This is a genomic window from Alcaligenes nematophilus (assembly GCF_026344155.1).
Taxonomy (GTDB): Bacteria; Pseudomonadota; Gammaproteobacteria; order Burkholderiales; family Burkholderiaceae_B; genus Alcaligenes; species Alcaligenes phenolicus.
The window spans coordinates 114469-170689 of record NZ_JAPKMZ010000003.1 but is presented as its reverse complement, the minus strand read 5'-3'; the positions used below and the strand labels follow the sequence as shown (position 1 = coordinate 170689).

The window sequence follows — 56221 nt, the reverse complement described above, 5'->3', positions numbered from 1 at the left end:
GATGGAAGCGGAAATTGGATTTTTTGGGCGCTGGCAGTGAGTTCCAATAATGGCGCGCACACTCCAGCAAGGTGCAGGTGCCTACAATATTGGTCTGAATGAACGCTGCCGGGCCATCTAGAGATCGATCCACATGCGACTCGGCCGCCAGGTGCATGATGGCATCAGGTTGGAATTTTTCCAGCAGAGCCTGTATAGCTGGCCCATCCTGGATATCGTTTTGCGCAAATTGATATCGAGGGTGTTCCTGGACCGAAGCCAGCGACTCCAGATTGCCTGCATACGTCAATTTGTCCACATTCAGGACGAAGTGCTCTGTCTCCTGGATAAGATGACGGATCAAGGCTGAACCGATGAAGCCGGCGCCACCGGTAACGAGAATATGCATGACGATTAAGTAGCGTTCCGAATGGCTTAGCGATAGCGTTTAGCCAGTATTAATAGGGCAAGGCAGTCTACGATAACCCGGCTGGTCCAGGCAATTGCGGCGCCTAGCAGCCCGAACTGAGAAATCAGTACGTATAGCAAAGCGATATAGGGCAGGATCTCAGCCAAGTGTACATAGGCGGTAATGTGGGCGTATCCCTGGGCTTGGATCACGGTGTAAGGAATCTGGGCAATGGCGTTGAAAAAGAAACCCAGCAACAGAACTTGTAGAATCGGTACGGACTGCTCTACATAGGTTTCACCAAGCCAGAGCAAGATAATCCACTTGGCTCCCACAATGCCTATCAAGCTGATCAGTCCGCATACTGCCAGTAGCAACAGGTAAGTCAGACGGGTTTCCTGGCGTGCATCTTTTTGAGCGCTGAGTAAGGGGAAAATCACTCGGACAACTGCCCCTGGAATGTTTAGTAAGCGAGTAATAGCTTCTGATGGTGCTGTGTAAAAACTGACTGTGCTTGCCCCATTCAGGTTAGATAGCAAGAAGCGATCAAAATACACCATTAAAGGGCTGATCAAATTGCTGACTGTCAGCCAGCCCCCAAAGCGCAATAAGGCCTGCGCTTGTTGTTTGTCCCAGCGCCACATTCCTTGACGGACATGGGCAGGCAGAGCCCAGAAGTAGGCGAGCAGGCAACTGAGTAAACGTCCGGCAAACAGACCGAGAACGGCATAGCTGAGACTGGCCTGATAAAGAATGGTCAGCAAGGGCAAGACAGCGAGCAGCAAGCCGCTGATGGTTCGTTGTATGTTGACCCGTTTGAAGTCCGATAGTCCCTCCAGGTAGGACAACCACACTGCTTGCATCAGCAGTAAAGGCAGAGTTAGTGCCAGGAGACGAAAGGCGAACAGGCTGTCTGGGCGTAACTCCATGCTGATATTGAGCCACTGCACCAAAAAGGGGCTGAGCAGATAAACCAGCGCAGCGGCAACACTGCTGCTGAGCAAGATCAGTAAACTTGCTGTACCTAGAATTGACTGGATTTGCCGAGGGGACTGGCTGGCCATGGCAATGGCTCTGATCAAGGCACGGCTGATCCCCAGGTCAAACAGGCTGGCATAGCCGACCAAGGCAAAGAGTAGTGTGTAAATGCCAAAAGGCTCCAGGCCCAGCAGTCGTGCCATCAAGCCCATGGAGGGCAGGAATGCGAACATGAGCACCATATAGGAGCTCAGATTCCAGAACGAATTACCGAGTAATTTCTTGGCAGACATGAGCTAGGTCGCAGAATGACGCTTGGCTTGGTTGGGGTAAATCTGGCTCCAGAATATCGCTACACTAATCAGGAAAAACAGGAGCGTGTTATTGCGTTCCATCATGTTCTGGGTCAGGTTGGCCAGTATGTATACGGCAACAACAATACTTCCGCAGGTAGCGTACGCGCGAGTGAGCGTGTCTGAGGAATGAACCCGGCGAATAAAGCCATAAAAGCAGTAAAGCAAAAGTGAACATTGCAAGAGCAGACCTGCCAAGCCCCAGTCTACCCAGGTCTCAATGTAATTGTTATGTGAGTTGGCCAACTTCAAAACTACGGGATCTGCCTGTCCGTCTTTAACCAGGTCCTCGAGGGCCTGTTGGTGTTGAGCGTAGGACCAACCAGAAAACGGCTGCTCCTTTATCAGGGTCCAGTTCGCTTGCCAGATGGCAAAGCGGGCGCCAATGGAGGTGTTGGCGTTGCCTGCTTCAAATTGTTCAATATCGTGCTGCGCCAGAGCAACCCGTGACTGGATGGTATCAGTTTGCCACAGGATACTGGCGCTCAGGAGCGCGGCCAAGGAGAGGATCATTACACCTCGCCGAAAGTGTTGCTTGGGTAAATAGGCGTAGGCAAGTATCAGAAACACGACAGGAAGGGCAATCCAGCCGCCACGGCTGCCTGATAGAAGCGATAGGAGAAAACCCGCCAGACAGCCCAGCACAGATAGAAGAAGAACCGTTGTAGAGCGATGCTGCTGGCTGAGCTGGCTCAGTATGGCTGTCAGGCAGAAGCAAGCAAGGCTTAACGCAATATTGCCAAACTGGATGGCGCCGGTATAACCGTAGATGCGACCGTCGTGTAAAGAGCCACCGTATTGGGCTGGGATGATCCACAAAGCGGATAGCGTGCCTAAAGCAAAACAAACCCAGATCACGTTGCTATGCATGCGAATTGAGCTGAGCATGTACAGAATGGGGACAAGCAGCAGGTAGCGGCTTAGCAGATCCAGCTGATTACCAGGGTTCTGGTGCAAGAACCAGATCAGCAGACCGTAGGCAAAGGTTAGTGTCAGTATCGTATACAAGCCCCGGCTGATGCTCTGGCTTTGCATGGACCGACGAGTTTGAGAACACACCAGATACCCTGAAACGGTTGCCAACAGCAAAATGGCGACACCCACCGAATAGATATTACGAGTGGAAAGCAGACTAATAAAGAACAGACTTACGCCTAAATGAGCGGCCGCATTGAATGAGAAAGTAGACTTGGATACGGGCTCGGACATGAGAAAAAAGATGCAAAAAGTTTGCTTGGGCAAAAGCGCGTGAGCAGATCACACGAAGGTTGCGGTATTTACCCGTCAGACCCATCAAGTAAATCTGCTTGGGCTATCTAGCGTTACTCGGGAGCGACGTATAATTGGCGCGTAAATGGGCTATTTTAGGTTATTAGTGCTTCGATGAATCAAATTAAAATCAGGCGGTTTAAGCGTTTGCACGAGATACTCCTACTATCCGGGCCAAGCTCGTGGTTGATTGGGTTTGTTGTCGTGGTGCTAGCCCCGGTTTTGCTGTTGTGGGGATGGGACCGGTTATGGAGCCTGGATGATGGTCAACGTACAGCACTGATTCTGGCCATAGTCGCATTTGTCAGTTGCAAGCTGCTGATTGACAAGAGCCAGCAAGGCTATCCTGGAGCCCGCAGCGCGTGGCTGATTATCCCTACGGTGGGGGTGACTTACGCTGTCATCTACATTACCAGTTTTGTGTTTCGTTATGACGCCTCACGGGCGCTGCTGTTGAGCAGCAGTTTTCTGGCTTTGATCTGGTTTTTGCTGGAAAGCCTATTAACCACTCGCTACCGAGTACTGAAGCTGGCCATTGTGCCCGGAGGGGAGGCCGAGACCCTGCTGGATCTACCAGGCTTGGATGGTCGCATGCTGAGCAGCCTTGATCTTGCCGGGTATCGTTACGATGGAGTTGTAGCGGATTTTTCTTGTATACAGCCTGATGCTGAGCGCTTTCTGACACGCTGTGCGCTGGATCGGGTCGCGGTGTACAACTCTCGACAAGTGTTTGAGTCTTTGACCGGGCGCGTCAAAATTGATCGTATGTCGGAGAACACGATCGGTTCCTTGCTGCCCTCTAGGGGCTACGAGATTTTGAAGTTGATTTTTGACTATTCAATGGTCATTGCCAGTGCCGTGGTTGTGATCCCTGTGTGCCTGGTAGCGATGGTGGCCATCCGTTTGGAAAGCCCAGGTAAAGTCATTTATTGCCAGCAGCGGATAGGCTTGGGAAACCGCGAGTTCACTATTTATAAGCTGCGCAGCATGCGCTTTGACCAGGAATGTGAGGTTGAACAGTTTGCAGGGGAGGATGACCCCCGCATTACTCGGGTTGGCAGAATTATTCGTAAATTACGGATTGATGAGTTACCCCAGTTTTACAACGTGCTGCGAGGGGAAATGAGTTTGATTGGCCCTAGGCCCGAGCAGCCCTCTTTCGTGCGGGAGTTTGATGAAAAAATCCCGTTTTATAGCTACCGCCATGTCGTGAAACCCGGTATCACGGGTTGGGCCCAGGTGCGCCAAGGGTATGTGGCTAACGCTGACGACACTCGCGTCAAGATCGAGCACGACTTCTATTACATCAAGCATTGTTCGGTAATGCTTGATGTTTATATTGTATTTTTGACAGTAAAAACGATGCTTACTGGCTTTGGGGCGCGTTAGATTTATGCTCGCGCAGCAGGCATTTGACCACGTGCCGTGCGGGGCGGGTCAGCCTGTCTAGTACATCGTAAACTGTAAAAATCAACTTGCCTGCTGCACCGTAGCGCTTCTTCAAATAGACTTTCATGCCCGCGCTGTAGCATTGGCCACGGAAAGACTTGTCTGTGAAGGTACCCCCAGCTTCGTGGAAGTACTGAGCGGCAGGGATATGGAAAGATGGGATTCCCATTTCACGGGCGCGGAACTGTAGATCTGTCTCTTCAAAGTACAGAAAGAACTGTTCGTCAAAGCCCTCCAGGGCCATATATTGTTCGCGGCTGATAAACAGCAGGCTACCGGACACATGGTCAACCTGTGTGGGAGTCGTTAGCGGCTGTCTACTGCGAAGCAGACGCCCTAGCCCTACAGACTTTAACAACAACGTAAAACAGTTCGGGAAGCGTTCGAAGGCAAAATCAGGTTGCCCTTTGATCCCCAATGCTGAACCACCTAGAATCGGCCTGGGAGAGTCCGGATATATGTTCAGAAATTGTTCGAAAATACTTAGAACATCGGTTTGCAGTTTGGCGTCGGGATTAATCAGGAGGATGTTTGGGGCTTGGGTATGGGCAACCCCTATGTTGCAAGCCCGACCAAAGCCCAGATTGGCATGTGTCTGAATGATTTGGGTGTCAGGATACTGCTGGGCAATCAGACTACAACTTTGGTCTGTAGAGCCATTGTCGACAATGGTAATGGTGTAGGCATGTCTGGTGCTGAATTGCTTGATGCTGTTGATGGTATCAACAATTTTCTTGCCACCATTGTAGTTAACCAGGATGAAGTCGACCCAAGGTGCAGACTGAACGACAGTTTCCATGGTTAGCTAAGCCCGCTTCAGAATTGCTTTCACGATGTAGTGAAACATTAGATAGCTGGATTGTACAACGGGCAGTTTCAGATGACGTCTATAGATTTGCCATGTCCACTGTAAGGACTTGAGCTTGTTGGCGGACAAGCTAGCTGCGCTCACACGATAAGCGGCCAGGACTTCTTGTAAGCCATAGGCCATCCCTGCTCTACGTACGATTTCCAGCCACATTAAATAGTCTTCATGACGAACTGCTTTTTGATAGACCTTGCCTAATTCCTGGCAGTCATACATCCCGGTCAGGTTGCCAATAGCATTTCCTTTAAGCAAGTTTTTGTAATCCACCCTGAGTGGGGGAGTGCTCGTGCTTTGCCACTGCGGGAGCTGCTGGAAACGATAATAGGCTGTCATCGAGACCGTGGCCTGGTGTTCCTGCATAGTTTTTAACTGCTTACTCAGCTTGTGAGGAAACCAGAGGTCATCGGAGTCGAGAAAGGCCAGGTATCTTCCTTGAGCAGCTTTGATGCCTGCATTACGTGCGGCCGCAACTCCTTGATTAAATGGTTGCTGAATGAACTTGATGCGAGGGTCTTTAGCTGCATACTCCAGAATCAGGGCGGGAGTATTGTCATTTGAGCCATCATCAATAATAAATAGCTCCCAGGACGGGTGGTCCTGCTGCTGCACCGATGCTACTGCGGTTGGTAATGTGTCAGCAGCATTAAACGCTGGCATAACAATGCTGACTAAAGTCGCGTGAGTATTGCTCATGGGGAAATTAGATGGGGTAAGGGCATCTAAGGTTAAGGTCTGTTAGTGGGCGAGTTGCTCGTACTGATATTTTATCTAGCTTTAAAAACGTTAAGAGTTGATTGCGTCTGTCAACATGCTCCTTTTTAGATGACATAAAGGCGGTGACATACTTATAAGTTCATTAATTTTATAAATATGCAGAGCTCTGAGTTTTATTGTCGGAGTGTTAGATAAGACGGTTGACTAAATCATTATTTGCATGAAGGTATGGAGCTGGAACTTAGCCCATATGTTTGGGTTATATGCAGGTTCTGTTTCTTAACTGCTTCATATGACAAGTAATAGATACGTCTTGTCTCGGCCAGTCGTACGATTGGCTTATTAAGCGTGTAAGCTGTCTGACTGCACACGTGATGCGCTGATTGGCGATCCGGCACTGCTCACATTGGTTTGTTCAAGAAAAGGTGTTTAATGAGGGTTTTAACAGTTTTTGGTACTCGACCAGAGGCTATAAAAATGGCTCCTCTGGTGCGAGAGCTAGCCACACGAACGGAGTTTGATACTAAAGTTTGTGTCACTGCCCAGCACCGCCAGATGTTGGACCAAGTGCTGTCTCTCTTTGATCTTCAGCCAGATTTTGATCTGAATGTCATGAGGCCTGGCCAGAATTTGAACGATGTGACAGGGGCGATTCTACAGGGTTTAAAAGGGGTGTTTGAGCAGTTCAGACCTGATTTGGTACTAGTTCATGGTGATACAGCTACAACCTTCGCCAGTACTTTAGCTGCCTACTATCATCAGATCCCAGTCGGTCATGTTGAGGCAGGATTGCGTACGAGCAACATTTATTCACCGTGGCCAGAGGAAGGAAACAGGCGCTTGACCGGCGTGTTGGCCTGTATTCATTTTGCCCCTACAGCTCAGGCTCGCCAGAACTTGTTGCGAGAGGGAGTGGGAGCAGAAGAGATCGTAGTGACAGGCAACACTGTTATTGACGCCTTGTTGTCAGTAGTACAGAAAATCGAGACTGAGCCCTCTTTAGCTAAAGAGATGTCAGAACGCTTTAATTTTCTGAATGAAAAACGCCGGATGGTTTTGATAACTGGCCATAGGCGTGAGAGTTTTGGGGACGGGTTTGAGCGCATTTGTCAAAGTATATGTCGCAGCGCAAAGGAGTTTCCCCAAGTGGACTTCGTGTATCCAGTCCATATGAACCCGAACGTGCAAGAGCCAGTCGCGCGCGTGTTGAGCAAAATTTCTAATGTGTACCTGTTGGAGCCGCAGGACTACCTACCGTTTGTCTATCTAATGAGTCGTTCAAGTGTCATCTTGACAGATTCTGGGGGGATTCAGGAGGAGGCCCCTGCGTTAGGCAAGCCTGTACTTGTTATGCGGGATACCACCGAAAGACCTGAAGCGGTGAGCGCCGGTACTGTGAAGTTGGTAGGTACGTGCTCTGAGGTGATCTGCCATGAGCTGGCAGTTTTGCTGAATGATTCTGCTGCTTATAAGGCTATGAGCTATGCCCATAATCCTTATGGGGACGGTGCGGCCTGTAAGCGCATTGTCGATTATCTGTGTAAGCGCGTTTAAATGACGTCTAACTCTGTAAGAGACAGTGGATCGGGGAAATATGCTGAGTAAATTGAAACCTTTTTTAGGGGCTGTATATCGCAGGTTGCCTTGGCGAGTACAACAGAAGCTATTGCCTTTAAAGCGCAGAGTTCTTGGGCAGCAGGTCCGTCGTAGTAATGAGGGGCGCCGCGATGGTAAAAACGATTTGAGCTGGTCGCAGTTTGAAGCAAATATCTTGGCGTTTCGAGATCAGTACAAAGGTGTTTTTGTTCAGTCCGCGGTTATCGATTGGAATGTCCCCTTGTATCAGCGTCCGCAGCATATGGCTAAAGCGTTTGGCCGTCTTGGTTATCTGGTCCTGTATGAAACCCACTGTTGGGCCTGTGATGACGTGACAGGCGCGCGGTGTTTGGGCGACAACGTCTGGTTGGTGCATGCCAGAGAATCCCGTCATCTGAAAGGGGTTCTGCGCTCCTTTTACAGCACCGCTTATGGAGTGTTGAGGGAGTACGGCCCGCACATGCTGGAGGGTAATGTTGTTATCTATGAATACATTGACCATATTGACCCTGCAATTTCCGGTGACAATGTCGAGGTTCTTAATCAGCTAAAAAATCTGGCGTTTGGAGGCGATGCTGATTATATCGTTGCCTCGTCAAAGGCTCTGGTCCAGGAGTCGGTTGCAGAAGTCGGGGAGCCAAAGGTTAGGTTTGTCGCTAATGGGGTGGACACCCGCCACTATCGTCAAGATTGGGGCGATGTGGTTTTACCAGAAAAGTACTCCAGTTTTTTGGGGCAATATGACAGGGTTATTGGCTACTTCGGTGCGTTAGCCCCTTGGTTATGGTACGAGGTCATTGCTGAGCTGGCTGAGAAGCTTCCTGATTATGGGTTCGTTTATATAGGGCCAGATTACTTTGGAGGGAGCTTAAGGCTGCCGGATTTAGATAATGTATTGTGGCTTGGGCCAATAGAATATGCTGTGTTGCCAGCTTATGCACAGCATTTCGATATAGCAACAATACCGTTTGCTCCAGGTGAAATAGCTAAAACAACATCTCCTTTGAAGTTGTTTGAGTATTTTGCGTTAGAAATTCCTGTGGTGGTTAGTTCTGCGATGGATGAGTGCACGTGCTACGAAGAAGTATTTTCGGCCGGCTCGTTATCCGAGTTTGTTGTGCAAATTGAACGCGCATTTGCCGTGAAAGATGATGAGCACTATAAGATGCGTATGCGTCAGTTGGCCGATGAAAATGATTGGATAGCTAGAGCGAAAAGCATGGAGTCTCTGTTTCCTGAAAATGATTTTACGGTTAATGTGAGTCGTTAAAAGTCCTTTTTCGGCAAGACGGTTTTTAAGAAACTAATCAGTAATATTTGATTTTTAAATATATGATAATTTCCGATTTGATTGAAAATCGATATCTAATAAGAATATTGATATATAGAGATATTCAAACAAAATATAAAGGATCTGTACTTGGGCTTCTTTGGTCCTTGTTGGTTCCTATGGTGTTGTTGGTCGTTTATACATTTGTTTTTAGCGTTATTTTTCAAGCGCGCTGGGGGCATTCTGACGGTGGGAAATTAGAGTTTGCGCTAATACTTTTTTCCGGATTAATCGTTTTTAATTTTTTCTCGGAATGTATCAATCGTGCGCCTACTGTAGTTCTCAGCAATGTAAATTATGTCAAAAAAGTCGTTTTTCCTGTTGAGGTTTTAGGTGTTGTTACTGTTGGTGCCGCCCTTTTTAATTTTTTTATTAGCTTTCTAGTCTGGGTTTTGGTTTATTCTGTTTTTTATGGATTGCCAAAATGGACGATTGTTCTTATGCCAGTTTACTTGATCCCTTTGTGCTTTTTTGTTCTTGGATGCGTTTGGTTTCTTTCGGCGCTTGGTGTGTATCTGAGGGATATTAATCAGTTTGTTGGGATATTAACAACCGTTATGATGTTTTTATCCCCTATATTTTATCCTGTTGAGGCTCTTCCTGCTGATTTTAGGAATTTTATTTATATAAATCCTTTGGCTTATTTTATAGAGGCTTTTAGGGATATCGTTTATTGGGGTAGGGTTCCTGGAGTTTTATTTATTCTCCTCTCTTTTATTTTTTCTTCCTTATTTGCATTTTTTTCATTTATTTTCTTTAAAAAAATGAAAAAGGGTTTTGCGGATGTGCTCTGATCTTATTGTAGTGGAAGGCGTTTCCAAGATATATAAAATATATGAAAAACCTTCCGACAGGTTAAGGCAGTATTTTAGTAAGAATAAAAAATACTACAGAGAATTTATTGCTCTGCATAAGATGAATTTGACAGTTCGCCGCGGGGAAACCTTTGGTATTGTGGGCAGGAATGGGAGCGGAAAGTCTACGTTGCTGCAAATGATCTGCGGAACTGTAATGCCGACAACAGGGCATATTCAAGTCCGTGGGCGTATCGCGGCACTTCTGGAATTAGGGGCTGGTTTTAACCCTGAATTTACAGGGCGAGAGAATATATTTCTTAATGCCGCTATATTGGGCTATCCAAAAAATAAGATAGAGAAAAAAATAGATGAGATTATCCAGTTTTCTGAGCTAGAAGGGTTTATAGATCAGCCAGTTAAAACTTATTCTAGTGGGATGTATGCGCGGTTGGCATTTTCAGTTGCTATTCACGTTGAACCAGAAATACTCATTGTGGATGAAGCTCTTGCTGTGGGGGACGCGCGGTTTGTAGCCAAGTGTATGCGCCGTATCAATGATATTAAAGAGTCAGGTGCTACTATCATTTTCGTAAGTCATGATATCTCTAGTATTCGGACTCTATGCGACCGTGTATTGTGGTTGGACCGTGGAAAAGAAATCGATGTAGGTGACGTGTTTCCAATCACAAGCCGATATATGGAGTATATGTTCAAAGATAGTGACGGATTACAGGTCAGTTCAGATCAATCGTCGACTGAGCCAGTGCAAGTAGACCTTATAGAGTCGTTGGACACCAGGCCTTCCTCGCATTGGGGTTCTCATACCGGGACTATCAAATACGCTGCTGTGCAGGATATACAGGGAAATAAAGCAGATCTTATTACTTGGGGCATGTATATAAAAATATCAATAAGATACAAGTTGAACGAGGAAATATCGAACGATAACTTAACGATCGCTTTTTCTATAAAAGATTTGAAGGGTAATGATATTGTAGTAGCAGTTTCTAAGCAGGTTGTTGAGGATAGCCGGAAATATTCTGAACGTCGTGTTGATTTTTCTTTAAAGAACTACCTTTCGCCAGGTAAATATTTATTGGTCGCCACTGTAGAGAAGAGGAATGGTAGCGATGTTCATTACTACGAATATTATGAAGGTGCGCATTATTTTGTAAGTGTCAGTGATGAAACGATGTTCGGTATTTTTTGTCCTGATGTAGAAGTTAATTCTGTGAGCTTGTAATGAACAGCGATATTAATACGAAAAAATACTGGGAAAATAGATTTGCCACAGATTGGGAGGATAACTTGGGGCCCGAGCAGTCGAGGTTTTTTGCAACAGTAGCTATGGATAATTTGCCGTCCTGGCTTATACAGGTAATACGCTCAGACGAATTAACTGTTGCAGACTGGGGATGTGCCCAAGGCGATGGCTTGAATGTACTAACAAATTTTTTTAATCCAAAAAAATTGACAGGTATTGATTTTTCTAGTGAATCTATCGCCACAGCAAAAACTAAATACCCAGAATTAGAATTTCTAGATCAAGATTGGTTAGATAGTCGAGATTTGATTAATATTAAATCTTATGATTTTATTTTCTCGTCTAATACTTTAGAGCATTTTCATAATCCTTTTGAGGTTTTAAACCGTATTTCTGAAAAAGCTGAATTGGGTTTGATTCTTGCTCTTCCTTATAGAGAGTTTAATAGAATTGATGAGCATTTTTTTACTTTTACGGATAAAAATGTTCCTGTAACGATTAATGGGTTCGATCTGGTTTGGTCAAAGGTAGTCGATTGCAGTATTTTGCCATCTAGTATGTGGGATGGTGATCAGATTGTTTTGGTTTATGCCAGAAAAAAATGGTTTGACCAAATGAATTTGACCTTGGGGAATATTCATATAGAGTCAGGCTATGAAATTGATTCTCTATCTCGAGATAGTGTTTTACTCAAGCATATGGAAAACGAGTTTTCTCGTGTTTTAAAGGATTCTCTGGAGCAGGTTGCAGAGAGTTTGAAGCAGCTTAGTATCTCAAAGGCCGAACTGCTGGAGCAGACAACAAAAAATCAGCGTTTGCAGGAGCATAATGTAGAGCTACAGAATGTGATGCGGCAGAAAGACGAGGCGGTTAACGCCATTAGGTTGTCAACTTCTTGGAAACTGACCCGCCCTTTGCGAGTGCTCGCTCGTCTTATTCGGAACCCTTTTGGGTTCTGGAGTGATGCTCGTAACTATGTAGCGTGGAAACGTCTTCAGAGTCAAAATACCGGACCTGTCTCTCTCGGTGGGCTGGCGGCGATAACATCCGTGCCTGGAGCAACTGATTTAAGTTGGGATCAGTTTGAGGCGAACGTCCTCGTACATAGAGATAAATATAAAGGCGTTTTTGTACAATCGGTAGCTATTGACTGGGCTGTCCCGTTATTTCAACGACCTCAACATATTGCTTCGGCGATGGGACGGTCTGGTTATCTGGTTATCTATGAGACGCGCAGCCTAGATCAGGATAATTTGCGGGGTGTGCGTTATATGGGAGACAACGTATGGTTGGTAAACGCTCCTGAATCAGCAAATTTAAAAGGTGTGCTGCGATCAATCTATAGCACAGCCTATGCTGTGGTGCCTGAGTATGGTCCTCACCTACTTGAGGGAAATGCTGTGATTTATGAGTATATTGATCATATAGATCCAGCTATATCTGGTAATACAGTTGATAGTTTGTTGAAGCTTAAAAACTATGCATTTTCTGGTGATGCAGATTATATCGTTGCCTCATCTAAGGCTCTGGTAGAGGAGTCTATAGCTGCAGTTGGAAAGGATAAGGTTCTATTCGTGGCCAACGGTGTTGACTGTCAGCATTATCGGCAGGATTGGACACATATTGCTTTGCCTGATAAATATACGAATTTTTTAAAACGCTATAAACGTATTGTGGGCTATTTTGGTGCCTTGGCTCCTTGGTTGTGGTATGAGGTTCTAGAAGAGCTTTCAGTTCGCATGCCAGAGTGTGGCTTTGTCTATTTAGGCCCGGATTATTTTGGTGGAAGTGAGAGGCTGCCAAAAGCAGATAATGTTATTTGGCTAGGGCCAATTAATTATTCTATCCTGCCTGCGTATTCACAACACTTTGATGTGGCAATTATTCCTTTCGAGCCAGGCGAGATAGCACGTACAACATCTCCTCTAAAGCTATTCGAATACTTTGCAATGGAGGTTCCGGTGGTTGTGACCTCAGCAATGGATGAGTGCACTATTTACCCAGAGGTTTTTTCAGCCAGCTCCGCTGATGAGTATGTCGAGAGAATCCGGCAGGCTTTTGATGTAAAAGATGATCAAGCTTATCAAGCTAGGTTACGCCAGATGGCAGATGAAAATGATTGGATGGCGAGAATAAAGACACTGACTCCCTTGTTCCCCACAGGAAGCAGATCTTAAGCGAGCTGATTTTTATTTTAATAATATGCGGTGGAATACATGGTCAGGTCTTTCTTTAATCTAAGCTCTGGTTTTAATTTTTTTCGACTTGTTTTTTTGCCGTTTTTTCTGTATCTGATATTTTATTTTTCTCGAACTCTTCATCTGACAAGCGATTATTATTTTTCTTTTTTTTCTATTGTTTCTGTTTTTCTGGTGGGTTTTTTTTTAGCGCGAAATTTCTTTAATGTTTCGCCTGTTTTGTTGTTTTTTGTTGTTTTTTTTTCTTATGTTACATGGGCTTCTAGCGTTCAAACTATTCCGGAAAGTGACTATTTAATTTATTACAATGATGCTGTCAGGTTTTTAAACGGAAATTTTTTTCATGTGTGGACAAGCTCTAAGTATCCGTCGAGCTCTATTGTTTATGCATTCGGGATGAAGTTGCTGGGTGTCAGTTATCTGTCTGCTTCCATAACGGCAGCGGCGTGTTGGGCGTTGCAGGCAGTTGTAGTTAGAGCGATTATGTTGGAGCTTGGGCAAAGCGGAAAAATATCCACTTTTACAGCTTTTTTGTATGCTCTTTTCCCTGCTGTTTTTGTTTATACGGCGGTAGTTTCAAGTGAAGCAACTTATCTTCTTTATTTGTTTATTTCTATTTTTTCGTTTCTTCGTTTTATAAAAACAAAAAACTTATTGTTTTTGGTCACTAGTGCTTTTTTTATTGGTTTTGCATATTACTCTAGGCCAACCTCAGTTTTTTTAATTTTTCCTTTTCTTTTGGGCGTGGTTCTATATTCCGATAAGGCTATTAAGTCTGTTGTTTGCTTTTTAGTCCCTTTGTTGTTGGTCTTCTCTTCTCACGCGCTTTTGAATAGCGCATACCAAGGGTTTTTTAGTGTCAACTCGAATCATGGTATGGGTGGGTATGTTCTATTGTTTGGGACTAATAAGAATCATAACGGGCTATATAACACTGATGATGTTGAGTTTGTACAGGAATTGCGGACTTCGTTAGGGGACGAGGGTAAGGTTGGTGCGGCAATAAAGGAAGAGATTTACTCCCGGATTTTTGATGATTTTCCGGGATTTTCGAAATTTGCATATAAGCAGAAAATTAAGACTTTATGGGTTCCTTCGGGCGGGGTTTTCTTTTGGGCTAATAATAATCCAGAGCATAAGGTCAGCCAGGAATATGCCTCTTTGTCTGAGAGAATCAATTCTCATTTATATTATATTCTTCTTATTTTGTTTTTTGTTTCTTTATTGGTCTATTTTTTCAAAAAAAGAAATGAAAATAATATAAGAGAGTTTTTATATTTTTCTGCTTGTGCTTACGTTTTTCAGATGATTGCCTTTTATTTTGTTTTTGAGGTTCAGTCTAGATATGCTTTGTCTATAATGCCGTTTATGTTATTTGCTGTCTCAGCCATTTCATTGAGCTGGAGTTCGGATGAATAGTTTATCTCTCCTGCGTCTTATGCGGCCAAAGCAATGGGTTAAAAATTTTTTTGTTTTTGCCCCTTTGGTTTTTTCCGGCATGATGCTGTCCTCTGATTCAATAATAAAGTCATTATTGGCTTTTTTATTTTTTTCCTTTGCTGCTTCCTCTGTTTATATTGTTAATGATATTGGTGATGTAGAGAAAGATCGCTTGCATCCCAAAAAACGTTTTCGCCCTTTGGCAAGTGGGGAGGTATCTGTAGCTCAGTCTATTGTTTTGTTGCTGTTTTGTTATGTCGTTGTTGTATTTTCTTTGCTTCTGAATTATCAGGTTTTTTTTATACTTTCCTTTTATATCGTTGTTAATCTTGCTTATACTAAGTGTCTAAAACATATTCCTGTTATTGATATTTTTACCGTTGCATTGGGATTTGTTCTTAGGGTGTATGCTGGCGCGCTGGCGATACAAGTGCCTGTTTCTAATTGGATGCTGATTACAGTGTTATCTCTATCGCTTTATTTGGCCGCTGTAAAGAGAGAGCAGGAGCTTAGGAATTCTGGCAGTACGACCAGGGAGGCACTAAGTAAGTATTCAAGTGATTTGGTGCGAAAATATGTAGAAACAGCAGCTACTTGTACTATTGTTTTTTACAGCATGTTTGTTCTTGAGTCCAAGCCTGATTTGGTTTTAACTGTACCAATTATTCTATTTGGTATTTTTAGGTATTGGTATATTGTCGACTCTTCTGACCTGGGGGAGTCACCAACTGATGCTGTTATAAATGATAAACCAATTTTAATGATTGTCATTTCTTGGCTTTCTGTGGTTGTTTATCAGCTTTATTTTTAATTATGACCTACGCATATATATTAACTCCATTCTTGGCATGGCTGGTTGCAGGGGTTTTAAAGTTTCTTGTAAACAGTTTTCGAGCTGGGCGCCTTGCCTTTGATTTGATTGGCTATGGTGGTATGCCGAGCAATCACAGCTCTATTGTTAGCAGTATGGCTGCTCTTGTTTATTTAAAGGAAGGGCTCTCAAGTCCGGTTCTTGGTGTTTCAATAGCCTTGTTGTTTATTGTTTTGCTTGATGCTAATAGTCTGCGCAAGCAGATTGAGAAACATGCAATAGCTTTGAATAAAATCAGGGATTTCAACCTTAGAGAGAGAATTGGTCACAGCAAGACAGAGATTTTGGCTGGCTGCCTGGTTGGTGGGGGAGTGGCTTGTGCAGTACACCTTTTAGGAATATAGAATGGGCGTTGCTCAGATTGGTTTGGTTTTATCCGCCGTTTTATTGAATACTTTCGCACAGTTGCTTTTGAAGGCTGGGACCAACTCTCTTCAGGTTTTGTTTCTGCCTGAAAAAGGGGTCTTTTATTCTATTTTCCGAGCCATGTTTAACCCCTTCATAACTGGAGGATTGGTTTTATATGTTCTTAGCTTTGGGGTATGGGTTGTTGTGCTCTCCAAGTTGGAGGTTGGTGTTGCCTATCCATTATTGTCGTTAGGATATTTAGTCGGCTTGATATTAGCTTGGCTGTTTTTTGGTGAACTTCTTACTTTTAATAAGCTAGTGGGCGTGTTGTTCCTGATGGTCGGTACCTACTTTATCACTCGCTAGTAAAAAGTGTTGACCATGTATTAGAGTGATAGGGGAGCTGTCTGTCGGTATGAGTACAGTCGTGTACTCACAGCACTCTAAAGAATCCAGTTTTTATTTCTTTTTGTTATAAGCAAATAAAGATGCGTCTCCCCAACAGGTTTAAGCTTCAGTTTTCGCCTGTTTCACGAGATCGTTATGTTTTCCCGTTATTTAGCCCCTGGCCTTCTTGCTCTATCCGTCTCCTTCTCCGCACAGGCTGCCGAGCAAGCGCTGGAGATCGGCTATTTGCCTATCATGCCTGCCGCTCAATTGTTCGTGGGCTTAGGGTCTGGCGACTTATTGCCAGAGGGACAAGCGGAACCCAAGCTGGTTCAGTTTCAAAGCGGTCCAGCGCTGACCCAGGCCTTGATCGCCGGGCAGCTGGATGTTGCCTATGTGGGTATTGGCCCCGCTTTGGTGGCCAAGGCTAAAGAGGCCGACGTTAAAGTTGTCGCCTCCAATATTGTGGAACAGGTCAGTGTGGTCGCTATTGGTGATCTGGCTGCTTATCTGGATGCCGACCAGCCTGACTTCGCAGCGGCTGTCGCCAAGTTCACCCAAGAGAAGGGTCACAAGCCCAAAGTTGCCAGCTACCCCAAAGGCGCTGTGCCAGAGGCTGCCTTGCAGTACTGGCTGCGCAATATGCTGAAAGTAGACCCGAATGTGGTCGAGGTGATCTACCAGGGCGAGGCCCAGATTCAACAGGCCTTGAGCAATCACGCTGTTGATGCCGCCGCCATTCTGGAACCTACGGTTAGCCAAATTCTGCAGCGCCAGCCCGATGCCAAGATTGTGGCTCACGGTGGGGAGTTGTTCCCCAATGAGCCCGGCTCGGTACTGCTGGTGCGTGAAGGCTTGATCAAATCCAATCCTGATCTGGTTCAGCATTTGGTGAATGCTCACCTGCGTGCCACTGCCATGTTGCGCGACGAGCCAGCCAAGGCAACGCCTTATGTGCAGAAGTATGTAGGCGGTGGTCGCTTACCTAAAGAGATTGTGCAAGCCGCTATCGAGCGCTCGCGTGATCAGTTCCAGCCTGATCCTCACAAGATTATTGATGGCACGGTTCAGCTGCAGGATTTCCAGGTTTCTTTAGGCACGCTGGCGACCAAGCTGGATGATGTCCAAAGCCTGTTTGACGTTCGCTTTTATGAAAAGGCAGCACCGTAATGAGCGTTGCGAAACAAGCAAGTTTGCCCGCCGCAGCACCCGCAACTGCGGGTGCCCTGGTTGATGCCTTGTGGCGTCGCGGTCTGGAGCGGATTGTTTACGGCGTAGCCGGTCTTGCCTTGTTTATCCTGGTGTGGCGCCTGGCTTATGTCTATGGCTGGGCTCCGCGAGGTACGCTGCCTGATCCATTGAGCTTGCCCTCGGCTTTGTTCCAGGAGATTGAAGCCGGTCGTCTTTGGCCGGCTGCTCAGTCCAGTCTGGTGCATTATTTCTGGGGCTTGGGCATCGGCACTTTCCTGGGTATTGCTTTTGGTCTGGCGGCGGCAACGATCCATCGCTTTGATTTACTGCAAGCTTACTTGGTTCGCTTGCTGCGTCCTATCCCGCCCTTGGCGTGGGTGGTGTTTGCCATTGCCTGGTTCAAGGTCAGCCACACTGGTGCAGCCTTTGTGATTGCAATCGGTGTGTTCTGGCTGAATTACTTTGCCACTTACAGTGCGGTGCGTTCGGTCGATCCCCGCTATTACGAATTGGCTGCGGCTTTCGGGCATAACTCCTATTTCGCTCGCGCCTGGACGGTAGTGTTGCCAGCGATCAGCCCTGGCTTGTTGAGTGGTGTGCGTGCCGGTATTGGTCAAGCCTGGATGACGTTGATTGCGGCCGAGTTGCTGGGTGTGCCTGGTATGGGTCAGGAAATGAATGCCGCGGCGGGTGTGGGTGCTTACGATGCGGTGGTGGTCTATATGTTGATCATCTCGGTGGTCTACACCTTGTGCGATATGCTTTTTCTGGCTTTCAACAAATGGGTACTTCAGTGGCAGCCTTGATTCAGTTCCAGGGGTTTGGTTTTCAGTACCCCGGTGCGCCTGCACCTGTGATCCGCGATGTGAATCTGGAAGTTCAGGCAGGGCATTTTGTGGCGATTGTAGGTGGTTCGGGTGTGGGCAAGAGCACCTTGTTGCGTGCGGCAGCCGGTTTGAGCCAGCCTAGCTTCGGACATCTGCGTTCCAACCTGCAAGATAGTCCTGGCCGTCGTGCCAATGCCTTCGTGTTTCAGGACAGTCGTCTGTTGCCTTGGCGACGTATTGCTTCCAACGTGGCTTATGGTCTGGAAGGTCTGGGTCTGTCGCGTGAAGAGCGTGATCAGCGTGTGGATGCCGCCTTGAATCAGGTGGGTTTGGCGCATCTGAAAGACCGCTGGCCGCATCAACTGTCGGGTGGTCAGGTGCAGCGTGTTGGCATTGCCCGTGCCTTGGCTGTGCAGCCGGATTTGTTGTTGATGGATGAACCTTTTTCTGCCGTGGATGCCTTGACTCGTCAGGCCTTGCAGGATGAGCTGGTTCAAGTGTGGCAGCGTAGTTCAGCAGCAGTTCTGTTTGTGACGCACGACATTGACGAAGCGGTCTTTTTGGCCGATACCATTATCGTTCTGGGTGGCAGCCCGGCTGGTGTCAGCGCCCGGATAGAGGTAGACCTGCCACGTCCGCGAGATCGCACTACACCCCGCTTTGGGGAGTTGGTGAAAGAGGTTGGTCAGGCCTTGTAATTACGTCTGCCATTGCATCAAGAACAACGGCCCATTGAGTGGGCCGTTTCTGTTGCCTACTCTTGTCTGCTGGTTCTGCATGGGTATGCTCAGAGACAAAACAATCAGGCCCTGTGCTCACTTCTGCCTTGTGCGCTTTACACTGCTTGTTTGACGCCTAAGCACATGACAAGGAGAGGACATGAAGCACCCGGTAAATGCATTCAAGCAGGCTTTGCGGCAGGGCAAGTCCCAGATTGGTTTGTGGCATGGCTTGGCCAGCCCGTATGTGGCGGACCTCTGTGCAGGCCTGGGCTATGACTGGATCTTGCTGGATGGCGAGCATGTTCCCAATACGGTACAGACTTTGTTGGCGCAGTTGCAGGCCGTATCGGCCCATCCTATTGCGCCGATTGTGCGTCCCAGCTGGAATGACCCTGTGCAGATCAAGCTGCTGCTGGATATGGGGGCTCAGAACCTTTTAATTCCCATGGTGCAAAACGCGGAGCAGGCCAAAGCGGCTGTTGCCGCGACACGGTATCCTCCGCATGGCATTCGAGGGGTTGGGGCAGCCTTGGCGCGTGCTGCTCGCTGGGGGGCGACCACGGACTATGTGGCGCGAGCCAATCAGGAAATGTGCGTGATTTGTCAGGTGGAAACGCGTGAGGCGCTGGAGAACCTGGACGAGATTCTGGCGGTGGAGGGCGTGGACGGTATTTTCATCGGCCCGGCGGATTTGGCGGCCAGTATGGGGTATTTGACCGAACCCGGGCATCCAGACGTTTTGTCAGCGATTGAGGACGCGATCGTGCGTATCAGCAAGGCGGGTAAGGCTCCCGGAATCTTGCAGGCCAATGTCGAGGCAGCGCATCACTATTTGTCCTTGGGGGCCTTGTTTGTGGCCGTAGGCGTGGACGCGGTTTTGTTGCGGCAGGCGGCAACGACTTTGTTGGGTCAATTCAAGGACGAGGTCGAGGTGCCAGTTGCTCAGCCCGGCGCCGCTTACTAAAGCTTGTTAGATCGCCAGACGTCTTGCGGATAGCTGCTCCGCCTCAGTTATGTTGTAAAGGCCGGGCCTGCTTATTAGACGATATGACCTTGGCCGTAGCACCGGCTAAGGTCGGCTTTCTTAAGCGCCGCTCTCGAGCAGGAAGCTCAGCAAGCTTTCGGCGCTCGGTTGCAGGTCACTGCGGCGGCGCACACCGATCAGAATTTCTCGCTGGCTCCATTCTTCGTCCAGCTCAATCACACGGGTATTGGGGATCTGATAAATGCTGGCGCTCTTGCGCGGCAAGATGCCTATACCCATGCCTGCATTAATCAGCAAACACATGGCGTCGTAGCCCGACACTTCGGTGCGGATGCGCACCGAGCGGTTGGCTTCCATGGCGATTTTGGTGATCTGGTAATGCAGCTGCGTGCCGGTCAGCAGCGTGATCTGCTCATGCTCAAGTGTTTGCTCGAAACGGATTTTTTCATGCTGAGCCAAGGGGTGATTGATAGGCACCAGCACGACCAGCTTGTCACTGCGAAATGGGTAAGCTTCGATATCGGCTGCGTAAGGCAGGCGGGTAAAGACACCCAGGTCGGCTTTGCCCTCTGCCAGAGCCCGAATAATATCCAGGCTGGTTTGTTCTTCCAGTTGCAGGGGAATAGCGGGGTGCAGACGTCCAAATTCGCCCAGAGGCTCGGCCAGAAACTGGGAGATAGCCGATGTATTGGCCAGGATATGTACCAGCCCTTGCTGGCCTTGCGAAAACGCTTGAAGGCGTGTCTCGATCTCTTGCGCACTGTTGAGCAAGGCACGTGAGCGGTACAGCAGCTCCAGGCCCGCCGCAGTTGGGCTGACACCTTTGTTCGTACGCAGCAGCAAGGTGGTGTTCAGAGACTGTTCCAGATCTGCAATCCGGCGGCTGACCGCGGCGGCAGCAATATGCTCACGCTCTGCCGCTTGGCTGATCGTGCCTTCTTCCAGGATGCGGACAAACAGTTTGAGGGTTAGAAGGTCCAGTTTCATGCAGGCATCATATCGCTTTTTTTTGATTATCTGCATCTGGGCTGACGTGGCAGCGGAGAGAGTCATCGCTCCAAGCTATAGGGCTATTTCGCGTCGCGTCTACGTCATATGTCCATACGGATGTAGTAGCAGAGGCTGTTATCAGCCTGTATCGAGGGCGAACGGCCAGCCATGGCTTGGCGTTTGTTTATGAGCGGCCACAACTGCGGTTTTTACGGCACACATTGAGGACGTCTAAGCATAAAAAAAGCCCCGCCGACTGTATGTCGGCAGGGCTTTGTACCGCTAAGCCTGTTCGATCAGGCTTGTGGCTTGGCACCCGACAGGATGTGGCCAGCGTTAGGCACGCGGGTTTCCAGACCCAGGGTCTTGAGCATTTGGTACACGGTGCAAACAGCGGCGGACAGAACGGGCTTGCCGATCTGGTCTTGAGCGCGCTGGATAGCAGGCAGGGAAGGCATCTGCACGCAAGCGGACAGAATAACTGCGTCCACGCCGTCGTGGTTCAGGCGTTTGACGTGCTCCAGCAGGTTCTCTGGGTTCAACAGGCCCACTTCCAGGTTGTCCGACACTTCCAGGCTGATGGAGTCTTGAACTTCGATGCCTTCAGCTTCGATGTAGTCAGCCACGCGCTTGGTCAGCGGTTTCATGTAAGGGGTGATGATGGAGACTTTCTTGTAGCCGAATTCTTTCAGCGTATCGACCAGGGCACCGGCCGAGCTCAGCACAGGAATTTCCACGCCGTTGTCTTTTACGGTGTTTTGCAGACGCTCTTGCGAGACGCGGTGGTAGCCGTCGCCTTGGGCCATGATGGCGACCAGGCAAGCGTAGGCCATCACGCTCATGCGGGCGTCGCTCAGCTCAACAGCGCAGCGATCGCTGGCGATGTCCATGGCTTTCAGCTCTTCGGGATTCACGTGCATCATGCGCATGCGCGAGGAGTGGAATGTGAAGCGCTCTTCAGGAAACTCGGCGTAACGAGCCTGCAACATGGCAGGAATCTCGGTTTCCATGGTGGTGTTGGAGCTGGGGACGATCTGACCGATGCGGTAGGTTTTCATAGGGATCTGTCTCTGAAGGTGGTTTTTAGATTGACGCCTTCATTCTAGGACCCGTTTTCTTCCTTGCAAATCAATCATCTGTCAACGTGCCATCGCCAACGGCGATGGCAGGAGGGGTAGGGACCAGGGCAGTCCGGATTGACAGCGTCGTGTGGCCACGAACGTTTTCCGAAGGTTTTTCAAGCGACGGCAGACTGCATGGTGTATGACGAAGAGGAACCCGGTATACGCCTGTTTTTCTTAGCCTATGCGTTTCAAAGCCGTTTTATAGTGGCCACCGCGTTCGGCGTAAACACTGGCGTTTTGGCGTAGCTTGGCAATGTCTTCATCGCTCAGGGTACGCACGGCTTTGGCAGGCGATCCGATGATCAGGCTGCGCTCTGGGAAGACTTTGCCTTCCGTGACCAGTGCTCCAGCACCAACCAGGCTATCGCGACCGATGACGGCACCGTTCAGCACGACCGCCTGGATGCCGATCAACGCGCCTTCACCGATGGTACAGCCGTGCAGCATGGCCTGGTGGCCGATGGTGACATGGTCGCCAATATCCAGCGGGTAGCCTGGATCGGTGTGCAGTACTGCGCCTTCTTGCACGTTGGAGCCTACACCCACGGTAATGGTTTCGTTGTCGCCACGGATAACGGCACCGGGCCAGACACTGCTTTTCTCTTTCAAAACGACCTTGCCAATCAAGGTCGCCTCTGCGGCAACAAAGCTGCTGTCGTCGATCTGGGGGGAGTGATTGTCGAGTTGATAAATAGGCATGAGGATTATTTTCAGATCAGGGTTGGAAAAGGGAGGCAGAGTACAACCAGCTTGGATAGGACTCGCTAAGTTGGGTATAGGACAATGTGGTGTTTTTTGAGCAAAGCGAGTGGTGCTGAGAGTACTGGAACGAAGGGAGTGCCGTTCCTACTGTTGCATCGTTGATAATTTGGGTGAGGCAGAAAAATGGTTGCTGATTCAAGCGATCCGTTAAATCTTGGTTGCGATAGTAGATATAGCCAGGGACGTCGCCTAGGACCTCTTTGGGAGCAGAGGGGGCGAACATGTAGTCGTTGGCAGTTTGCCCTGTTCGGATAAAAAAATCGTCCGGAAATACATTTGCCTGATGGAAAAAACGAGTCAAAGCTGGCTTATGGTCACCGACCAGAAGAATTAAAGTATCCGGGTGGCGTTCGATAAGCTTGCTGGCGAAATCGGCTGTTTCCTGCAGGCTTTGTGTCAATCTTTCACCGTAAACGTGCTCCCCGTCGTCCCCTTCATGAGATTCATATCCCCCATGGGTATAAAGGGTCGTCATAAATTGAAAATGTGACCCATTTTTATTTTGAAAATCTTCTACTGCGGCATCAAATAGAATGTAGTCTCTGGCTAAAGTTGGACCCTCGTAGTTCATATCCTCAATGGAAATGAACTGTTGGAACCCCAGCTTTGGATTAATAATATGACGATTCCAGAAGTTGCGAGAGAAGTTGTGGAGCGAGGTGGTTGTGTAGCCAGCTAGCTGAAGGTTACGAGGCCAGGCCCATGCTTTGGATGATAGTAGCTGGGTGTATTCCTGGTAAATCACACCATTTAGAGCCCCATTGGCAGGAAGGCCTGTTAAGAGCTCAAAGGCGGAATTGACAGTGCCTCCACCATAAACAGGGGAAATCGCCCGGAAAGGTTGAAAACCTATATCTGTTAACGGTGTAAAGGCTGATTTGAAGTGTTGCTCGTCGTGCCAACAGGCCTCACATAGGATGAGGATGATGTTTGCAGGCTGTTCAACCGTTTTTATTTCCGAGGATGTTAAGAGGTCAAACTCAGTTCGCTCTTGGGCTGAGGGAGGCGAAGGTATACGGCGTTGACTGGTTTGAATAAGGTGGGTTAGCAAACCATTTTTACGAATATTGAGTGGCCAGTCCCACATGTAGTATTGAACATCTTGGCGAATGAGCTCAAAGCGCGCGACACGACTGACATGATTGTCGATTTTGTCCAGGTAAGGGTGCAAGGAAATAATGCTAAACAAGGTCCCCAGCAGAATCCCGCTTTTTTTTAGGCGTGTACTTGGGTCGATGCGAGCTAAAACGAAAATCACGCCAACAGCCAGCAGGACATAGAGAACATGGTGGTAGCTGATGTAGTGAGGAATAATTGACCAATTGTCGGTCTGGGAAAGGTCCGTCCATGAAAGCGGCGCAGTTGTCAGAGCTTGTTTTGTATTGCTGACTTTCGTGAGTAGAAATGTGGCGCCGGCCGTGAGTGTGCCAGCTGCTACGCTTGGCAGTAAAACCCTCGCAAAGAAATAGAGCGCAAAAAGAGGGGCCATAGAGAGGGCCACGGCTAGCCAGCGGTGTTTCTCCATGTAATCTAGAAGTAGAAAATCCAGATGGTTTTGCAAAAGGTAGTACTGGAAATATCCCAGCGCGGTAACAACAGCCAGCTCGATGAGTCTTGTTCTTGTCATGTCGTAAGCGAATAGCCCGGCTCGAGGGCCGGGCTATTGTCAAATGAACGTAGGGACGTTCGAGCTTAGCTTGTTTCTCCAAACAAGTCATATTCACTGGAATCCGTAATGCGCACACGCACCATCTGGCCGGGTTCCAGTTTTTGTTCGCTGGTGATGAAGACGTTGCCGTCAATTTCCGGGGCGTCGGCGCTGGAGCGGCCAACGGCATCACCGTCTTCGTCGATCTCATCAATCAGCACGTCCATTTCGCGGCCCACTTTGGCAGCCAGGCGAGCGGTGGAGATGGCTTGCTGATGTTCCATGAAGCGTTCCCAGCGCTCTTGCTTGACTTCGTCAGGGACGATGCCGTCGAGTTTGTTGGCGGGGGCGCCTTCAACAGGCGAATACTGGAAGCAGCCAACGCGATCCAGTTGGGCTTCGGTCATCCAGTCCAGCAGGTATTGGAAGTCTTCCTCGGTCTCGCCGGGGAAGCCCACGATGAAGGTGGAGCGGATGGTCAGATCCGGGCAGTCCTGACGCCATTGCTTGATGCGAGACAGGGTGCGGTCTTCAAACGCAGGGCGTTTCATGGAACGCAGCACCGAAGGGCTGGCGTGCTGGAAGGGAATATCCAGGTACGGCAGCACTTTGCCTTCAGCCATCAGCGGGATGATGTTGTCCACGTGTGGGTAGGGGTAGACGTAATGCAGGCGCACCCAGGCACCCAGTTCCGACAGGGCGGCGCTCAAGTCCAGCATGCTGCTCTTGACGGGGCGGCCATTCCAGAAGCCGGTGCGTTGACGGATGTCTACGCCATAGGCGCTGGTGTCCTGCGAGATCACCAGCAGCTCTTTGACACCTGCCTTGACCAGACGCTCGGCTTCGCCCAGCACGTCGCCGACAGGGCGGCTGACGAGTTTGCCGCGCATGGACGGGATAATACAGAAGCTGCAGCTGTGGTTACAGCCTTCGGAAATCTTCAGATAAGCGTAGTGACGCGGGGTCAGCTTGATGCCCTGTGGCGGTACCAGATCAATATAGGGATTGTGATCCAGCGAAGGCGGTGCGGCTTCACGCACGGCGCGCAGTACCTGCTCGTATTGCTGGGGGCCGCTGACGGACAGCACCGAGGGGTGCACGTCGCGAATCAGGCCTTCGTCCACACCCATACAGCCGGTGACAATGACGCGGCCGTTCTCAGCCAGTGCCTCGCCGATCGCTTCCAGCGATTCAGCCTTGGCGCTGTCGATAAAGCCACAGGTATTGACCACCACTACATCCGCATTGTCGTAGCTGGGGGTGATCTGGTAGCCGTCGGTACGCAGCTGGGTAAGAATTCGTTCGGAATCGACCAGGGCCTTGGGACAACCCAGGCTCACGAATCCGACTTTGGGGGCGCTCATAGAGGGTCCTTCTGGAGCTTGAGGGCTCGAAATTGGGAAATAGGCTTGATTTTACCGTCCCATGCCCGGATGCGTGCGGATCTTGTGCGTTTGAGCCCGGTTTATGCGGCAAATAGTGCTACAGTCGCAGTCATATTTTTCTTTTCTAGCGGTTGTTCTGTGTCCGACGCCCATCTTTCTCCCTCTTTGCCCCTGTCTGAAGTCATGTTGCTGAGTGCGCGCAATATTGAAGGCGTACTGGCAGGCAAGTCCCTGACTGAAAGCCTGGCTGCAACGCCAGCGCCTGCCCGTGCGGCGGTGCAGTCTGTCAGCTTCCATGTTTTGCGCCGTCTGGGCCATGCCCGTCAGATTCGTATCACGCTGGTGCCGCGCCAGCCCAGCAATACCTGGCTGGATGCCTTGCTGATGGTGTCGCTGGCCTTGCTGGATACAGCCATGCGTGTGCAAGAGGATGCCAAGGCTTTTGAGGATCGCCCGGATGTGCCGGTCTATGCCGTGCATACGGTGGTGGATCAGGCTGTGCGTGCGGCTGATAGCCAGGCTGCGCTGCGTCTGTCCAAGGGCTTGGTGAACGGGGTGCTGCGTCGCTTTACACGCGAGCGCAAGATGATCCTGTCTCAGGTAGAGAGCCGTCCCGAAGCACGCTGGAATCATCCTGGCTGGTGGGTCAAGGAATTGCGTCGTGCTTACCCTCGTGATTGGGAAGCGCTGTTGCAAGCGGCCAATCGCCCCGGTCCTTTGACCTTGCGCGTGAATCAGCGTCGTTGCTCGGTGGAGCGCTTGCAGGCGGTGCTGACGGAAGCCGGTATTGCGTCCAGCAGCCCCGGCACGGGTGCCGTTACCTTGGACAAGGCCATGCCGGTTCAGGCGATTCCTGGGTTTGATCTGGGCTGGTGGTCGGTGCAGGACTGGTCGGCTCAGCAAGCCGGTCTGCTTTTGCCGGTCAAGGATGGCATGCGCGTGCTGGATGCGTGCGCGGCCCCGGGTGGCAAGACCGCTCATTTGCTGGAGCAGGCGGATGTTTCCTTGTTGGCCCTGGATTCGGACGGCGAGCGTCTGGAGCGCGTAGGTCATAACCTGCGTCGTCTGGGCCTGGCTAGCGACAAAGTTCAATTGAAACGGGGCGATGCGGCTCGTCCTGCTCAGTGGTGGGATGGTCAGCCCTTTGATGCCATCCTGGCTGATGTGCCTTGTACCGCTTCGGGTATTGTGCGTCGTCACCCCGATATTCGCTGGTTGCGCCGCGAGTCGGACATTGCCGATACCGCACGTTTGCAAAGCTCTATACTGGATGCCTTGTGGTCCACATTGCGGCCAGGCGGGCATTTCCTGTATTCGACCTGCTCGATTTTCCCGGCTGAAGGGGAGCAACAGGTCGAGGCATTTTTGGCCCGTCACCCCGAGGCGCAGCTTTTGGACTCTCCTGGCCAGATTTTGCCCGGCGTTGCGGGACGATCGCTGGCAGATGGCGACGGTTTTTTCTACGCCTTATTTACGCGCCCGGTTTGACTTGTCACAATTAGGGCTCTGACTTTGTCCTTTTTGCGGTTAATCACGATGTGGCGCGTTTTTCTGTCTTTTCTGCTGATTTTCAACTGCGCGCTAAGCTCGGCCAATACCATTGTGCCGGTCGCTACGTCGGGAGAGCGGGTCGTCAAGGTCGAGCCCCATATTCGGGATGAAAAACTGTATATCGACGCGGATGTCGAATTCGAGTTAAGCCCGGAATTGCGCACCGCTGCCGAGAAAGGGGTGCCGCTGTATTTCACGGTTGAAGTGGAATTGGCCAAACCCCGCTGGTACTGGTTTGACAAAAACGTTGTCAAAGAACAACAAACTTGGCGGGTTGTGTATAACGCCCTGACCCGTCAGTGGCGCGTGGGCACCGGGGACCTTTCTCTGCCCGAATCCTCCATGAACGACGCATTGGCCATGCTGCGGCATATTCGCGGCTGGGCCGTGGCCTATGTGGCTGATCTGGACCGCGACCAGGAATACCAGGGTCGTGTGCGTTTGCGCCTGGATACCTCTTTGCTGGCCCGTCCGTTTCAAGTGGACGCCATCAATAGTTCTGCCTGGACATTGGCTACTCCATGGAAAACCTTTTCCTTTTCCGTCTCCGTCGACGAGCCCCAACCTTGATACGTTGGATCTTGCGCACCGCTCTGTTCGGAGCGGGTGTTAGCGCGTTGGCGCTGTTTTCTCTTCTTGTCTGGTCTACGGGTAACGCTTCGCGCTATGCGCAGCAGTATGACTTGCTGCTGGTGCTCAACGGTGTACTGGCCGCCACGCTGATTTCCTGGGTGTTGTTGCTGACGATTCGTCTGTTCAGACAAATACGCCGGCGTCAGTTTGGTGCCCGCATGACGGCGCGCTTTGCCTTTTACTTCACCTTGATCGGCATTATTCCGGGGGCATTGATTTATCTGCTCTCGGTGCAGTTCATGTCACGCTCGATCGAGTCCTGGTTCAACGTGCGGGTGGATACGGCCCTGGAGTCGGGCTTGAGCCTGGGCCGTGCCGCCCTGGATTCGCAGCTCAATGAGCTGGAAGGTCGTGCCAATGAAATGGTGTCGGCACTGAACAAGGCGGATAGTGCGCAGTACAGCAGCTTGCTGATCTCCTTGCGTGAGAACAGCGGGGTGACGGAGGCAATGGTATTTTCGGGCAATGGTCGTCTGATTGCCTTTTCCTCGGGCCGCTATGACACGCTGCTGCCTGATATGCCGCCCTCCAGCGTGATGAATCAGCTGCGTATTGCAGGCCGCTATTCGGCTGCCGAGGTGGATGATGATGCGCCTGTTCACGACAACGGCCTGGACGAAGGCGGGGTTCCCGCAGAGTCCACAGGTTTGCGCCTGCGTACGGTTCTGCCCCTGGCGGATCCTAATCGCTTTACGGCAACCTTGAGTGGCACGGCAGACTCGCGCTGGCTGCAGGTCATTCAGCCTGTGCCGGACAAGATTGCACGTAATGCCAACCAGGTACAGCAAGGGTTCCGGGATTATCAGGAGCTGGCTTTGTCTCGCCAGGGTTTGCGCAAGCTCTATGGCATTACACTGACGCTGGCCTTGATTCTGGCGGTGTTTACGGCTGTGGCGGCTGCCTTGGCCTTGTCGCGCCGCCTGACGCGTCCTTTGTTGACATTGGCTGCCGGGACGCAGGCGGTAGGAGTAGGGGACTACCGGGCTTTGCCTGAGCCACCTGCCAAAGATGAAGTAGGCCAGTTGACCCGCTCTTTCAATGCCATGACTCGGCAACTGGATGAAGCGCGCCGCATGGTCGAGAAAAATCGTCTGCAGCTGGAACGCTCCAATATGTACCTGGAGTCCGTGCTCAGTAATCTGTCCAGTGGTGTACTGGCGTTTGACGAGATGTTCCGCGTCACCATGTTCAACCAGGGGGCGCAGCGTATCTTGCAGGTGGACTTGCGCTCCATCAAGGGTCGTCCGCTGGAAACGCTGGAAGGGGCCATGACCTTTGCCTCGGTGATACGTGAAGCCTTTTCCACGCATCAGGCCATGGGCTCGGATCATCCTTACTGGCAGCAGCAGTTTGAATTGGAAATGCAAGAAGGTAATGAAGCGCGTGATACTATCGTCACCGTTTTGGCCCGTGGTACCTTGCTGCGTGTAGATGGTCAGCCAACCGGGTATCTGGTGGTGTTTGACGATATTACCGACGTGATTTCCGCCAGCCGTCTGGTGGCCTGGAGCGAAGTGGCTCGACGCCTGGCACACGAGATCAAGAACCCGTTAACGCCTATTCAGTTGTCGGCCGAACGACTGGCCATGAAACTGGAGTCGCAGCTGGATGAAGTCCATGCTGCCATGTTGCTGCGTTATACCAATACCATCGTCAATCAGGTCAGTTCGCTGAAAAAGATGGTGGAAGATTTCCGAGAGTATGCTCGTAAACCGGCGACTCAGATGCAAGCTCTGAATCTGAACGAGCTGATTACCGAAGTGCTGACTTTATATGGTTGGGACCCGGAAGAAGGCATGGTCCGGGACGATGGTTATAGTGTGGCAATTGATGTGGAGCTGGACCCTGATTTGCCCATGGTTCAAGGCGACCCCACGCAGCTGCGGCAGGTTATCCATAATCTGCTGGCCAATGCTCGTGAAGCGGCTGCCCAGGATCAATCACTTGACCAGGCGCATGTATTTGTTAAAACCATGATTGCGGGCGTAGAAGGTTCCGACTCTTCTGATGCGGTCAGTTTTGTGGTGTCAGATAACGGGCCTGGTTTTGATCCCCAGATGCTGGTGCGCGTTTTTGAACCTTACGTAACCACCAAGCCCACCGGCACGGGTCTGGGACTTGCTATAGTTAAGAAAATCATCGAGGAGCACGGCGGCAGAATCGATGTTTCCAATCGTCGTGAGGGGGGGGCTCGCATTTCCATCCTCTTTACCCGGCTTGCTGGCCAGCATATTCGTCTGGACTCTGGGCGGCGAGCAAACGATAATGCGTAAAAATCACGTAGGTGACGTTTTATGGCCAGAATTCTGGTAGTTGATGACGAAATCGGCATTCGGGAACTTTTGTCGGAAATTCTTTACGACGAAGGGCACACCGTGCAATTGGCAGAGAATGCCGCCCAGGCTCGCGAGGCACGCTTGCGGGGCCGCCCCGATCTGGTCTTGCTGGATATCTGGATGCCAGACACTGACGGTGTCAGCCTGCTCAAGGAGTGGGCTTCTCAAGGCTTGCTGGATATGCCAGTGGTCATGATGAGTGGTCACGCCACAGTGGATACCGCGGTGGAAGCAACCCGTATTGGTGCGGTGGACTTCCTGGAAAAACCCATCACCATGCAGCGCCTGCTCAAGACCGTCGCCTCGGGTCTGGAGCGTACCGTTGCACCCAAGGCGCTGGCAGCCGCTGCCCGCCCGGTGGTTCAAGGTGGTGATCGCCGCCCTGAAACCGCCACAATGGCTCCCGGTATGGCACCTGCCGTGGCCGTCCCTGAAGTCGAGCAGGATGAGTCCCAGCTAGGCAGCATTTCTTTGGATCTGCCTTTGCGCGAAGCGCGTGACGAGTTCGAGCGCATTTATTTCGAATATCATCTGCGCCGCGAAAATCACAGCATGACGCGTGTGTCGGAGCGTACTGGTCTGGAACGCACCCACTTGTACCGCAAGCTTAAACAGCTGGGTATAGACTCGTCGCGCAAGCGTAACCAGTCTTGATACAGTAGTTACCAAATGCATGGCCAGCAAGCTTCTGGCCAGCTCTGGCGCTGCGGGTAAAAGCAGCCCCGGGGGGGGGGATTGAGGCGGCCTTTTCAGGCCGCCTTGTCGTTTAGAGAGCGGCGACGGATGTCGCAGGCAGTGCCTGCAATTTGCTCATGGTATCCAGGCATGTACGGGCCGCTTCCTGGCCCTTGATCACAAAGTGACGGTGGAAGTAATCGTGGTGCTCTTTGCCATCATGGAAATGGTGTGGAGTCAGCACGACTGAAAACACGGGCACGTTGGTGCTGAGCTGGACTTGCATCAAGCCTTGAATCACTGCGGTAGCCACAAAGTCGTGGCGATAGATGCCGCCATCAACCACCAGACCCGCAGCGACAACAGCAGCGTACTGCCCCGATTGGGCTAGACGTTGTGCATGTAGCGGGATTTCAAAGGCGCCGCCCACTTCAAAGAAGTCGATCAGGCTGCTGTCGTGGCCCAGGGCTTTGACTTCGTCGATAAAACCCAGTCGGGCCTGATCCACAATGTCCTTGTGCCAGCAAGCTTGAATAAAGGCGATACGGGGAGCCAGAAGATTGGCTGAGGTAATACTGTTCATGTTGATTTCCTGTTTTATGACAACAAAAACAGGGCATGCAGGAAGCAGGATAGCTCAAGCCCATAGCAGGATGACTCCTGTACAGGTTATGAGGGTATCCCGTTCTCTCTTTATCCGGACTATACCGTCGGCCCCGGAATCACACCGGGTCTGCTGTCCCTGACCTCAGGTCAGGCGCTCGCGGGCTAGGCTAGTGCCATTACCGCCGGTGGGGACTTGCACCCCGCCCTGAGAACGTAGTTGGCCGGGGAGGCCAACCGGACGAGTTTACCGCTAAACCGTTTTTTTGTCAGAGGCGGGAGCCGCTAGTGGCAGCAAGAGCCTCAGAGTGCAGGGTGCGCCGGGCAGGAACTGGGCCTGGCCACCGTGGCGCAGCAAAATCTGACGCACAATCGTCAACCCCAGGCCCGCTCCTTTGCTGGCGCTGTCTTGCTTGTGAAAGCGCTCAAAGGCCAGATGAGCTGTTTGCGCATCCAAGGCTGCACCTTGATCGCTGATATCGATCGCGCATTGGTCTGGCTGTGGGTTATGCAAATGCAAGCTGACCGTGCCTTTGCCATGTGTTAGGGCATTGTCCAGTGCGTTGACAATGGCTTCGGACAGATCGGCCTCACAGGCTTGAACAGTATCGAGCGAACTATCATCGTGAAATTGGATCTCTCGATTGGCCTGCTCGAAAAGCGGCCATAAGTCTCCCATCACACGGCGGCACAACGGTGCCAAGGCTGTGTGGTCTGTTAGCTCCGTAGCCTGCTCCTGCTTGCGGGCCAGGCTGAGCCATTGGCTGACCAGACGCTGTAAGTGGGTAATATCCTCGCGCAGCAAATCCCAGTCCTGCTCGCTGTGGTGTTCAGCCGTTTGCAGACGCAAGGACATCACAGCTAATGGGGTGCGCAGTTGATGCGCGGCATCTGCGACCAGTTGTTGTTCATGGTGATAGGCCTGCATCAGGCGGTCCAGACTTTGATTGACGGCCTGTGCCAAGGGACGAATTTCTTTGGGCAGTTCAGTGACCGGCAAGCGCAGCTCGGGTTGAGCAGGGCCCAGCGTCGCAGCCAGATTTGCCGCTTGTCGTACCGGGCGCAAGGTCCAATGAATCAGCCAGGCGATCAACAACAGACCCAACGCACACACCGGCAGCCACAAAAGCAGTGAGCGCCACATGCGGGTTTGCAGCAAGGCTCCGATCAGCTCTCTTTCGCGCTGGTCTCGTTTGGCGACCATCAGGATTTCGCCACTGGGCAGCGTGACCGAAACCGAAACTACATAGCCACTGCGATGCTTCAGTCTGAACAAGGCCAGCTCGTCTTCGGGCTGAGCAGGGCGCAGGCGTCGTGGACTTGCCAGATTGGATGAGGCCTGGAGCAGCTCACCCTCGGCGCTGTACAGCGAATAGGACATTTCCCCACCGGCGTACTGACGCGGCAAGCTATCCAATGATTCCGAGGGTTTAAAGTCGCGGGCAATTTCTTCGGCCTGCAAAAACAGGCTGATGCGGCGCAGCTCGTCTCGTGTATCGAACAAGGACAGGGCCAAAGTGCAAAAGCCCAAGGCCAGCATCAGCAAAAGGCTGATCAGTAATCGCCCGCGCAGACTGAAGGCGCGCCTGCTCACAGAGCGCGCAAGCGGTAGCCCACACCGCGCACCGTGTCGATGCAAACCAGGGCATTTTGCTCGCGCAGCTTGCGGCGTAGTTTGGAGATCAACGCTTCGATGGCATTCAGACTGATGTCGGTCTGGTTTTGATAGAGCTGCTCCAGCAAATAATCCTTGACCAGCAAACGGGGGCTGGCCTGCATCAGCTCCAGCAAGAGCAGGCTTTCCCGCCGTGGCAACATCAAGGCTTGGTCATTGACCCAGGCTTGTCGCACTTCAGGCTCGAATCGTAGATTCGCGATCACCAGTTGCTGGTAACGATTGGGCGCAGCCCGCCGCAGGATTGCGCCAAGGCGGGCCTCCAGCTCAACCAGATCAAAGGGTTTGAGCAGATAGTCGTCCGCACCGCCACGCAGCCCTTGTATGCGATTGTGGACGGCATCGCGCGCACTCAAGATCAGGCAGGGCAGGCGCTGGCTGCGATCTGGGCGATGCAACTGCGCCAGAACTTCCATGCCGTCCATATCGGGCAATCCCAGATCCAGAATCAGGGCGTCAAAGCTATGTTCTTGCAGCAGGGCAAGACCAATCCGCCCCGTCGTAGTGGTGCGAATTGCATATCCCTGCCCTTGCAGATGGCTTGCCAACAGGCTCAACAAAGGCCGGTGGTCTTCAATAATCAGAATAGTTTTCATCAGACTACGGTCAGAAACCGGGCTCATGATAGTAGCAAATAGAAATGAGTTTGGTTCGTATTATAAATAATGGAAGAAGTCTGATGAAAATGAGAACGGGTCTGCGTTGGCCCTTGGCCGCCTTATCCTTGGCGTGCATGTCCGCCTGGGCTCAGGAACGCAATGAAGTTGAGCGGTTAAGTGCAATCTCGGTGACCGCCTCGGGATTCGCTCAGGAGGTGGTGAGCGCACCAGCCTCTATCACCGTGATTCCGCGCGAGGAGCTGGAGGGGAAACGCTTTGAGTCTTTGGCCGATGCCTTGCGCCAGGTGCCGGGCGTCAGCATTTTAGGTGGCGACAAAGGGGCTATCTCGATTCGCGGCATGGAGTCCGAGCATGTGCTGGTCTTGATTGATGGTCGTCGCCAGGACATGCGTCAGATCACTATGAAGGGTGGGGTGTCTGAGGCTCTGGACATGAACTGGATTCCCCCGCTGGAAGCCATTGAGCGTATCGAAGTGGTGCGTGGCCCCATGTCGACCTTGTACGGCTCTGAGGCTTTGGGCGGAGTCATCAATATTGTGACGCGCAAAGTGGCCGACAAATGGCACGGCTCCTTGACCGGTGGCTATACCTTGCAGGACAGTGGTTCGGCTGGAAATAGCGGCTCGGCTGATTTGTACTTGTCTGGCCCCATCGTGCCGGGGCGCTTGGGCTTGCAGTTCTGGGGCTACCACAAGCAACGTCAGGAAGATCAGGTGTTGAATGGCTTTGCGCGTGCCAAACGTCAAAACGGTACGGTGCGTTTGTGGGCAACCCCCAATAACAATCATGAGTTCATGTTTGAAGCTGGCCGCACGACCCAGCATTTCTGGACCACCCCCGGCAAGTCATTGGCTTTGACGGGCAAGGCCAATGAAAACGAGTACGTGCGCGACAGCTATACGCTGGCCCATACGGGGCGTTGGGGCCGCTTTGATACGGAGCTAAGCCTGAACCGTGAACAAGCCTATCGCGATGGCCCCACTCAAAGCGCCCGCCCTGATCTTCGCAATACCGTGATTGATGGCAAGCTCACCCTGCCTTTGGCCGATCACATGCTGGTGGGTGGTTTTCAGTGGCGCAAAAGCGAGTTGAAGGCCGATGGCTACTACGCCAATCCGAATGGCGCAGGTGTGGATACTTCCGTGCGTGAATACTCCCTGTTCCTGGAAGATGAATGGAGCCTGAGCCCATCCTTCGCCCTGACTGGCGGCGTGCGTATGGACGACAACGAGTTCTATGGCCGTCACTGGACTCCCCGTTTGTACGGTGTCTGGAGTGCGACGGATGCCTGGACGCTGAAAGGCGGGATCGCCAAGGGTTTCAAGTCTCCGACCATCATGCAAAGCAATCCGCAAATCGGTTTGCCGCAGCGTGGCGGTGCTTATACCTGGGGCAATCCGGATCTGGAACCTGAGGTCAGCACCAACGTAGAACTGGGCTTGTACTTTGACGATGGCGGACCGTTGAGCGCCAACGCTACTTTGTTCCACACCCGCTACAAAAACAAGATCGCCAATACCGGCTCGCGTCAGCTGTACTACCCCGATGGCCGTCCTGTGCCACCGGACCCGTATACCAACAGCATGTATAGCACCTACTTCAATATCACTGAAGCACGGGTTCAGGGTCTGGAACTGGGCTTGGCCTATCGCTTTAACGAGCAATGGAAAGTGCGCGGCAGCTATACCTTTACGGACTCCAAGGTGCGTAATGGCAGCGCCACTATCCTGGGCTTTGGCTACCCGCAGTCTGAAGGACAGCCCTTGGTGGCGACCCCACGCAATATGGGCAGCCTGACCGTGGACTGGACGCCGAATGAAGCCGTGTCAGCCTTCTCGACCTTGAACGTGCGTGGTCGGGAAACCAATATTTCCTGGGGACAGGGCGGTGCTGTCAGCGAAAGCATGGGGACGATTGCTACGGTGGATCTGGGAGCCAGCTGGCGTGCCAGAAAAGATCTGAGCTTGAGCGCGGCCGTCTATAACCTGACCGATCGTCGTCGCGACTCGGGTACCAGCGGAGCCTATTCCTATGCGGAAGATGGCCGCCGCTTCTGGTTGCAGGCCGAATACCGCTTCTAAATGCGGTTTATTCCTGGGGTTTGGGGCGGCGGCTGATTGTGGAGATCGGCACGCTGACCTCGCCCTGGGTGCTGCGACGGCTACGAGCGCGCCAGGCGTGCCCGTAAGCAATTTCCAGACTCAGATGCAAAGTGCCGTCCATATGGCGCTGTTTCTCCAGCGCATTGAGCAGGCGTTGACGCCAGGGCAGGGTGCTCAGGCTGGCCTTGCGTTGTGGGTGCGGATTGCCGCCCAGCAGACGCAAATCATCCAGCAGTTTTTCAGCGCTGCGATACGTCAGCGTCACGACCTCCTGATCCATCACGGGATCAGCAAAACCGTTTTCCAGCAACAGATCGCCAAAGTCGTGCATGTCCACGAATTCCAGCGTTTGGGTGCCCAGATCCGCTTGCTCCATGGCACTGCGCAGCTCGGCAAAAGAGCCGGGACCCAAGCAGGAGAACATGACCAGCGTCTCGGGTTTCAGCAGGCGGTTCCATTCAGCCAGGACTCGATGCGGTTCCGGGTGCCAGTGCAGGGCCATGTTCGACCAGACCAGCTCCTGGCTTTCTGCGGGCAGGCCGCTATTGGCCATATCGGCCTGAACCCAGTTGGCAGCAGGGGTAGGTTGGTTGCGCAGTTTTTGCCACAGGCTGGGTTTGGATTGGTAGCGCTCGCGGGCAACCTCCAACAGCTTGGCGCTGCGATCCAGACCGGTGTAGTTCATATCCGGGTAGCGGGAACGCAACGGTTCCAGTGCGTGGCTGGCACCACAGCCGGCATCCAGAATATGAGTGGGTTGCAAGCGCACCAAAGCCAGCCGGGACAACATCCGTTGGGCGACTTCACCATAAAGAAACTGAGCGTGATCCAGGGGAGCGCGGCGATTGAATTGCTGCTCGACGTGGGCGGAGTTGATTGGTAAAGAAGGTAACTGGGACATAGTTGCGCGGACGTTGCTGGCCTGGATCAGTGGCATGTGCTGTGATCGAATCAGCCTGGCTCTGAAAGGTAATGATCTATTATGGCGCATCCCCTGTTTCGGCGCGAGCCGACCCATCGTCTTGTAGGGATTCCACTGCTGGCACGGCCTTGTGTGCTGTGCGGATTACGTTCGCAAAGTGGCGCACTGTGCCGCTTTTGCCGACACGCGCTGGCAACACCCGCCCAGGATTTGCGCTGCCCTCGTTGTGCTTTGGCCTTGCCGCCCTTGGCTTTACTGGCCTGCCCGGATTGCGGAGCAGGGCAATTGTCCCTGCAAGCGACGGTTGCCGGATTCGATTATGAACATCCTGGCGATATGCTGATACATGCGTTTAAAATTTCCCGTCGGCTGGAAATGGCAGCGGTGTTGGCGGAACTGATGGTGCAGCAATGGCGTAGGCATGGGCCTGTGCTGAACGCCGCTTGCCGGGTCATTCCAGTGCCTTCGCAGCGTAAAGCCTTGCACCGGCGGGGCTTCAATCCGGCAGCGGTACTGGCCAGGCGCGTGGCGCATTCATTGGGATTGTCAGCTCGTTTGCATATCGTCGTGGCGCAAGCACGGCATGAGCAGGCACAGAAGAACTTGGGGCGTCAGGCTCGCAGGCAGGCCATGCGGGGTGCTTTTAACCTACGGGAGTCGCTACAAGGGTGTGATGTGCTGTTGGTCGATGATGTGCTGACCACAGGGGCCACTTTGGACGCCTTGGCCCGGGCCTGCCGTTTGGAGGGTGCACAGTCTGTTTATGCCTTGGTCGCTGCACGAGCTCCCTGGAAATTGAAGGCATCCTAGCCCTGTATACTTCGTCGCTTGTTCGCGGCTTTTTCTGCACTTTTTAGGTTTTTCATGTTTCATATCGTCCTGGTTTCGCCCGAGATCCCCCCCAACACGGGTAACGTCATTCGACTGGCGGCCAATACAGGCTGTGTCTTGCACTTGGTGCGGCCCCTGGGCTTTGAGCTTGAAGACAGCAAGCTGCGTCGTGCCGGGCTGGATTATCACGAGTGGGCGCAAGTGAAGGTGCACGACAGTCTGGAAGAAGCCCTCCAGGCCACGGGCTCCGCGCCTGATCGCGCGTTTGCCCTGACTACACGTGGCAGCCATTTGCTGGCTGAGCAAAGCTTTCAGCGGGGTGATGTATTTGTGTTTGGCCGCGAAACCGCAGGCTTGTCTGCAGAACAACTGGCCTTGTTTCCCAACGAGCAGCGGATTCGTCTGCCCATGTTGGCGGGGCAACGCAGCTTGAACCTGTCCAATGCCGTGGCGATTTGTGTTTTTGATGCCTGGCGGCAAGCGGGTTACGAAGGTGGTGTTTAAGTTTGTGCAGAGACAGGCCGAAAGGGTGTAGTCCTGGGCGACGCCACATTTGTCATTGAACGGCGCGTATTTATTTTTGAGTGATGGCTGCAAAGAAAACGGCCCCGCAAGTCTTGAATTTGCAGGGCCGTTTTTTTCGATCTTGTCCTTATTCCAGCGACAGATTCAGGCGTTCAATCACCTCATCCCAACGAGCTTTGTCGGCAATGATCTTGTCCGTCATCTCCTGCGGGGTGGAAGGCTCGGACGAGAAGTAAAAGGCGTTGAGCTTGGCCTTGATGTCGTCGCGTTGCAGGATGGTGGTGATTTCCTGGTTCAGGCGTTTGACCACATCGTCCGAGGTATTGTGGGGCACAAAGAAAGCATCCCAGGAAATCGCCTCGAAGTTTTCCAGACCGGCTTGTGCCATGGTGTCCAGACCGGGCAGCAATTCGCTGGGCTGCAAGGAGGTTACGGCCAGAGCTTTCACCTTGCCCGCTTCAACCTGGGGCATGGCAATGCCGGGCACCATGAAGGCGGCGTCAATGTCGCCACCAATAATGGCGGTCAGGATTTGTGGAAAGCCCGAGTAGGGGATTTGTTCCAGTTTGATATCAACCGCATGTTCCAGCATGGCCATGGCCAAGTGGGCCGAGCTGCCGGGGCCAACTGAACCGTAGTTCAATTCGCCGGGACGAGACTTAGCCAGGGCAATGAACTCTTCCACCGTGTTGGCGGGCGAGTTGGCCGGCACGACCAGCACGTTGGGGCTGGTGCCAATCATGGAGATGGCCTGCAAGTCTTTCAGCGGGTCGTAGCCCAGCGAGGTCTTGTACAGGGTGGGGGCGGTCACCATGGGACCATTGATGGTCAGCAGCAAGGTGTAGCCGTCGGGCTTGGCATGCGCCACAAAGCGCGTGCCGATATTGCCACCAGCACCAGGACGGTTATCAACAATGACAGTTTGGCCCAAAGCTTGGGACAGGGGCTCGGAAATGGCACGGGCCAGGGCGTCAGGCGAGGAGCCTGCTGGAAAGGGCACGACCATTTGAATCGGGCGCTCAGGCCAGCTGGATTGGGCCAGAGCCGATTGAGCCAGCAAACCAGTGCAGGCCAGCCCCAGGACGGAGCGGATCAGAAGATCACGAGAACGAGCAAGCAATGACATTGTTTTATTCTGAGTAAGAGACGGTTGACTGCCGTTCTGGCAGCGCGGGTGAAGTGCCAGATCGGGCAGACGAAGGTATTAGTGGCCTTCCTGCTTTGCCTCGCGGGTAAGCAAGGCGTGGACAGCTTCGCGCGGGGCCAGTTTTTCAAACAGGATTTGGCAGACCGCGGCGGTAATCGGTAATTCAATCTGGTGCGCTCGGCCCATTTCCAGAACCGAACGGGCACAGCGTACACCTTCAGCGGTAATGCCGGTGGCCAGGATGCTGTCCAGGCTTTCACCAGCACCCAGCGCCAGGCCTACTTGGCGATTGCGGGACAATTCGCCCGTAGCCGTCAGGACCAGATCTCCCAGACCGGCCAGGCCGGAGAAGGTTTCTGCTTGACCACCCAGGGCAACACCCAGGCGCTGCATTTCAGCCAGGCCTCGGGTAATCAGGGCAGCACGGGCGTTATGGCCCAGGCCCAGAGCGTCGGCAATGCCACAGGCAATGGCCATGATGTTTTTGACAGCGCCGCCCACTTCCACGCCGATCATGTCGGTGCTGGTGTACAGGCGCGCTTGCTTGCCATGCAAAGCCTCCAGGGCAATGCCGGCCATATCAGCAGGTTCGCAGGCCAGTGTCAGCGCAACAGGCAGGCCTTTAGCCACTTCCAGGGCGAACGAAGGGCCAGAGAGCACGGCACGGCCTAGCCAGGGATGGTCGGGCAGGCTTTCACGCACAATCTGGTGGGGTAACAAACCGCTTTCCTGATGGAAGCCTTTACAGGTCCAGACCAGCAGGACGGGATGGCGGCGTGTGGCAGGCAGGTACTGCGCCAGATTCACACAGGTTTGCGACAGACCACGCACAGGCACGCCCAGAATCAGCAGGGCAGGGCCGGTGTCATCAGCCAGGGCAAACTCCATGACTTGCTGCAGGCTGTCGCTGGCCTGTAGCGAGTCGGGCAGCACGACATCGGGCAGGTAGGCTGGATTGCGATGATCCTGCCCGATGGCTTGTGCGGTTGATGCTTTGCGCGCCCATACCATCGTGGGAGCCTGGGTGCTGGCCAGAGCGGCCAAGGCCGTTCCCCAGCTGCCTGCGCCCAGGACTGCAACACGAACAGGAGTGTGCGCGTTTGACATCATCAGGCCTGCAAAGGCTGGCCGTCAGCGGGGGTGGCTTGCTGGGCCAGACGCTGCTCGTACAGGGACTGGAAGTTCACTTCAGTCAGGTGCAGGGCAGGCAGGGAAGTGCGGTTGATGGCGTCGGCCACGGCAGCGCGCAAGTAAGGGTACAGCATGGTGGGGCACACAATGCCCAGCAGGGGTTCGAGCTGCTCTTCAGGAATGTTGGCAGCTTCAAAGATACCGGCTTGGGTGGCTTCGACCAGGTACATGACCTTGTCGCCAATGCGTGTGGTCACAGTAGCGGTGACGGTGCTTTCGTAGACGGTGTCAGCCAGGCGTTGGCCGCCCACATTGATGGACACTTCCACGGAAGGGGCCTCTTGCTCCAGAAAGATCTGGGGAGCGTTGGGCATTTCGATGGACAGGTCTTTGATGTAGGTGCGCTGCAGGCTGAAGCTGGGTTGTTGAGCTTCTTGGTCAGCGGCTGGGGTGTTCTGGTCGGCCATGGGTGATCCTATGGGATAAAAAAATTGTTAGAAAAAAAATCAGGCAGCCAGCAGAGGCAGCAGGCCACCTTCGCGGTCCAAAGCGGCCAGATCATCGTAGCCACCTACATGGGTGTCGCCAATGTAGATTTGGGGAACGGTACGCCGACCGGTGCGCTCCATCATGAGAGCGCGCTGTTCGGGTTCGCGATCAATCATGATTTTATTGATTTCAGTTACGCCGCGTTGCTTGAGCAGCATTTCAGCGCGCACACAATAAGGGCACACCATTGTGGAGTACATCGTGACTTTTGCCATGAGAGCCTCGTAGAAGGGGGAGCTTACGATTTTTTGACGGGCAGACTGGACTGCAGCCAGCCTTGAATACCGCCTTGCAATGTGTAGGCTTCGTTGATGCCGTGCTTGCGCAGGACGGCCACGCTGCGCGGAGCGCTGCGACCGGTATCGCACACCAGAATGACAGGCTTGTCTTTGGGCAGTGTGCTGGCCTTGGCGTCAAGGTCGGCAGCAGGAATGTTGCGAGATTGTGCAATTGCCCCGGCCTTGAACTGATCGGCGCTGCGCAGATCAATCAAAATAGCGTCTTTCTGGTTTACCATCTGTACCGCTTCCGAGCTTGAAACTGCGCGTCCCGCACGGCCTTTGAAAAAGCTGGGTATTAACAGCATAATGCCGGCAAGCACCGCAATTGCTAAAATTAGAAGATTGTTCTGACTTAAGATGAAGTCCACGTTAAATCCTGTTGATTACCAAGAAAAGCAAGAAAAAAGGGCAAGATCACACGATTATAGAGTGGCGCCAATTTTTCAACCTCGAGGCTGTTTTTACCATGTATAAACTTGTACTGATGCGGCACGGCGAAAGCCAGTGGAACCTGGAGAACCGGTTTACTGGCTGGACCGATGTCGATCTTACCGAAACCGGGCGTCAACAGGCAAAGCAGGCCGGTGATCTGCTTAAAGAAAACGGTTTTGAGTTCGACCTGGCTTTCGCGTCGGTCCTCAAGCGCGCTATCCGTACCTTGTGGATCGCCCTGGATTCGATGGACGCCATGCACACCCCCATAGGTTTGAGCTGGCGCCTGAACGAACGCCATTATGGTGCTTTACAGGGCTTAAATAAAGCCGAAACCGCACAAAAGTACGGTGAGGATCAAGTCCTGGTCTGGCGTCGTGCCTACGCAATCGCTCCCGAGCCCGTCGCTGAAGACGATCCACGCAATCCGCGTTTTGATGCTCGCTACGCTCGTGTGCCAGTTGATCAACTGCCTCGCACCGAGTGCTTGCAAGACACCGTAGCCCGCGTGGTTCCTTTCTGGGACGAGTCCATTGCTCCTGCAATCCGCTCCGGCCGTCGCGTTCTGGTGACGGCTCACGGCAACAGCTTGCGCGCGCTGATCAAGCACCTGGACGGCATCTCTGACGAGGACATCGTTCACCTGAATATTCCTACCGGCCAGCCTTTGGTGTACGAGCTGGACGAAAACCTGCGTCCTATCCGTCATTACTACCTGGGCGACCAGGAAGCGATTGCGGCTCAGATGCAAGCCGTGGCCAATCAGGGCAAGGCGCAGTAAATAATGTGGCGCTACAGCGTTTGCCTGTTGCTGGCAGCCTGGACCTTACCGGCCCTGGCTGCTGATCCGGACTTGGCCGCCCGCCAGGCCCAGGCTCAAAAGCAGCAGGCAGAGCTGCGCCAGAAGATCGAATCGCTGCGCAAAACCATCGACACCAGCGAAAGCTCGCGTCGTGATGCCGCCAATGCCTTGCGCGAATCCGAGCAGGCTATTTCCGATATCGATCGCACGCTGGCTCAGATCGAGCAGCGGCAGGAACAATTGCACCAGCAGCTAGGTACGCTGGGCAAACAGATCAGCGAACAGCAAGTGATCAAAGAGCAACGTCAGCAGGAGCTGGCCGAGCAATTACGAGCGCAATACGCCAATGGTGTGTCGCCCTGGTCTGCCCTCTTGTCGGGTGATGATCCCAACGCCATTAACCGCGAATTGCATTACCTGGGCTATGTCTCGCGTCAGCAGACCGAGCAGGTTCATAAAGTACGTCGCACCGTAGAGCGTCTGGATCGCTTGCAGACCCAGGTTGCCGCGCGTGAGAAAGAGCAGGAGCAACTGGCCAAGGAGGCCGCGGCTCAGAAGGAAGCTCTGGAAGAACAAAAAGAAAAACGAGCCAAGGTGGTGGCTGACATCAGCGCCGAGCTGGAACGCCAGCGCGGTCAGGCTGCCAACCTGCAAAGTAATGACAAACGGCTGGGAGATTTGATCTCCGGCCTGGAAACTGAAATTGCCCGACAGGCCGAGCTGGCCCGTCGCGCCGAAGAACAACGCCGACGGGAAGCGGCGCGCCGTGCAGAGGAAGCGCGCAAAGCCGAGCTGGCTCGTCAGCAAGAGTTGCAGCGTAAAGCCAAACAAGAGCAGGCCGCCCGTGAACAGGCGCGTCTGGAGCGCGAGCGGGAGTTGCTGGAGCGGGCTCGTGCCACGCAACCGCCTTTGCCTGCGGCCTTGCCACCTAGCAAGCCGGAACCTGCTGCGCCACAGAAGCCAGATCCGGAACCCATGATTCCGCGTCCACCGCTGACCTACACGCCGCCGACCGCGAACGAGCGTCTCTTGTCAGACAGCCTGGAAGCGTCGTCCGAGCCTAGCGAGCCGATCAGCAAACCGGCCACTCCCAAAGTGCGCGAGGTTCAGGTCGTTGAGGAGCCCGTTGAGCAGGCATCTGCTCCCGCCTTGGAACCAGAAGGTGGTTTCCAGGGTCTGAAACGTGGCTTGCCTTATCCGGTACGCGGCGAAATGCAAGGTAAGTTCGGGGCTGAACGTCCTGATGGCGGCATTTGGCGCGGTATTGTGTTGCGAGCACAGGCCGGCACCACGGTTCGCGCGGTAGCTCCAGGCCGAGTGGTTTTTGCCAGCTGGATGACCGGTTTTGGTAATTTGCTGATTATTGATCATGGTCGCGATTACTTGAGTGTCTATGCCTATAACCAGAGCACCCTCAAGCAAGTAGGCGATATTGTGGGGCGTGGGGATGCGGTTGCGCGGGTGGGAGCCACCGGCGGCCAGGTTGAACCCGGCCTGTACTTTGAGTTGCGCCATCAAGGCAAGCCAATCAATCCGCAGGTTTGGTTAGGTTCCTAAGCCACTTTTGCCTGCGGTGCTTACGTTTGCTCGCATTTGTTGCGCGGGGTAGCGACTCCAGCCCAGTTCACGCTGGTCGACGCTTTACGCTACTCTTATAATGCATGGTCGGGTCAGCTCCGGGAGGTGGCCCCGTCTTGAATCTGAAAATAATGGGAATGTGCATGAGCACTCGAAGGATTGGCAGCATTGGTCTAGTGGCAGCAGGTGCTGTGGGCGGTATCTTGATCAGCCTGGGCATTACTGCGGTCGCTCAACGCGGCGAGCCATTGCCTTTGCGCGAACTGCAGCAGTTCGCCAATGTGTTCGCTGCCATCAAGAACACGTATGTGGAGCCCCTTACGGATCAGGCCCTGGTCAATAACGCGATCAAGGGTTTGTTTACCGATCTGGATCCGCACTCGGCCTATCTGGATGCCGACGCTTTCAAGGAAATGGAAGCCATGACCCAAGGCGGGTTCGGCGGTCTGGGCATAGAGATTGGTAGCGAAGACGGGATGCCTAAAGTTATCTCGCCTATCGAGGATACGCCTGCGGCGCGCGCCGGTATTCTGGCGGGCGACATCATCACGCACATCAATGGCAAACCCACCAAGGATTTGAGCCTGAATGATGCCGTCAAGCAAATGCGTGGCGAGCCCAAAACCTCCATCAAGCTGACTATCCGTCGTGCTGGACGTGACAAGCCGCTGGAGTTCAACCTGGTGCGTGATGTCATCAAGGTACGCAGTGTGCGCTCCAAGATGCTGGCTGACGATGTGGCTTATGTACGCATTGCCCAGTTCCAGGAACGTACCGCTGCTGATCTGGTCAAGCAGTTGTCCGAGGTTCATAAAGGCCCAGGCGCACCAAAAGGCTTGGTGATTGACCTGCGTAACGACCCCGGTGGCTTGCTGGAAAGCGCTATCGGCGTGACTTCCGCCTTCCTGGATTCGGGTGATCTGGTGGTTTCCACCAAGGGCCGTATTCCTTCCTCCAACCGCGAGTACTACGTCAAATCCATGCAGTCCGTTCTGGGCGAGCTGGATACGGACGCGGATGTTCTGAAGAAACTGGATTGGCTCAAGAACGTGCCTATCGTGGTGCTGGTAAATGTGGGTTCGGCCTCGGCGTCGGAAATTGTGGCCGGTGCTTTGCAAGACCACAAACGCGCCACCATTATCGGTAACCGCACCTTCGGCAAGGGCTCGGTGCAAAGTGTGGTCCCTCTGTCCGAGGAATCGGGCCTGAAACTGACGACTGCCTTGTACTACACACCTAACGGTACTTCCATTCAGGTAACGGGTGTCCAGCCGGACGTGGTCGTGGATGACACCGCCCAGGGCAATCTGTTCCGCTTGCCGCGCGAAGTGGACCTGAAGCGTCACCTGGTCAACAGCAAGGTGGATGAAACTACCGAAGAAGAACAGCCTGATCTGGGTATGAGCCCGGAATTCAAGATGTTTGAATTCGGTGGTGACGACGACTTCCAGTTGCAGCAAGCGCTGAACCATCTGGCTGGCCGTCCTGTGATCAAGAATGATCCAGCCAAAGTAGCTGCCGCCAAGGAAGCGGCTGCCAAGCGCGAAAAGGAAGTGGAGTCCGAGTCGCCGGAAAAAAAAAGTCCCCTGAGTCAGCAACCCAGCGTTGAGCGGTTCCGAATCACCCCCAAGGGGCTCGAACCGGTAAAGCCGTAAACACAGGTTCCTGACGTGGAAGATCAGCAATTACTGCGCTATGCGCGGCATATTCTGCTCGATGAATTCGGGGTAGAAGCGCAGGAGCGAATTCTGGCTTCTCGCATCCTGGTCGTTGGAGCCGGGGGACTGGGTTCCCCCGTGGTGGCTTATCTGGCGGCCTCGGGTGTGGGCTCCATCATTCTGGTGGATGATGACCAGGTGGAATTGAGCAATCTGCAGCGTCAGATTGCTCACACCACCGATCGTCTGGGCTGGGACAAGGTTGAATCTGCCAAGCTGCATATCGAGCAGCTCAATCCCGAAGTGAAGGTGACACCCGTCGTTCAGCGTCTGGACGAAGCGGGCTTGATGCATTGGGTTCAGCAAGTGGATCTGGTGCTGGATTGCTGCGACAACTTCGCAACCCGCCATGCGATCAACCGTGCCTGCGTGGCATTACGTAAACCTTTGGTGTCAGGTGCAGCGATTCGCTTTTCGGGTCAGGTCAGTACTTACGACTTGCGTCAGCCCGAAGCTCCTTGCTACCACTGTCTGTTCCCTGAAGCGGACGACGTCGAGGAACTGCGTTGCGCTACCACAGGCGTTCTGTCGCCTTTGTTGGGTATGGTGGGCAGTGCGCAGGCGGTCGAAGCCTTGAAGCTGTTAGGCGGCTTCGGAGAGCCTTTGGTGGGCCGTTTGCTAAGTGTGGATGCCTTCAATATGAATTGGCATACCGTACGTTTCCGCAAAGATCCGGCTTGCCCGGTATGCGGTTCAGCGGCTGAACACGCCGATCACGCTTGATCTGTTTCTGATCTCTGCTTCACGACTTCAGGCCATGAGCATGAAAATGGCCCGGCGTGATGCCAAAGCGCCGTCTAAATTGGCGGTGAAAGTAAGACAGATCCGAAAATCCCACTGAATAGGCTATTTGCGCCACCGTGTTGGACGGTGTCTGGCGCAGCAGCTGTGCCGCTGCATCAAGCCGCAGCTGCATTAACTGGGCTGTAAAAGTACTTCCCTGTGCTTTGAACAGTTCCTGAACGGTACGCGGTGCCATACCCAGGTGCTTGGACAGGGCCGCAATATTCAAAGCGGGATCACCTAGTCGATCAGACAGATAGCCCAGTGCATCTTCGTACCGAGCCGCGCTTGGAGCAGGCGGGGCAGAGCGCCGCTCGTTAATGCTCATGGCCAGCAGGTCGCGCAGACAACGCCAGGCCTGATCGTGCTGATTCGCCCGCAAGTCATCGGCAGACAGCAGCAAGCCTTGCAGATAGTGTTCCAGCAAGTGCAGGCTGGCGCCTTGCGCCAGGGGCTGGGCGACCACGTCATTCAAAGGGCCGGTATAGGGCAACAGCCCCTCCAGCGGCAAACGCAGCGTGGTCATGATGACCTCGTCCACAAAATCCAGTGTGAAGGGGCTGGTGCCTATATTCAGGCTCAGGCTCCCGGCGGGGAGCCATTGCTCACGCCCGTTCTGAATCAGGCGGCAGTGGCCTTGTTGATGCACATTCAAGAACAACCAGGGCTGATCCGTTTGCGGCCTGCTTGTGCTGACCCGATAGGGCTGAGCGGTCAGCCGGTTGATCGCTACCTCCCCCAGACGTTGCGAGCGCAAGGTGCCATGAAAGTTTTGTCCGTGGCACTGCGTTTGCACATGCTGAAAGGACAGTGAAATGGCTTGAGTCCAGAGCTTGGCGCCTTGTCCGGGTGGCAAAGCCTGCGTATCCCAGTGGTAGTTCGTGCTCATGCGTTTTTTTCCGTCTTCTGCGCCATTGTCCAGATTGGGCTGCGCCCCAGTCCACGACACAGAGAGGCATTCGGCTCAAGAATAGTATCTAAGACAGTACTGCATGGTGAGCTATGGCGCACCTCGGTGGCTATCGGGTTTAACCATGAAGGGTGCCCAAAGCGCACCTGGAGACAACACAGGAAAGGAGCAGTCATGACAGAGCAGCTAAAGCAGGTCTACCCCTACATCAACGGACAGGCCTGGAAATCAGAAGATCAGTTGCATAAGGACCTGGTCAATCCCTATACGGGCAAACCGCTGGCTCGCGTTTTTCTGGCGACCAAGCAGGACATTGAAGAAGCGCTAGCCAGTGCAGAACGTGCACAGCGCATCTGGGGCAAGATGCTGGCCCGTGAACGTGAAGCGATTTTGTGCCGTGCGGCCGACATTGTGGAACGCCGTCGCGACGACATCGTGCGTGTGCTGGTTGAAGAGGGCGGTAACGTCTTTGGCAAGGCCATGTTCGAGTGCGATTACATCGTCAGCACCTTCCGTATTGCCGCCGGTCAGACCCGCGATATTCGGGGTGAAACCATGCCGTCGGACCTGCCAGGGCGTATTTCCATGAGCATTCGTCGTCCTTTGGGCGTGGTGGCTGGGATCGGGCCTTTCAATGCACCTTTGCTGCTCAATGGCAAGAAGTTGGCCCCGGCACTGGCGGCGGGTAACAGCTTCATCCTGAAGCCTTCGCCGCATACGCCTATGGCTGCCTTGATGTTTGCCGAGATTCTGGAAGAAGCCGGTCTGCCTCCCGGTGTGTTGACCGTTCTGCTGACCACCGACGAAGCTCTGGGCGATACCTTGTTCTCTGATCCGCGCGTCAAACTGGTGACTTTCACGGGCTCGGCTCGAGTGGGTCGTATCCTGGCGGATCTGGCTGGTCGTCATCAAAAGCGCATTGTGCTGGAGTTGGGTGGTAAAAGCCCGGTCGTGGTGCTGGATGATGCCACGCTGGATTACGCTGTGCGCTCCGCCGCTTTCGGCATCTATTTCAATCAGGGCCAGGTGTGCATGGCCAACTCGCGCATCATTGTGGAGCAGGGCATTTACGATGCGTTCTGCGAAGCCTTTGCCAAGCAGGTGGCTCGTATTCCTACTGGTGATCCTGCTTTGCCACAAACCGCGGTTGGTCCGCTGATCAGTTCCGAACAGGCTGATTTTGTGCAGGCCCACATTCAGGACGCCGTCTCCAAGGGGGCAACCTTGCTGGCAGGTGGTGGCCGCGAAGGCAATGTGATCCAGCCTACGGCCTTGTGCGATGTGACCCCGGACATGCATCTGTACCACGAGGAGACTTTTGGGCCTGTGGCTGCCATTTATAAGGCGCGTGACTATGAGCATGCTCTGGAAATGGCTAATGACACTTCCTACGGCTTATCCTCTGCCATTCTGACCAACGATCTGCAAAAGGCCATGGATTTTGCCGAGCGTATCGAGGCAGGTTCGGTTCACATCAACGACAACTCCTTTGATGATGATCCGAATGCGCCTTTCGGTGGCTTCAAGGACAGTGGCTACGGCAAGGAAAATGGCCGCTACTCGATTGCGGACATGACCGAATTGAAGTGGGTCACCATTCAGCAAGGGGAGCGCCAGCTGGCGTTCTAAGCAGGCCTAGGGACGTGGCCAGTTCTTGACCAGTTGTGCGATGCGGTTGATGCGATGGTCAACATACGGGCTGCGTCCATGATACAGAGCGCTAAATGGAGTGCCTGCGTTATAGATATGGATGGTTTGCATCCCTAACTGGCGGGCACTTTTCAAATTGCGCAGGGTGTCTTCGACCAGAACAATGTCGCGGGCCTGGGATTTCAGCACGGCCAGAGCCTGCTTCATCAATGCCTGAGAGGGCTTGGGGCGATAACGGCCTTGCAGCTGCATATGCTCGATGGCCCATAGCCCGTCAAAGACAGGCAGCAGATTCAAGGCTTTCAAGACGCGCTGTGCGTACTCCAGCGGTGCATTGGTCAGCAGCAGTTTGTAGCCAGGCAGACGGCGCAATTGGTAGGCCAGGCCTGGTTCGGCGCTGATCAGGGAAGGCACGTCAAAGTCGTGAGCGTGTCTCAGGAATGTCGCCGGGTCTGCTCCATGGTGGCGTTGCAGGCCGATCATGGTGGCGCCATAACGCTTCCAGTATTCCAGACGCAGCCGGTCGGCCTCATCCATATCCACGCCCAGCGTTTGCGCCACGCCGATGCGCATGCGTCCATCAATCGCCTGGAAAATGCCTTTGGAGGCATTGTGCAGGGTGTTATCCAGATCAAACAGCCAGATGGTTTCATCTGGCTGACAGGCTGACAAAGGCCGTGCCCAGGCATGGGCACGGATAGGAGCGCGCACGGATTAGTGCGAGCTGATCATGGTGCCCACACCACGGTCAGTCAGGATTTCCAGCAACAGGCAGTGAGGGACACGGCCATCAATGACATGTACGGAGTTGACGCCATTGCGCGCTGCATCCAGGGCCGAAGAGATCTTGGGCAGCATACCGCCGGAGATGGTGCCATCAGCGAACAGTTCGTCGATGGTCTGAGCTGACAGGCGACGCAACAGTTGACCTGCCTTGTCCAGCACACCGGGAGTGTTGGTCAGCATGACCAGTTTTTCAGCGCTAAGCACTTCGGCCATCTTGCCGGCAACGACGTCGGCATTGATGTTGTAGGCCTGACCGTCCTCACCGTATCCAATTGAGGAGATCACGGGGATGAACTGATCGTCCTGAAGGGCTTTGACCACTTCTGGCTGGATGCTTTCAATATCACCCACAAAACCAATATCCAGCAGCTCGCCAGGATGCTCGGCATCCGGCAGCATTTTCTTGGTGACGCGAATCATGCCACCGTCTTTACCGGTCAGGCCCACTGCCTTGCCACCGGCTTCATTAATCATCATCACGATGTCTTGCTGCACCTGCCCGCCCAGCACCCACTCCACCACTTCCATGGTTTCTGCATCGGTGACGCGCATGCCCTGAATAAAGGTGCCTTCTTTGCCCACTCGCTTGAGCGCGTCATTGATCTGGGGGCCGCCACCGTGCACCACAACGGGGTTCAGGCCAACCAGCTTGAGCAAGACGACGTCATGGGCAAAGCTGCGCTGCAACGCTTCTTCAGTCATGGCGTTGCCACCGTATTTGATGACGACGGTCTTGCCGTGGAAACGACGAATATAGGGCAGGGCCTCGGACAAAACTTCTGCTTTGACGGTCGAGGAGTAATTCTGCGAATCTGTGGTGCTCATTGATGCGCTCACTTGAAGAAAACCCGGGTCCACTGCTGGTACCCGGGGTTATGTGGCTGGGGGCAGAAACAGGCTTTTAGCTGCTGGCCAGGGCTTTTTCGACGGTGGCAATGAATTCCTGCTTGTCGTAGTTACCCAGGTAGCGCTTGATGATGTGGCCCTGTTTGTCGAGTAAAAAGGCAGTGGGCGTCAAACGGACGTCCCCAAAAGCCTTGGCGATTTCGCCCTTGTCGTCATGGACAACCGTGAACGGCAGTTGGCGGGATTGGGTGAAGTTGCGCACGTAGTTGATGGGGTCGTGCTTCATGGCCACGGCCACAATATCGAACCCTTTGCTGGACATGGCATTGAAGTTCTCAATGTTGTCAGGCATTTGCGCCACGCAAGTGGTGCAGTCCGTGGCCCAGAATTTCACCAGGACGACCTTGCCTTGCAAGTCTTTGGTTTCAAAGTGCTTGCCATTCAGATCGGTAAAGGCGACATCCGGGGCGCTGGCCTTGGTGCTGCCGGACATGGTCCAGACGCCCAGACCCACGGCAATGGCAACAGCAAGGGCAATGATGACTACTTTTTTCATTGGACGGGCATGACTTCTACAGAGGAGGCGGGCGCAGGCTCAGATGCAGGGGCCGCTGTGCCAGAACTATTGCTTGGCTGATTATTGGTGCTCAAAGGCTGTGCCAGGCTTTCGGCGCTGACGTATTCAAAGAGCTTGGCCACCTTGTTCACGCCAGGGACGCTGGAGGCAGCAATCGCGGCGCGTTCGCCTTCTTCACGGGTGACGCGACCCAGCAGATAGACCACGCCACGCTCGGTGGTGGTGGAGATCGTGCGGCTGGGAACGTCTTTGGCGTTCAGCAAGGCGGTGCTGACTCGGGTGGTGATCCAGGAGTCGTTCGAGCGTACGCTCAAGGGGGTAGGTTCACCCACACGCAGCTCGTTGACCACGCGGTTTACCTTATCAACTTTGGAAACCAGGCGAGCGGCTTCTTCCTTGTCGGCCTGGGTAGGCACATCACCCGTCAGCAGGGCAACCCCGGCGTAAGACGTGGTATTGATGCGGCCTTCCTTGTTTTCCAGCAGGCGGCGTGTTTCCGCACCGGCTTTCATGACAATGGTTTTGTCCTCGACCTGCTCGCCCGTAGTGCGGCGGTCGGTAGCGACAACGGCGGTTGTGGCAGCAGCGCCGCCAACTACCAGCAGACCGCAACCGGTCAGCGTAGTGCTGGCCAGCAGGGCGGCCAGAATCAAACGGTGTTTCATAGTGGATCTCCGAGCAGCAGCGCATCAATGCCATCGCACATGGCGTGCAACAGAACAATGTGTACTTCCTGAATACGCATGGTTCGATCGTGCGGGACGCACAGATGGATGTCGGTATCCGAGAGCAGATCGGCAATTTGTCCGCCGCCCTTGCCAGTCAGGGCAATGATGACCATATCGCGCTCGCGAGCCGCTTCGATGGCGCGGATTACGTTTGGCGAATTGCCGCTGGTGGAGATGGCCACCAGAATATCGCCAGTCTGGCCCAAGGCACTGACCTGGCGTTCAAAGATGCTGTCAAAGCCATAGTCATTACCCACCGCCGTCATGATGGAGGTGTCGGTATTCAAGGCAATGCCAGCCAGGGGCAAACGGTCGCGCTCAAAGCGGCCCACCAGCTCAGCAATAAAGTGCTGGGCGTCGGCTGCTGATCCGCCGTTTCCGCAGGCCAGAATCTTGCCGTCGTTGGCCAGGGTGGCAAACAACAGCTCGACAGCGGCGGCCAAAGGTTCGGCCAGTTCGCGTGTGCTGGCTTTGAGAGTATCGACGGAATCGTCGAAATGCGAAGTCATTAAGGCGATAAGGTCCATAGCGCGCATTATCGCACGGAGAATTTCCCCGTGGGGCAGGCAGATCGTGTCATGTTGAAAAAAACGCCACGGTATTGAAACCAGATGCTGTAACAGGGCCGAAATACGGCGTGGCGGCTGGGTTTTTTGTATAGGACAGCGTTCTTGTCTGAAAATTCCCAGGGCGGCTTTGCTACTTTTTATTTTTCAGCGCTGCTCGAAGGCGTTCTGGATCCAGGTCAGGGTGTCGTCTTCAATGGCGATAACGTCAAATCGGCAGGCGGGCAGCCTGCCCTGGAAATAGCGCTGGCATAGCGTCGGCAGCCATTGTTGGGCTGTCAGGATCAAGCGCCGTTGCTTGTCCCGGTTTACACTGGCAAGCGCCCCGCCGTAGCCCTTGTGATTGCGCTGGCGCACTTCCAGAAAGACAAGATGATCTTGATGCCACAGAACCAGGTCAATCTCCCCAAAGCGAGCACCCAGTTGACGGGCCAGAATATGGGCACCCTGCGCGGTGACATGATCGCAGGCGCGCTGTTCAGCCTGGTCGCCGCATTGCTGGCTGGGAGAGCGCCGTGGCCTGTCCTTTCTGGCTGCAGGAGGACTACGCTGTTTGCGCCGCAGTTGCCGGTTTTGAGCCTGGCGAGCGTATTCAAAGGGATTCATAGGGATACACGATGATCAATAAGCAGGATCAAGCATGAGCGATACCGAAAACCGAACAGGGAATGCCGGCGTCTGGCAAAGCATGATGGACAAGGTGCAAGGTCAGGTCTGGCCACAGTCTTGCCTGTATGTGGTGGCCACGCCCATTGGCAATATGGGAGACCTTAGCCTGCGCGGCTGGCAGGCGCTGGAACTATGCGACATTATTGCGGCAGAGGATACGCGGGCAACCCGTCCTTTCCTGCAGGCTTGGGGCATACAAACGCCTTTGATGGCGGCGCATCGCCATAACGAGGCCCAAGCCGCTCAGGCAATTATCGAGCGTCTGGAGCAGGGGCAGCGAGTGGCCTTGGTATCGGATGCGGGTGCGCCTGCTGTCAGTGACCCCGGTGCTCGCGTCGTACGTTCAGTGCGGGAGGCGGGCTTTCAGGTGATTCCTTTGCCCGGTGCCTCGGCAGTTATTACCGCCCTGATGGGTAGTGGTGCAACCAGTGACGAGAACCCCGCTTTTGCTTTTGCTGGTTTCATGCCGCCCAAAACTGTGGCGCGCCGTAAGTGGCTGCAGCATTGGTCCAGCCTGGGTATGCCGGTATTGATGTTTGAGTCCCCTCACCGTTTGCGTGCGGCCTTGCGCGATATGGAAGAGGTGTGTGGCCCGGAGCGCGAACTGACTTTTGCACGTGAACTCAGCAAGCGTTTTGAGCAGATTCATACCGTGCCTTTGGGGCAGGCCTTGGCCTGGCTGGATGAAGACAGCCACCGCGAGCAGGGTGAATTTGTCCTGATTCTGCATGACGCTGTGCGCGAAGTGGACGAAGATGCACCTGCGCTGGATGCCACTACAGAGCGCTGGATGAAAGCCTTGCTGGAGCAGGTCTCGCTGCGTGATGCAGCCCGGATTGCCAGCCAGGCGACCGGAATTCCTCGTGATGTTCTGTATGCCTGGGGTCTGGCGAACTCGCCCAAGGACTAGGGCGCCTGGGTTTAGCGAACGGCAACCGAAGGGCTCAAGCCCGTTTGCTGCTGGATACGGTAAGCCGCGTTAATTGCTTCGGTCCGATTCTGATACGGGCCAATTTGTACCCGGTACAGATCGTTGTGCATCTGTACTTGGGCATCGCGATACTCTATCTGCGCAATCTGGCGATTCAACTGCTGTGCCAGGGCAGCCGCATTTTCACGGGCAGAAAAAGCGCCAAATTGCAGGTAGACCCGGCTCTGGCCGGACGGGGCCTGCGGCTTGCTGGTGGCAGCGGGCGAGGACTGCACAATCAACTGCTGATCGCTGGCGTCGCTGCTCCAGCTAGGCGAATCGTCCAGCTCCACCTCTATGTCTTGCTCAGACAAGGCGGCCAAGGCGTCCGGCGTGGGCTCCAGCTTTTCGGTAATCACCAGGCTGGATTTGGGAGCCGGAGCGGCGGGAGCCGGCTTGGGAGCCGGAGCCTCGGCAAGTTCAATGTCACCCCGGCCAAAACTACCACTGCGTATTTCTTCCTGTGTGATGGATTCAACCACCACGGTGCCGCTGCCGGGCGCAATCAAGTCCAGCTTGGCGGCGGCAACGTAGGACAAGTCGATGATGCGTGAGCTATGAAATGGCCCGCGGTCGTTAATGCGCACAATGACGGATTTGCCTGTTTTGGGCCGGGTCACGCGGGCATAGCTGGGAATGGGCAAGGTAGGATGCGCCGCCGTCATGGCGTACATATCGTAGGTTTCGCCATTGGCTGTTTTCTTGCCGTGAAACTTGCGTCCGTACCAGGAGGCGGTGCCGGTCTGGGTAAAGGCTTTGTGTGAAGTGTGGGGAACAAAGCTTTTGCCGAGCACGGTATAGGGGCGGGTATTGCTGCGGGCGATGGGTTCTATTCGGGGAACTGCGTCGGGGGTGGCTTGAAGATTGGCTGGGATGCGGGCGTCGGGGCCATCGTCCTTGTAGTAGCCCCCGCCTCGGGGAGCTGAAACGGTGGCCCCTGATTTGGCTTTGGGCTTGGCGCGTTTGGGGCTGGATGCGCATCCGGCCAATAAGGCCAGGATGCTCAGGATGGCGCCTAGTTTGCGTACAGTTGGGCTCATGGGACGGGATTAATGGGCGGTTGATTGCGATGGCGCACCAGCAAGGGGGCGTAATCAGCAAAACGCAGCGCCAGTTGTTCGGTAACGTACACAGAACGGTGCTGACCGCCGGTGCAACCAATGGCGACCGTCAGGTAGTTGCGGGTGTCCTGCATATACAAAGGCAACCAGCGGCGTACAAAGCCGGCAATATCATCCACCATGGTTTCGACAGAACCGAACTGGGCCAGCCATTTGGCTACTGGTTCGTCGCGGCCTGTCATGGGGCGCAGCTCCGGGTCGTAGTGGGGGTTGGGCAGGCAGCGAACGTCGAACACCAGATCTGCATCGCCGGGCACGCCACGCTTGTAGGCAAAGGATTCGAAAGTCAGCACCACGCTGGCGCGGTCGGCTTGCACCAGATCCCGAATCCAGGCGCGCAATTGGCCAGGGGTCAGGTCGGTAGTGTCGATAATGTGACCCAGCTCGCGCAAGGGGGCCGTCATTTCACGCTCAACGGCAATACATTCTTCCAGGGAAGGCGAGCGGCCATCCTGACGCAAGCGGTCTGTCAACGGATGACGACGGCGTGATTCCGAGTAACGCTGCATCAGCGTGTGATCGCTGGCGTTCAGGAACAGGACGCGCAGGGAGTAGCCTTCTTCATTCAGTTTGCTGATGACACCGGGAAGGATGTCCAGATCACCGGCGCCGCGCACGTC

The 56221-nt window shown here is 53.4% G+C and carries 55 protein-coding genes and 1 riboswitch (2 of these 56 running past the window's edge); of the genes, 27 read left to right on the top strand and 28 right to left on the bottom strand.

Going from position 1 to position 56221, the window contains the following annotated elements; genetic code table 11:
* The 3 genes in view from rfbB to OSH04_RS09515 are tightly spaced (at most 26 nt apart) and all read right to left on the bottom strand, a layout consistent with a single transcriptional unit that may run on beyond the window.
* Nucleotides 1-388, bottom strand: the start of a protein-coding gene (gene rfbB, locus OSH04_RS09525; protein WP_254002331.1) for a dTDP-glucose 4,6-dehydratase. It extends 677 nt beyond the left edge of the window; 388 of the gene's 1065 nt are visible here — the first part of the coding sequence; its start codon is at nt 386-388; its stop codon lies beyond the left edge, outside the window.
* A gap of 26 nt (nt 389-414) precedes the next feature.
* Nucleotides 415-1659: a flippase gene (locus OSH04_RS09520; RefSeq protein WP_266108337.1), complete on the bottom strand. Its 1245-nt coding sequence runs from the start codon at nt 1657-1659 to the stop codon at nt 415-417.
* 3 nt (nt 1660-1662) lie between these two features.
* Nucleotides 1663-2961, bottom strand: a complete 1299-nt coding sequence (locus tag OSH04_RS09515) for an O-antigen ligase family protein (RefSeq protein WP_254002329.1) — start codon at nt 2959-2961, stop codon at nt 1663-1665.
* A gap of 141 nt (nt 2962-3102) precedes the next feature.
* On the opposite strand from OSH04_RS09515, the gene OSH04_RS09510 reads away from it, so the two are divergent.
* A complete protein-coding gene (locus OSH04_RS09510; RefSeq protein WP_254002328.1) occupies nt 3103-4377 on the top strand; it encodes an exopolysaccharide biosynthesis polyprenyl glycosylphosphotransferase in 1275 nt (424 codons plus the stop codon).
* Here the strand turns inward: OSH04_RS09510 and OSH04_RS09505 are convergent.
* Nucleotides 4355-5236, bottom strand: coding sequence for a glycosyltransferase family 2 protein (locus tag OSH04_RS09505; RefSeq protein WP_254002327.1), 882 nt, complete (start codon nt 5234-5236; stop codon nt 4355-4357). The genes OSH04_RS09510 and OSH04_RS09505 overlap by 23 nt on opposite strands.
* Before the next feature lie 6 nt (nt 5237-5242).
* On the bottom strand, nt 5243-5998 hold the full coding sequence (locus OSH04_RS09500) for a glycosyltransferase family 2 protein (protein WP_254002326.1): 756 nt from the start codon (nt 5996-5998) through the stop codon (nt 5243-5245).
* Nucleotides 5999-6451: 453 nt separating this feature from the next.
* On the opposite strand from OSH04_RS09500, the gene wecB reads away from it, so the two are divergent.
* The 13 genes from wecB to hpaI all read left to right on the top strand — a co-directional run bounded on the left by wecB (nt 6452) and on the right by hpaI (nt 19954).
* Nucleotides 6452-7573: a non-hydrolyzing UDP-N-acetylglucosamine 2-epimerase gene (gene wecB / locus OSH04_RS09495; RefSeq protein ID WP_254002325.1), complete on the top strand. Its 1122-nt coding sequence runs from the start codon at nt 6452-6454 to the stop codon at nt 7571-7573.
* Between the two features lie 40 nt (nt 7574-7613).
* Nucleotides 7614-8885: a glycosyltransferase family protein gene (locus OSH04_RS09490; RefSeq protein ID WP_254002324.1), complete on the top strand. Its 1272-nt coding sequence runs from the start codon at nt 7614-7616 to the stop codon at nt 8883-8885.
* A gap of 62 nt (nt 8886-8947) precedes the next feature.
* On the top strand, nt 8948-9739 hold the full coding sequence (locus OSH04_RS09485) for an ABC transporter permease (protein WP_266108336.1): 792 nt from the start codon (nt 8948-8950) through the stop codon (nt 9737-9739).
* Nucleotides 9729-10985: an ABC transporter ATP-binding protein gene (locus tag OSH04_RS09480; RefSeq protein WP_254002322.1), complete on the top strand. Its 1257-nt coding sequence runs from the start codon at nt 9729-9731 to the stop codon at nt 10983-10985. Before OSH04_RS09485 ends, OSH04_RS09480 begins: the two co-directional genes overlap by 11 nt.
* A complete protein-coding gene (locus tag OSH04_RS09475) occupies nt 10985-13183 on the top strand; it encodes a methyltransferase domain-containing protein (protein ID WP_266108334.1) in 2199 nt (732 codons plus the stop codon). The genes OSH04_RS09480 and OSH04_RS09475 overlap by 1 nt, the downstream gene beginning before the upstream one ends.
* A gap of 39 nt (nt 13184-13222) precedes the next feature.
* Nucleotides 13223-14623, top strand: coding sequence for a glycosyltransferase family 39 protein (locus tag OSH04_RS09470; protein WP_254002320.1), 1401 nt, complete (start codon nt 13223-13225; stop codon nt 14621-14623).
* A complete protein-coding gene (locus OSH04_RS09465) occupies nt 14616-15455 on the top strand; it encodes a decaprenyl-phosphate phosphoribosyltransferase (protein WP_266108333.1) in 840 nt (279 codons plus the stop codon). Before OSH04_RS09470 ends, OSH04_RS09465 begins: the two co-directional genes overlap by 8 nt.
* 2 nt (nt 15456-15457) lie before the next feature.
* Nucleotides 15458-15859, top strand: a complete 402-nt coding sequence (locus OSH04_RS09460) for a divergent PAP2 family protein (protein ID WP_254002318.1) — start codon at nt 15458-15460, stop codon at nt 15857-15859.
* A gap of 1 nt (nt 15860) precedes the next feature.
* Nucleotides 15861-16229 (top strand): DMT family transporter, encoded by a 369-nt coding sequence (locus OSH04_RS09455; RefSeq protein WP_266108332.1) that lies wholly within the window; start codon nt 15861-15863, stop codon nt 16227-16229.
* Between the two features lie 177 nt (nt 16230-16406).
* The gene (locus OSH04_RS09450) at nt 16407-17420 is read left to right on the top strand and encodes an ABC transporter substrate-binding protein (protein ID WP_009458579.1); all 1014 of its coding nucleotides are present in this window, start codon (nt 16407-16409) and stop codon (nt 17418-17420) included.
* On the top strand, nt 17420-18247 hold the full coding sequence (locus OSH04_RS09445; RefSeq protein ID WP_238441731.1) for an ABC transporter permease: 828 nt from the start codon (nt 17420-17422) through the stop codon (nt 18245-18247). The genes OSH04_RS09450 and OSH04_RS09445 overlap by 1 nt, the downstream gene beginning before the upstream one ends.
* Nucleotides 18223-18966 carry an ABC transporter ATP-binding protein gene (locus OSH04_RS09440; RefSeq protein ID WP_226791389.1) on the top strand — a complete coding sequence of 248 codons (744 nt, stop codon included), beginning with the start codon at nt 18223-18225 and terminating at the stop codon, nt 18964-18966. Before OSH04_RS09445 ends, OSH04_RS09440 begins: the two co-directional genes overlap by 25 nt.
* 181 nt (nt 18967-19147) lie before the next feature.
* Entirely contained in the window at nt 19148-19954 is an 807-nt protein-coding gene (hpaI, locus tag OSH04_RS09435) for a 4-hydroxy-2-oxoheptanedioate aldolase (protein WP_266108331.1), read from the top strand.
* Between the two features lie 120 nt (nt 19955-20074).
* On the opposite strand, the gene OSH04_RS09430 is transcribed toward hpaI, so the two are convergent.
* The 5 genes from OSH04_RS09430 to rimO all read right to left on the bottom strand — a co-directional run bounded on the left by OSH04_RS09430 (nt 20075) and on the right by rimO (nt 25863).
* The gene (locus OSH04_RS09430) at nt 20075-20962 is read right to left on the bottom strand and encodes a LysR family transcriptional regulator (protein WP_086060995.1); all 888 of its coding nucleotides are present in this window, start codon (nt 20960-20962) and stop codon (nt 20075-20077) included.
* 299 nt (nt 20963-21261) lie between these two features.
* Nucleotides 21262-22023, bottom strand: coding sequence for a maleate cis-trans isomerase family protein (locus OSH04_RS09425; RefSeq protein WP_009458584.1), 762 nt, complete (start codon nt 22021-22023; stop codon nt 21262-21264).
* A gap of 240 nt (nt 22024-22263) precedes the next feature.
* The gene (locus tag OSH04_RS09420) at nt 22264-22788 is read right to left on the bottom strand and encodes a gamma carbonic anhydrase family protein (protein ID WP_266108329.1); all 525 of its coding nucleotides are present in this window, start codon (nt 22786-22788) and stop codon (nt 22264-22266) included.
* Between the two features lie 16 nt (nt 22789-22804).
* On the bottom strand, nt 22805-24478 hold the full coding sequence (locus tag OSH04_RS09415; protein WP_266108328.1) for a sulfatase-like hydrolase/transferase: 1674 nt from the start codon (nt 24476-24478) through the stop codon (nt 22805-22807).
* A gap of 65 nt (nt 24479-24543) precedes the next feature.
* Nucleotides 24544-25863, bottom strand: coding sequence for a 30S ribosomal protein S12 methylthiotransferase RimO (rimO, locus tag OSH04_RS09410; protein ID WP_109089175.1), 1320 nt, complete (start codon nt 25861-25863; stop codon nt 24544-24546).
* Nucleotides 25864-26067: 204 nt separating this feature from the next.
* Here rimO and rsmB point away from each other — a divergent pair, with 204 nt between their 5' ends.
* Genes rsmB through OSH04_RS09390 form a run of 4 tightly spaced genes read left to right on the top strand, consistent with a single transcriptional unit; the run spans nt 26068 to nt 31058 of the window.
* Complete coding sequence (gene rsmB / locus OSH04_RS09405; RefSeq protein ID WP_009458588.1) at nt 26068-27372, top strand: 16S rRNA (cytosine(967)-C(5))-methyltransferase RsmB; 1305 nt, start codon at nt 26068-26070, stop codon at nt 27370-27372.
* Between the two features lie 48 nt (nt 27373-27420).
* Nucleotides 27421-28005 carry a DUF4390 domain-containing protein gene (locus tag OSH04_RS09400; RefSeq protein WP_026483737.1) on the top strand — a complete coding sequence of 195 codons (585 nt, stop codon included), beginning with the start codon at nt 27421-27423 and terminating at the stop codon, nt 28003-28005.
* Nucleotides 28005-30341, top strand: coding sequence for a sensor histidine kinase (locus OSH04_RS09395; RefSeq protein WP_266108474.1), 2337 nt, complete (start codon nt 28005-28007; stop codon nt 30339-30341). The genes OSH04_RS09400 and OSH04_RS09395 overlap by 1 nt, the downstream gene beginning before the upstream one ends.
* Before the next feature lie 21 nt (nt 30342-30362).
* Nucleotides 30363-31058, top strand: a complete 696-nt coding sequence (locus OSH04_RS09390; protein WP_266108327.1) for a response regulator — start codon at nt 30363-30365, stop codon at nt 31056-31058.
* A gap of 112 nt (nt 31059-31170) precedes the next feature.
* Here the strand turns inward: OSH04_RS09390 and OSH04_RS09385 are convergent, their stop codons facing one another.
* The 3 genes from OSH04_RS09385 to OSH04_RS09375 form a co-directional block, all read right to left on the bottom strand.
* The gene (locus OSH04_RS09385) at nt 31171-31662 is read right to left on the bottom strand and encodes a 6,7-dimethyl-8-ribityllumazine synthase (protein ID WP_266108326.1); all 492 of its coding nucleotides are present in this window, start codon (nt 31660-31662) and stop codon (nt 31171-31173) included.
* Between the two features lie 97 nt (nt 31663-31759).
* Nucleotides 31760-31902, bottom strand: a riboswitch (FMN riboswitch).
* A 33-nt stretch (nt 31903-31935) separates the two neighbouring features.
* Complete coding sequence (locus OSH04_RS09380; protein WP_137430623.1) at nt 31936-33276, bottom strand: HAMP domain-containing sensor histidine kinase; 1341 nt, start codon at nt 33274-33276, stop codon at nt 31936-31938.
* Nucleotides 33273-33953: a response regulator transcription factor gene (locus OSH04_RS09375; protein ID WP_266108325.1), complete on the bottom strand. Its 681-nt coding sequence runs from the start codon at nt 33951-33953 to the stop codon at nt 33273-33275. Before OSH04_RS09375 ends, OSH04_RS09380 begins: the two co-directional genes overlap by 4 nt.
* An 83-nt stretch (nt 33954-34036) precedes the next feature.
* Here OSH04_RS09375 and OSH04_RS09370 point away from each other — a divergent pair, with 83 nt between their 5' ends.
* The gene (locus OSH04_RS09370; RefSeq protein WP_266108323.1) at nt 34037-36058 is read left to right on the top strand and encodes a TonB-dependent receptor domain-containing protein; all 2022 of its coding nucleotides are present in this window, start codon (nt 34037-34039) and stop codon (nt 36056-36058) included.
* A gap of 7 nt (nt 36059-36065) precedes the next feature.
* On the opposite strand, the gene OSH04_RS09365 is transcribed toward OSH04_RS09370, so the two are convergent.
* The gene (locus OSH04_RS09365; RefSeq protein WP_031232879.1) at nt 36066-36980 is read right to left on the bottom strand and encodes a methyltransferase domain-containing protein; all 915 of its coding nucleotides are present in this window, start codon (nt 36978-36980) and stop codon (nt 36066-36068) included.
* 81 nt (nt 36981-37061) lie between these two features.
* Between OSH04_RS09365 and OSH04_RS09360 the strand changes: the two genes are divergently transcribed.
* Entirely contained in the window at nt 37062-37811 is a 750-nt protein-coding gene (locus tag OSH04_RS09360) for a ComF family protein (RefSeq protein WP_239054714.1), read from the top strand.
* Nucleotides 37812-37865: 54 nt separating this feature from the next.
* Entirely contained in the window at nt 37866-38336 is a 471-nt protein-coding gene (locus OSH04_RS09355) for a tRNA (cytidine(34)-2'-O)-methyltransferase (RefSeq protein ID WP_060185351.1), read from the top strand.
* Between the two features lie 148 nt (nt 38337-38484).
* Here OSH04_RS09355 and OSH04_RS09350 read toward each other — a convergent pair whose 3' ends face one another.
* The 5 genes from OSH04_RS09350 to OSH04_RS09330 form a co-directional block, all read right to left on the bottom strand.
* Nucleotides 38485-39483 carry a Bug family tripartite tricarboxylate transporter substrate binding protein gene (locus OSH04_RS09350; RefSeq protein ID WP_035270263.1) on the bottom strand — a complete coding sequence of 333 codons (999 nt, stop codon included), beginning with the start codon at nt 39481-39483 and terminating at the stop codon, nt 38485-38487.
* A 78-nt stretch (nt 39484-39561) separates the two neighbouring features.
* Nucleotides 39562-40614, bottom strand: coding sequence for an NAD(P)H-dependent glycerol-3-phosphate dehydrogenase (locus OSH04_RS09345; RefSeq protein ID WP_407066157.1), 1053 nt, complete (start codon nt 40612-40614; stop codon nt 39562-39564).
* Nucleotides 40614-41102 carry a protein-export chaperone SecB gene (secB, locus tag OSH04_RS09340; protein WP_266108322.1) on the bottom strand — a complete coding sequence of 163 codons (489 nt, stop codon included), beginning with the start codon at nt 41100-41102 and terminating at the stop codon, nt 40614-40616. Before secB ends, OSH04_RS09345 begins: the two co-directional genes overlap by 1 nt.
* A gap of 39 nt (nt 41103-41141) precedes the next feature.
* Entirely contained in the window at nt 41142-41399 is a 258-nt protein-coding gene (grxC, locus tag OSH04_RS09335) for a glutaredoxin 3 (protein WP_009458616.1), read from the bottom strand.
* A gap of 23 nt (nt 41400-41422) precedes the next feature.
* The gene (locus tag OSH04_RS09330) at nt 41423-41770 is read right to left on the bottom strand and encodes a rhodanese-like domain-containing protein (RefSeq protein ID WP_226349166.1); all 348 of its coding nucleotides are present in this window, start codon (nt 41768-41770) and stop codon (nt 41423-41425) included.
* A 161-nt stretch (nt 41771-41931) separates the two neighbouring features.
* On the opposite strand from OSH04_RS09330, the gene gpmA reads away from it, so the two are divergent.
* From gpmA to OSH04_RS09310, 4 genes are all read left to right on the top strand, one after another.
* Nucleotides 41932-42678: a 2,3-diphosphoglycerate-dependent phosphoglycerate mutase gene (gpmA, locus tag OSH04_RS09325; protein WP_266108321.1), complete on the top strand. Its 747-nt coding sequence runs from the start codon at nt 41932-41934 to the stop codon at nt 42676-42678.
* Between the two features lie 3 nt (nt 42679-42681).
* A complete protein-coding gene (locus tag OSH04_RS09320) occupies nt 42682-44256 on the top strand; it encodes a murein hydrolase activator EnvC family protein (RefSeq protein ID WP_083054738.1) in 1575 nt (524 codons plus the stop codon).
* 164 nt (nt 44257-44420) lie between these two features.
* Nucleotides 44421-45932, top strand: coding sequence for a S41 family peptidase (locus OSH04_RS09315; RefSeq protein ID WP_021447177.1), 1512 nt, complete (start codon nt 44421-44423; stop codon nt 45930-45932).
* A gap of 15 nt (nt 45933-45947) precedes the next feature.
* On the top strand, nt 45948-46718 hold the full coding sequence (locus tag OSH04_RS09310; protein WP_035270273.1) for a HesA/MoeB/ThiF family protein: 771 nt from the start codon (nt 45948-45950) through the stop codon (nt 46716-46718).
* A 19-nt stretch (nt 46719-46737) separates the two neighbouring features.
* Here OSH04_RS09310 and OSH04_RS09305 read toward each other — a convergent pair whose 3' ends face one another.
* Nucleotides 46738-47667, bottom strand: a complete 930-nt coding sequence (locus OSH04_RS09305; RefSeq protein ID WP_266108320.1) for an AraC family transcriptional regulator — start codon at nt 47665-47667, stop codon at nt 46738-46740.
* Between the two features lie 195 nt (nt 47668-47862).
* Between OSH04_RS09305 and OSH04_RS09300 the strand changes: the two genes are divergently transcribed.
* On the top strand, nt 47863-49317 hold the full coding sequence (locus OSH04_RS09300; protein ID WP_266108319.1) for an aldehyde dehydrogenase family protein: 1455 nt from the start codon (nt 47863-47865) through the stop codon (nt 49315-49317).
* A gap of 6 nt (nt 49318-49323) precedes the next feature.
* Here OSH04_RS09300 and OSH04_RS09295 read toward each other — a convergent pair whose 3' ends face one another.
* The 6 genes from OSH04_RS09295 to OSH04_RS09270 all read right to left on the bottom strand — a co-directional run bounded on the left by OSH04_RS09295 (nt 49324) and on the right by OSH04_RS09270 (nt 53447).
* Nucleotides 49324-50049 (bottom strand): pyrimidine 5'-nucleotidase, encoded by a 726-nt coding sequence (locus tag OSH04_RS09295; protein ID WP_035270278.1) that lies wholly within the window; start codon nt 50047-50049, stop codon nt 49324-49326.
* Nucleotides 50050-50052: 3 nt separating this feature from the next.
* Entirely contained in the window at nt 50053-50949 is an 897-nt protein-coding gene (gene argB / locus OSH04_RS09290; protein WP_009458643.1) for an acetylglutamate kinase, read from the bottom strand.
* A gap of 76 nt (nt 50950-51025) precedes the next feature.
* On the bottom strand, nt 51026-51526 hold the full coding sequence (locus OSH04_RS09285; protein ID WP_060185346.1) for a peroxiredoxin family protein: 501 nt from the start codon (nt 51524-51526) through the stop codon (nt 51026-51028).
* A complete protein-coding gene (locus OSH04_RS09280; RefSeq protein WP_266108318.1) occupies nt 51523-52212 on the bottom strand; it encodes a BON domain-containing protein in 690 nt (229 codons plus the stop codon). Before OSH04_RS09280 ends, OSH04_RS09285 begins: the two co-directional genes overlap by 4 nt.
* Nucleotides 52209-52802 (bottom strand): phosphoheptose isomerase, encoded by a 594-nt coding sequence (locus OSH04_RS09275; RefSeq protein WP_009458645.1) that lies wholly within the window; start codon nt 52800-52802, stop codon nt 52209-52211. The genes OSH04_RS09280 and OSH04_RS09275 overlap by 4 nt, the downstream gene beginning before the upstream one ends.
* 186 nt (nt 52803-52988) lie before the next feature.
* Nucleotides 52989-53447, bottom strand: coding sequence for a YraN family protein (locus tag OSH04_RS09270; RefSeq protein WP_266108317.1), 459 nt, complete (start codon nt 53445-53447; stop codon nt 52989-52991).
* Nucleotides 53448-53481: 34 nt separating this feature from the next.
* On the opposite strand from OSH04_RS09270, the gene rsmI reads away from it, so the two are divergent.
* On the top strand, nt 53482-54420 hold the full coding sequence (gene rsmI, locus OSH04_RS09265) for a 16S rRNA (cytidine(1402)-2'-O)-methyltransferase (protein ID WP_266108316.1): 939 nt from the start codon (nt 53482-53484) through the stop codon (nt 54418-54420).
* Nucleotides 54421-54431: 11 nt separating this feature from the next.
* On the opposite strand, the gene OSH04_RS09260 is transcribed toward rsmI, so the two are convergent.
* Both OSH04_RS09260 and rapZ read right to left on the bottom strand, forming a co-directional pair.
* Complete coding sequence (locus OSH04_RS09260) at nt 54432-55520, bottom strand: septal ring lytic transglycosylase RlpA family protein (protein ID WP_035270291.1); 1089 nt, start codon at nt 55518-55520, stop codon at nt 54432-54434.
* Nucleotides 55517-56221, bottom strand: partial view of an RNase adapter RapZ gene (rapZ, locus tag OSH04_RS09255; RefSeq protein ID WP_009458649.1) — the 3' portion only. The gene runs 171 nt beyond the window's last position; 705 of the gene's 876 nt are visible here — the last part of the coding sequence; its start codon lies off the right edge, out of view — the gene reads right to left on this strand; it ends in the stop codon at nt 55517-55519. Before rapZ ends, OSH04_RS09260 begins: the two co-directional genes overlap by 4 nt.

Coding starts and splice junctions, on each gene's coding strand:
- OSH04_RS09425 (WP_009458584.1), bottom strand. CDS start 22,023: ATGAAAACCTACCGCATCGGTCAGATCGTCCCCAGCTCCAACACCACC.
- OSH04_RS09375 (WP_266108325.1), bottom strand. CDS start 33,953: ATGAAAACTATTCTGATTATTGAAGACCACCGGCCTTTGTTGAGCCTG.
- OSH04_RS09445 (WP_238441731.1), top strand. CDS start 17,420: ATGAGCGTTGCGAAACAAGCAAGTTTGCCCGCCGCAGCACCCGCAACT.
- OSH04_RS09365 (WP_031232879.1), bottom strand. CDS start 36,980: ATGTCCCAGTTACCTTCTTTACCAATCAACTCCGCCCACGTCGAGCAG.
- OSH04_RS09455 (WP_266108332.1), top strand. CDS start 15,861: ATGGGCGTTGCTCAGATTGGTTTGGTTTTATCCGCCGTTTTATTGAAT.
- OSH04_RS09440 (WP_226791389.1), top strand. CDS start 18,223: ATGGGTACTTCAGTGGCAGCCTTGATTCAGTTCCAGGGGTTTGGTTTT.
- OSH04_RS09280 (WP_266108318.1), bottom strand. CDS start 52,212: ATGAAACACCGTTTGATTCTGGCCGCCCTGCTGGCCAGCACTACGCTG.
- OSH04_RS09300 (WP_266108319.1), top strand. CDS start 47,863: ATGACAGAGCAGCTAAAGCAGGTCTACCCCTACATCAACGGACAGGCC.
- rsmB (WP_009458588.1), top strand. CDS start 26,068: ATGTTGCTGAGTGCGCGCAATATTGAAGGCGTACTGGCAGGCAAGTCC.
- OSH04_RS09415 (WP_266108328.1), bottom strand. CDS start 24,478: ATGACAAGAACAAGACTCATCGAGCTGGCTGTTGTTACCGCGCTGGGA.
- OSH04_RS09430 (WP_086060995.1), bottom strand. CDS start 20,962: ATGAAACTGGACCTTCTAACCCTCAAACTGTTTGTCCGCATCCTGGAA.
- wecB (WP_254002325.1), top strand. CDS start 6,452: ATGAGGGTTTTAACAGTTTTTGGTACTCGACCAGAGGCTATAAAAATG.
- rimO (WP_109089175.1), bottom strand. CDS start 25,863: ATGAGCGCCCCCAAAGTCGGATTCGTGAGCCTGGGTTGTCCCAAGGCC.
- OSH04_RS09315 (WP_021447177.1), top strand. CDS start 44,421: ATGAGCACTCGAAGGATTGGCAGCATTGGTCTAGTGGCAGCAGGTGCT.
- OSH04_RS09500 (WP_254002326.1), bottom strand. CDS start 5,998: ATGAGCAATACTCACGCGACTTTAGTCAGCATTGTTATGCCAGCGTTT.
- OSH04_RS09465 (WP_266108333.1), top strand. CDS start 14,616: ATGAATAGTTTATCTCTCCTGCGTCTTATGCGGCCAAAGCAATGGGTT.
- OSH04_RS09490 (WP_254002324.1), top strand. CDS start 7,614: ATGCTGAGTAAATTGAAACCTTTTTTAGGGGCTGTATATCGCAGGTTG.
- OSH04_RS09370 (WP_266108323.1), top strand. CDS start 34,037: ATGAAAATGAGAACGGGTCTGCGTTGGCCCTTGGCCGCCTTATCCTTG.
- OSH04_RS09390 (WP_266108327.1), top strand. CDS start 30,363: ATGGCCAGAATTCTGGTAGTTGATGACGAAATCGGCATTCGGGAACTT.
- gpmA (WP_266108321.1), top strand. CDS start 41,932: ATGTATAAACTTGTACTGATGCGGCACGGCGAAAGCCAGTGGAACCTG.
- OSH04_RS09510 (WP_254002328.1), top strand. CDS start 3,103: ATGAATCAAATTAAAATCAGGCGGTTTAAGCGTTTGCACGAGATACTC.
- rsmI (WP_266108316.1), top strand. CDS start 53,482: ATGAGCGATACCGAAAACCGAACAGGGAATGCCGGCGTCTGGCAAAGC.
- OSH04_RS09400 (WP_026483737.1), top strand. CDS start 27,421: ATGTGGCGCGTTTTTCTGTCTTTTCTGCTGATTTTCAACTGCGCGCTA.
- OSH04_RS09275 (WP_009458645.1), bottom strand. CDS start 52,802: ATGGACCTTATCGCCTTAATGACTTCGCATTTCGACGATTCCGTCGAT.
- OSH04_RS09450 (WP_009458579.1), top strand. CDS start 16,407: ATGTTTTCCCGTTATTTAGCCCCTGGCCTTCTTGCTCTATCCGTCTCC.
- OSH04_RS09505 (WP_254002327.1), bottom strand. CDS start 5,236: ATGGAAACTGTCGTTCAGTCTGCACCTTGGGTCGACTTCATCCTGGTT.
- OSH04_RS09360 (WP_239054714.1), top strand. CDS start 37,062: ATGGCGCATCCCCTGTTTCGGCGCGAGCCGACCCATCGTCTTGTAGGG.
- OSH04_RS09420 (WP_266108329.1), bottom strand. CDS start 22,788: ATGCCTATTTATCAACTCGACAATCACTCCCCCCAGATCGACGACAGC.
- OSH04_RS09480 (WP_254002322.1), top strand. CDS start 9,729: ATGTGCTCTGATCTTATTGTAGTGGAAGGCGTTTCCAAGATATATAAA.
- OSH04_RS09460 (WP_254002318.1), top strand. CDS start 15,458: ATGACCTACGCATATATATTAACTCCATTCTTGGCATGGCTGGTTGCA.
- argB (WP_009458643.1), bottom strand. CDS start 50,949: ATGAGCACCACAGATTCGCAGAATTACTCCTCGACCGTCAAAGCAGAA.
- grxC (WP_009458616.1), bottom strand. CDS start 41,399: ATGGCAAAAGTCACGATGTACTCCACAATGGTGTGCCCTTATTGTGTG.
- OSH04_RS09385 (WP_266108326.1), bottom strand. CDS start 31,662: ATGAACAGTATTACCTCAGCCAATCTTCTGGCTCCCCGTATCGCCTTT.
- OSH04_RS09475 (WP_266108334.1), top strand. CDS start 10,985: ATGAACAGCGATATTAATACGAAAAAATACTGGGAAAATAGATTTGCC.
- OSH04_RS09520 (WP_266108337.1), bottom strand. CDS start 1,659: ATGTCTGCCAAGAAATTACTCGGTAATTCGTTCTGGAATCTGAGCTCC.
- OSH04_RS09485 (WP_266108336.1), top strand. CDS start 8,948: ATGATAATTTCCGATTTGATTGAAAATCGATATCTAATAAGAATATTG.
- OSH04_RS09345 (WP_407066157.1), bottom strand. CDS start 40,614: ATGATGTCAAACGCGCACACTCCTGTTCGTGTTGCAGTCCTGGGCGCA.
- OSH04_RS09320 (WP_083054738.1), top strand. CDS start 42,682: ATGTGGCGCTACAGCGTTTGCCTGTTGCTGGCAGCCTGGACCTTACCG.
- secB (WP_266108322.1), bottom strand. CDS start 41,102: ATGGCCGACCAGAACACCCCAGCCGCTGACCAAGAAGCTCAACAACCC.
- OSH04_RS09330 (WP_226349166.1), bottom strand. CDS start 41,770: ATGCTGTTAATACCCAGCTTTTTCAAAGGCCGTGCGGGACGCGCAGTT.
- OSH04_RS09305 (WP_266108320.1), bottom strand. CDS start 47,667: ATGAGCACGAACTACCACTGGGATACGCAGGCTTTGCCACCCGGACAA.
- OSH04_RS09350 (WP_035270263.1), bottom strand. CDS start 39,483: ATGTCATTGCTTGCTCGTTCTCGTGATCTTCTGATCCGCTCCGTCCTG.
- hpaI (WP_266108331.1), top strand. CDS start 19,148: ATGAAGCACCCGGTAAATGCATTCAAGCAGGCTTTGCGGCAGGGCAAG.
- OSH04_RS09260 (WP_035270291.1), bottom strand. CDS start 55,520: ATGAGCCCAACTGTACGCAAACTAGGCGCCATCCTGAGCATCCTGGCC.
- OSH04_RS09270 (WP_266108317.1), bottom strand. CDS start 53,447: ATGAATCCCTTTGAATACGCTCGCCAGGCTCAAAACCGGCAACTGCGG.
- OSH04_RS09470 (WP_254002320.1), top strand. CDS start 13,223: ATGGTCAGGTCTTTCTTTAATCTAAGCTCTGGTTTTAATTTTTTTCGA.
- OSH04_RS09285 (WP_060185346.1), bottom strand. CDS start 51,526: ATGAAAAAAGTAGTCATCATTGCCCTTGCTGTTGCCATTGCCGTGGGT.
- OSH04_RS09355 (WP_060185351.1), top strand. CDS start 37,866: ATGTTTCATATCGTCCTGGTTTCGCCCGAGATCCCCCCCAACACGGGT.